Genomic DNA, 41,440 nt, shown 5'->3' with positions numbered 1-41,440 from the left:
CAAATCGGCGCTTCAAATCCTGGGGGGCATGCCCCCCAGGATTTGATCACTCAAATGGCGGCATGAACGACAACCGGGATGAGCTTAATTTAGCCGCCAACCTGTCCAAGAAGGCGAGGCCACCTCAAGGCCACCTCAGATCGCATTGGCCAGACGCTTGATCTCTCAGGTCCCTTTGGTCAATTTCGCCTCAATGACAGCTCAGCGCCGATGCTGTGCCTGGCAGGCGGCAGCGGCCTTGCCCCGATCATGGCGATCTTGCAGCAAGCCCAGTCCATGGGTGCGAACCGTCCGGTAACCCTGCTCTACGGGGCCCGGACCCGCCAACACCTCTATTGTCTGGACGAGATCGAAGCGCTTAGCGCGGCCTGGGATGCGCCCTTCGAATTTGTTCCGGTACTTTCGGAAGAGGATGCGGGCAGCGACTGGACCGGGGGCCGAGGGTTGGTCACCGAGCCGATCGCACGGCTTCCCGGCCTGACCCGCACCGAGGCTTATTTGTGCGGACCTCCAGCCATGATCGACGCCGCCGAAGCCCAGCTTATACAACACGGCGTGTTGCCGGAAATGATCGCCGCGGATCGCTTTCTCGACAAGAGCACGATGCGCTGAACCCCGGACTTCGGATGCGGTTCGAAGATTGAACGGATCCGTTCCTGGCCTCGGTCCGATACGCCGGAACCGGACCGAGGCCGGCCCGGGCGCGCAGTGCTCAGTTGTCGACCAGAACCATCTTTCGCACCATGTCCTGAACATCCACTTTTGCCTTGTTGTCCAGCAGCACAGCAACCCGGTTGAGGGTCGCGATCACGGAGGTGTACTGGCCATGCGCGTAATAGGCATCGATCGGGTAGACGACTGTCTTGTCGACCGGCGCCCGCTGGTAGCTGAGCTGGCCGATGCCATAGATCGCAAGCCCGCCTGCTTCGGCATGCCCCATCATGCGTTCGGCCCGATCCCGAGTGATATCGCCGCCGAATTCGACCAGTTCCGGCGGAGCAATCGTTGGTCCCACATGGGTTGGCTTCCACCGCGCGGCGCCGATCACACCCGCCACGTTCAGCAGTTCCTTGAACTCGAATTTCTCGGCCATGGTTCTCGATCCTCCACATTCGGATACAGGGTGTCGTTCCTGCGGTGTTTGCCGTCTGGCCGAACCAGCGGATCAGGCGTCGGGACGCTTGCCGATGCCGACGCCGCCGTCGCTGAGCAGAACCGTTCCGGTCATGTATGCGGAATCGCGACGCGAAGCCAAAAGCGCGTAGAGACCTGCATGATCGTCCGGCTCGGCGATCCGCGCCAGTGGCGTCATGCCCGCGATCATTCCGTCCAGGCCAGGCATCTCCTCCATCTTGGTTTCGGAAAACCCGCCAGTCTTGGTGCCGCTGAGCGGAGTTCGGGTGCCGCCCGGCGCGACGCCATTGACCCTGATATCGGGTGTCAGTTCCCAGGCCAGCTGCCGGATCAGGCCAAGCACCGCGTGCTTCGATGCGACATACAGTGTCCCGCCGCCGCCAGTGTAGTAGCTCGACGTCGAGGCGGTAAAGACGATGCTGCCTTTGGTTTTCCTCAGTTCGGGAATCGCGGCGCGCGCACCGAAGAAATACCCCTTCAGGTTGACGTCAAAGATTTCGTCGAATGTCTTTTCCAGAAGCTCGGGATCCTGCTGCTCAAGGGGCACCATGAAATCCCAGATCCCGACATTGCCGACAAAGACATCCAGCTTGCCGAATGCCCCGACTGTCTCGGCGACGGCCCGGGCATTGTCTGCAAAGGAACGGACGTCGCCCGCGACCACGGCGACCTTGTCACCGTGGCGCGAACGCACCAGCTGGGCCTGCTCGTCGTCTCGGACGAGCACACCAACCCTGGCCCCTTCTTCAATATAGCGGGCGACCACCGCCGCACCAATTCCGGTTGCGCCGCCAGTCAGCAGCGCAACCTGTCCTTCAAGCCTTGCAGACAATGCCACTCTCCTCTTCAAGCCGGTTGTGCGGGGTTGCTCGGCCTTACTGGTCGAACATCCCCACGCGACCTTCCTGCAGATTGATGACCACCGACTTCGTCTGCGTATAGTGGTGCAGCACCTCATGGCTGAATTCACGGCCGAAACCGCTCTGCTTGTATCCGCCCAGCGGCATGTTGGGCTTGAGGTTGTAGTAACGGTTGACCCACACGGTTCCGGTTTCGAGCTTGCGGGCAATCCGGTGCGCGCGGGAGATGTCCCTGGTCCAGACGCCACCGGCCAGGCCATAGGTCGTATCATTCGCCAGCGCCATCATATCGTCTTCGTCGTTCCAGGTCAGCACGCTGGTGACCGGGCCGAAGATTTCCTCGCGGGCGATACGCATCGAGTTGCTGACGTTGGTGAAGACCGTTGGCTTGATGAAATGCCCGTCGGCGAGGCTTTCGTTGCGACTGCCTCCGGTGAGGACCGTGGCACCTTCCTCGGTAGCCAGCTGAAGATAGCTCTGGACCTTGTCCATCTGCATCTGCGAAGCCTGCGCACCAAGCTGGGTGGCAAAGTCCAGAGGATCGCCCTGGCGGATGCCTTCGAGGGCCACCTTGAACTTGGCGAGGAACTCGTCCTGGATCGATTGGTGCAGGAACAGCCGCGAACCGGCCAGGCAGACCTCACCCTTGTTCAGCACCGTCGACATCGTGGCGCTCTCCACTGCCGCATCGATATCGGCATCCGCGCAAACGATGTGCGCCGACTTGCCGCCCAATTCCAGAGTCTGGGGAATGATGTTCGAGGAAGCATACTGGATGATCCGGCGAGCCGTCGCCACCGAACCGGTGAACGCGACCTTGCGGACATCCTCGTGGGTCACCAGCGCTTCACCGACGTCGGCGCCGTAACCGGTCACGACGTTGATTACGCCCGGGGGCAGAAGGTCGGCCATTTCGACGAAGAATTCGATAACCGAAAGGCAGACGGTTTCCGCGGGCTTGAGCACCACCGTGTTGCCTGAAGCCAGGGCTGGCGCGATCTTGCAGGCCATCATCAGGATCGGGACGTTCCATGGAATGATCTGCGCGCAAACGCCCAGCGGCTCGCGGTGGACGATGCCGATCGCATCGGGATAGTCCAGCGTCTGGCCGTGTAGGCCATAGGCTGCGCCGGCGAACACTTCGAATTGGCTTATAGCCTGCGGCATGTCAAAGTACATCGATTCGCGGATCGGCTTGCCGTTGTTCAGAGTTTCGAGCGTTGCGTAATGTTGGTGGCGCGCCTTGAGCCGACGGGCGACCTCGATCAGGATTTCCTGGCGCTCGGCGGGCGAGCTTTCCGACCACTTCGGGAAGGCGGCCTTGGCCGCCGCGACCGCGCGCTGAATGTCCTTGGCGTTGCCCGCCTGGATCTTGGTGAGCACCGCCCCGGTCGCCGGATTGATCAGGTCGATCGTCTTGCCGCTGTCACCCGAAACCCATTCACCGCCAATGAAGTGGCCGTATTCCGGCTTGATGCCGTATTCGTTTTCCGCGCTTTTCAGTTGAGTAGCCATCTTAAAACTCCTTCCAATCTTATTCCACTGCAATGACCAGATCTTCGGCCGGGAACAGACGGCAAGCCAAGGCATAACCTGCCTGGCGATCGCTATCCGACACCTTCGCCGCACTCATCTTGCCGGTCCGGTAATCGCCTTCGACTACCCTCACCCGGCAAATTCCGCATCCGCCGCCCCGGCAACCAACCCCGATATCGCCGGCACCACAACGTTCCATTGCGAGGAGGACCCGCTCGTCCCCGCCGCAGGTGAACTCGCCGCCGCCGACCACGCGGATTTGATAGAGGCCGGTCACGGTCCTAGCCTTGTCCAGCCGCCTTCGCGGCCGCTTTGGCAGCGAAGGTCTCTCCACCCACCGCGAAATGGCCCGGCGGCATCTCGCGCAGGATGATGCGAACCGATTCGCGCGGCGCACCGATCGCTTCGATGGCGGCAGCGGTCAAAGCCTGGATCAACCGCTCCTTGTCGTCGGAAGTCCTCCCTTCGAGCAAGTTGACCTCGATGATCGGCATTCAGGCCTCCACCTGGAACATGACCGAACCCAGCCCCTGGACGGTCGTGCGCACCGTTTGACCAGGTGCCAGATTGGGCGCGGCGGTGATCCCGCCCGCCATCACGATGTCTCCGGCCGAAATCTCCTCACCAGCTTCGGAAACAAGCCTGGCTGCCGCGACCAGCGAGCGCAGGGGGTGGCCGAGAATCGCGGCGGTCGAGCCGATTTGCTTCACTTCCCCGTCGATTTCGAGGTAAACGCCGAGGTTCGAGAAATCCAGCGCGGGATCGTTCCAGGAACCGATCACCAGCCCGGACGACGAGGTATTGTCGGCGATGACATCGGACAACGCGAACTTGAAGTTCTCATAGCGGCTGTCGATGATTTCCATGGCTGGGGCAATCGCCTCGACCGCCGCCAGCGCGGCCGCCGCCGTCACTTTGCCGGCCAGCGTCGCCTTCATCAGGAAGGCGACTTCAGGCTCGACCCGCGGATGGACAAAACGCGCCCGCGACATGGCCGTGCCCTCCTCGATCAGCATGGCATCGGTCAATCGCCCCCAGGCGACCTCGTCGACCCCGACCTGCAGCATCTTGGCGCGGCTCGTCAGCCCCATCTTGACCCCGATGCGGCGTTCGCCCCGCGCCAGCCGCCGATCGACCGACAGCTGCTGGACCCGGTAGGCATCCGCGACGCTCAGGTCGGGATCGGTATGGGTGAGCTGCGGTGTGGCACGCGCGTGCAAAGCGGCGCTGTCGAGGATTTCGGCGTATCGCTCAAGTTTGTCCATTGCCTTGGGCCTATGCTGCACGTGCGGAAACAAGATCGAGCGCGACATCGACGATCATGTCTTCCTGCCCCCCGACCATCCGGCGCTTGCCCAGTTCGATCAGGATTTCGCGCGTATCCAGCCCATACTGTTCGGCGGCCTTTTCCGCGTGACGCAGGAAGCTCGAATAGACCCCGGCATAGCCCAGGCTCAGCGTTTCGCGATCCACCCGCACCGGGCGATCCTGCAACGGACGGATGATGTCCTCCGCCGCGTCCATCAGCGACATGACATCGCAGCCATGGTTCCAGCCCTTGCGATCAGCGGCGGCGACGAACACCTCGAGCGGCGCATTGCCGGCCCCTGCCCCCATTCCGGCAAGGCTCGCATCGATCCGCACTGCGCCTTCCTGAGCCGCGACGATAGAATTGGCCACACCGAGCGAAAGGTTATGGTGGGCGTGGATGCCGCGCTGGGTTTCCGGCTTGAGGACGCGGTCATAGGCCCGCAGGCGATCGCGCACCCCGTCCATGTCGAGCGCGCCGCCGCTGTCGGTCACATAGACGCAATGCGCCCCATAGCTTTCCATCAGCAGGGCCTGCTGCGCCAGCGCCTCGGCATCGATCATGTGGCTCATCATCAGGAAGCCCGAGACATCCATGCCGAGGTCGCGGGCAATGCCGATGTGCTGCTTGGCGACGTCGGCCTCGGTGCAATGGGTCGCCACCCGCACCGAGCGCACGCCGAGCGCATAGGCGCGGCGGAGTTCCTCGACCGTGCCGATACCCGGCACCAGCAATGTGGTCAGCACGGCGTTCTTGATCACGTCGGCGGCGGCCTCGATCCACTCCCAGTCGGTATGCGCACCGAACCCGTAGTTGAACGACGTGCCGTTGAGGCCATCGCCGTGCGACACCTCGATCGCATCGACGCCGGCATCGTCCAGCGCCTTGGCAATGGTGCGGACACTTTCGGTGCCGTACATGTGAAGAATGGCATGCATGCCGTCACGCAGGGTGACGTCCTGGATGTAGAGCTTTCCGGTTTCGGGATTGAAGGTCATGCTGCCACCTTTTCAAGGCGTTGTTGGGCCAAACGCTCACCCGCTGCCTTGGCGGCGGCGGTCATGATGTCGAGGTTGCCGGAATATTTCGGAAGATAGTCGCCAGCGCCCTCGACCTCGAGGAACACGCTGGTCTTCAGGCCGACGAATTCGCCGTATCCGGGGATCTTCAGCGGCCGGTTCGAGCCGAACCGTTCGAACTGCACTTCCTGCTTGAGGCGATAGCCGGGCACATAGGCTTGCACGGTTTCGACCATTTCCTTGACCGAGGCGCGGATGGCGTCCTCGTCCACCTGATCGGTCAGCGTGAAGATCGTGTCACGCATGATCATCGGCGGTTCGGCGGGATTGAGGATGATGATCGCCCGGCCGCGGCCGGCACCGCCCACTATCTCGATCGCCTTCGCGGTGGTCCGGGTGAATTCGTCGATGTTCGCGCGGGTGCCGGGCCCGGCAGAACGCGAGGACACCGACGCGACGATTTCAGCGTAATGAACCGGGGTCACCCGAGAAACCGCGGCGACAATGGGAATGGTCGCCTGGCCGCCGCAGGTGACCATGTTGACATTGCGGATTTCGCTGTCGAGCACTCCGCCGACCGGCGGGACAAAAAACGGCCCGATCGCGGCAGGGGTCAGATCGACAACCAGCTTGCCGTCGGCTTGCAGGGCAGCGTCGTGTTCCTTGTGGGCGTAGGCCGAAGTCGCATCGAACGCGATGCCAATCTCGGGGTAGGCCGGCAGCTTGCGCAGCCCTTCGATTCCCTCATGGGTCGTCGCCACGCCGCGCTCGCGGGCCATCGCGAGGCCTTCCGAGGCCGGGTCGATCCCGACCACCGCCGCCAGTTCAAGGGTATCGGAACCCTTGAGCAGCTTGATCATCAAATCGGTACCAATGTTTCCGGAGCCGATGATGGCGCACTTCATCTTGGTCATTCTTCGATCTTTCCGTTCATCTGCGTCAGCCGGCCTCGCCAGCGAAAGCCGCCCGCACCGTTCCGACGCCATTGATTCTCGCTTCCACGACATCGCCGCGCGCGATCCCGGCCATGGGCCCGAGCGCGCCGGACAGGATCACGTCGCCTTCAAGCAGCGGGCGTCCGACCCGGGCCATCACCCGCGCCAGCCACAGCGATGCGGTGATCGGGCTGCCGAGGCAGGCAATCCCCGCCCCCACCGAGATCGGCTCGCCCTTTACCTCCATCACCATGCCGCATTCGCGCAGGTCGAGCGCTTCGAGCTTGCGCGGCACCGCACCCAGCACGAACAGCCCGCTCGAGGCGTTGTCGGCGACGGTGTCCCAGATGCGGATGTCCCAGTTGGCAACGCGGCTATCGACGATCTCGATCGCGGGTACGACATATTCGACCGCGCGGATCATCTCGGCGGTGGTGAGATCGGGATAGAGCAGGTCCCGGCCGACCACGATCGCGATTTCGGCCTCGACCTTGGGCTGGATGACCTGATCGAGCGAGATCGGAATCCCCTCGGGCACGTCCATGTCGGAAAACAGCATGCCGTAATCGGGCTGGTCGACGCCAAGCTGGCGCTGGACCGCCAGCGAGGTCAGCCCGATCTTGCGGCCGACCAGGCGCCGTCCGCTGTCAAGGGCGTGCCGGGTGTTGATTTCCTGCACGGCGTAGGCGGCATCCACGCCGCCGGCCGAAATGAGATCGCGAATCGGCGCCACCGGCTTGCCGCTGGCAGCCGCGCCCCGCAATTGCTCGGCCGCCTGCTCGATGGCCGTGGGATCGATAGTGGTTTCAGTCGTCATGGTCTCAAAGCTTCACGCAGATGTTTTCGGTTTCGGTGTAGAATTCGAGGCTGTGCACGCCGCCTTCGCGGCCGATCCCGGAATGTCCCGAACCCCCGAATGCGGTGCGCAGATCCCGCAGGAACCAGCAATTGACCCAGCAGACGCCAACCTGCATCGAGGCGGCGACGCGGTGCGCCCGCGAGAGGTTTTCGGTCCAGATCGTCGCGCACAGCCCATAGTCGGTGTCGTTGGCCAGGCCGATCACCTCGTCTTCGGCATCGAAGGGAATGACTCCGCAGCACGGGCCGAAGATTTCTTCGCGCATCACCGAACTGTCGTGCGCCAGGCCTGTCCACAACGTCGGCTCGACATAAAAGCCGCCCGCTTCATCCCCAGAAATCGCGGGAACCCCGCCCCCGGTGACGACAGTGGCGCCTTCGGCCACCGCGCGCGCATAGTATCCCAGCACCTTTTCCTGATGCTCGGCACTGATCAGCGGCCCCAGATAGGCTGGGTCGCCGGTTGCACCTGGCTTGAACGCCTTGGCAGCCACAGTCATCCGCTTGACGAATTCGTCGAAAACCGGCCGTTCAACATAGACCCGCTCGGTCCCGAGGCAGACCTGGCCGGTGTTCAGAAATACCGAACGCGACAGTCCTTCAACCACCTTGTCGAGATCGGCGTCGGCAAACACCACGGCCGGATTCTTTCCGCCCAGCTCGAACGAAATGTCGCGAACCCCGACCGCGGCCTTCTGCATGATCGCCTGGCCGGTGCCGGTTTCGCCGGTGAATGTGATCGCATCGATATCGGGGTTCGAGGTTAGGAATTCCCCGGCCGAACCCGCCCCGAAACCATGCACCACGTTGTAGACACCCTCGGGCATCCCGACCGCGTTCATGACTTCGCCCAGCAGCGCCGCGGTCCGCGGCGTCTCTTCAGATGGCTTGACCACAACCGTGTTGCCGCACGCCAGGGCCGGTCCGACCTTCCAGGTCATCAGCAGCAGGGGAAAGTTCCACGGGCAGATCACCGCGATCACACCCTTGGGCTTGCGTACCACGTAGTTGAGCGCCTTCCCGCCATCGGGCGTTGCCGTTGCAAAGGATTCGGTGGGGGTCGTCGAAATGACGTCGGCAAACATCCGGAAGTTCGCGGCGCCGCGCGGAATGTCGATGTGCGAGGCGACATGGCGCGGCTTGCCGGTATCCGCCACTTCGGCAGCGAGGAAATCGTCCGCGCGGCGCTCGATCTCGGCGGCAACGGCCGTGATGAGCCTGACCCGTTCCGCCGTGGTCATCTTGCCCCAGGGGCCGTTGAGCGCCGCCTTGGCCGCGGCAACCGCATCGGCCACGTCGGCCTCGCTCGCCTCGTGGACAGTACCGATCCGAAGGCCGGTCGCAGGAGCGAAATTGTCGAAGGTCTTGCCGGTGCTTCCACGGCGATAAGCGCCCCCGATGAAATTCAGGATGGTGTCGGTAACAGCCGGGATATTCTCATTTGCCATGGGCTCTTCAATTCTCCGTAGCGTCTTGTTTCAGTGCCGCGATGGCCAGACGCTCAATATTGCGTCGCCCCGATCGAGATGAGGGCTGCGTTTGCGCACTGCGTATCCAGTTCTTCGGTTCCGCCCGACACTCCGATCGCGCCGACGATTTCGCCGGCGATCGCGATCGGCAACCCGCCGCCGAACATGGCGATTCCGGGCTTCGCGGCGATACCTCCGCTTAGCGCGGGATTGCCCGCGACCATCTTGTAGACGTCCGGCGACGGAACCTTGAAGCTGGCCGCGGTATAGGCCTTGTCCTGCGCGATTTGGGACGAGGGGAACGGGGCCCCGGTGGCGCGCAAAAGGGCGACCAGCTCCCCGGTGGCGCCAACCACTGCGGCGACGAGGGGACAGCCCGCCTCGCCGCCTTTGGCCACGGCGACCTGCACCGCCTTGGCGGCAAGATCGTGTCCCACCGACCGGATTGTCGCCACTCCGTTCATGCTCAGGTGTTCACCGTCATGAAGCGGTCGTTGAGCGCCTTCTCGTAATAGAAGATCGCCTTGCCGGCATTCTCGGCCTGCCACATCCGGCGCGGATTGTCGGGATAGTAGGTATAGCCGCCGCTGAACGTCTCGTTGCGGTTGCCCGACGGGTCGAAGAAATAGATCGTCTGCCCGCGCGTGATCCCATGGCGGGTCGGGCCGATATCGAGCGAAATGTCGTAGCGGCTGATGATGTCCGCTGCATGGCCAACATCGTGCCAGGATTCGAGGTTGAACGATGTGTGATGGATCCGTCCGTCCTCGGGATAGCCCAGAAACGCCACGTCATGCGCCTTGTTGCTGCATGACAGGAAGATGCCCAGCCGAGTGCCGGACCCTTCGTCCACCAATTCCTCGGCCACCGAAAAATCGAGAGCCTCGACAAAAATCTTCGCGCTCGCCGAAATATCGACACCATTGAGGGCGCAGTGATCGAACCTGGTCGCGCGCATACCGCGCGGTTCGGCGATCCAGACGTCCGGATTGCGCACGGCCGGACCGGTCTCGGACAGCTCCATCTCGGCATAGAGATCGAACACGTGGGAGGTTGGCGTATTGAAGCGGATCTTGCGGCCAACACCAGGATCCTCTCCGGCCGCAATCACGTCGACATGAACCCCGATGTCGAGCAGGCGTTCGGCAAAGTGGTCGAGATCGGCATCCCTGGCGACCTTGAAGGCCATCCGGTCGAGCCCGGCAGAATCGGCTTCGCGCAGAATGATGCTGTGGCGATCGAACTCGTCGAAGGCCTGGAAGAAAGCCCTGCCTCCCTCGACGCTCACCAGGTTGAGGCCGATACGGTCACGATAGTGCTGGATTGCCTCATCCAGATCGAGGACGCGCAACTGGACATAGCCAGGGCGAAGTACACCGGTCAGCGCCATTTCAGTTCTCCTTGTCCCTTCAGGCCTTGAGGCCGTTCTCGAAAAATTCGGCCACCATGCGGTTGAAGCTCGTCATCCGTTCGATCTGAACCCAGTGGCCGCATTCCGCGAACACGTGCAGGTCGGCGCGCGGCAACAGGCTGGCCAGGCGAACGGTCGATTCCAGCGGAATCACCTGGTCGAACAGGCCATGCAGGATGAGCGTTTCGTGCTTTAGCGCCGCCACGTCTTCCTCGCGGCTTGCCAGCATCGCGATGTTGCGCTGCCGGTCAGCCCCGCCGAACGTCGCGTGATACGGCTCATGCGCTTCGGGACGCGCACTCGCTTCATAGCGCGACTGGACCAGGGCTTCGGTCAGCCGGCTGTGATCCCAGGCGAGGTACTTGAGCGAGGTGCGCATTTCCTCTAGCGAAGGCTGATAGCCCCAGACCAGGTCGAGCGCAGGCGTGATCGGGAAATCGAGCCCGGCCGGACCCATCAGCACCGCCCTTTCGACTCGATCGGGATGCGCGATCATGAACGCCAGGGTTATGCCGCCGCCGAAGGAATTGCCGACCATCGAGACCTTGTCGATCCCGAGGCCATCCAGCAGGGATGCGACCTGATCGACCCACACCCGCTTATCTTCGATCCGCCCCTTCGAATCCGAATAGCCAAACCCGAACATGTCGGGCGCGATGACGCGGAAGCGCTTCGCTAGCTCGGGCATGTTGAGCCGCCAATTGGCCCATGCAGTCACCCCGGGTCCCGATCCGTGAATCAGCAGGACCGGTGCGCCATCGCCCACATCGTGGTAGTTCGTGACGCTGCCATCAACCGTGATGGACTTGCCAATCTCCGGGCGTGCGATGTCGTTGGCTACGGCAGTCATGGCTCTCCCAATCGATTTTCAACTGTTTTTTTGACGCTAGCATTGCCTGTGTTCGCGCCAGGTCATGCACACAGCTTTCGCGTCCATCCAATTTCTCGTTACTATTGCACCAAACAGAACGCATTTGCAAATGGAGAATGATTCAGCTCCATCGCATAATGCCGGAAGTCGGACTGTCCGGCTCACGCCAAGCCTTCGGCCTTGAGCGCGGCACCCACGGCGGCACGCTGCGCGATCTTGCCGGCATAGGCGCCGAGCACGGGGTAGGCGGCCATGTCGATACCGACGTAGGCTGGCCAACCCAGCATCACGAACAGATAGATGTCGGCAACACTGAAAGCATTGCCGGCATAGTGGTCCCGCCCGGCCAATTCCTTGTCGAGCGCGGCGAGGTGGTTCTTGACCGATTCCGCGGCCGCCGCCTTCGCTTCGTCGGAAGTGCCGGGGGCGAACAGCGGAACGAATGCCTTGTGGAATTCGGAACCGAGGAAGCTGAGACGGCTCAGCAGTCGGTAACGATCGAGGCTGCCTTCGGCCGGCGCCAGGCCAGACGCGGGGTTCTGGTCGGCAATGTACAGCAGGATGGCGGGGTTCTCGGTCAGGGTCTCGCCGCTGTCCAGGGTGAGGGCCGGGACCTTGCCGGACGGATTGACGGTGAGGAAATCCTCGCCCGCCTCGGTCTTGCGCAGGGCCAGATCGACCTTGACGGCTTCGAAATCGGCTCCGGTTTCGCGCAGGGCAATGTGCGGGGCGAGGGAACATGCGCCGGGGCTGATGAACAGTTTCATGGTATTTCTCCTCTAGATTTCTTTTCGACGCCAGACGATGGTCGGCCGTCAGATTGGGGTCGCCAGCAGCGTCGCGATCCTGTGTGTGTCATAGACGCACATTCGGCTCACCAGCTTGGCTACGCCGTCATTGATTAGCAGGCGGTCGGCATATTTCCCGGCGTTGTAGATGCGAGTCTCACCGTCGTTGCGCGTCTGCAGCAAGGCATAACTTGCTTCGGCCGACACGGTATCCCCGTCGATCCCGGTCAAGACCGCTCGCGAAATCAGGTGACGGCTGAAATGCTCCGGAAAGACGTTGGCTCGGCGCAGCGCTACCACCCGATCGACCAGCATGCCCTTGCTGTCGCAATACATCACCGCGGCCGGCAGCCCGTTATCGACATTTTCGCGGGCGATCACCTGATAGAGACAATCGTCCACGAAGAACTCGGGCCACTCCTCAAGCCGGCCGTCATCCAGACACAGTCCGTAAGCGGCGTTCAGGGAATCCACGAGGCCTTGCAAAACAGGATCGACCATGCTCATGCCGATGCCTCCGCACTGACGGCAAGTGCATCGCCCATCAGGTTCAGATAGCCTTTCCAGAATCCGCGCACTGCGTTTTCGTCCATGCCCATCGGCGCGTAATAGCCGCGCACGTCGTCGCCCCCCATTTCGATGAAACTGTGCTTGCCTTCGGCCCCGACCGTGCCCTGCTGGCAAAGCTCGACCGCTTCACCGTCCTCCATCGAAATCAGTCCGGAAGGACCGACGAGGTTCAGGTTGCGCAGCCGGTGACGGGTCGTTTCCTCATCATCGTCGGCATAGCCGAAATAAGTCCATACCAGCTCGGTCTTGTCGACACCGTGAGTCACAATCTGGCGTGTCGCCAGCGTGTTCTGGATCTGCTGCAGCACGACCGACGGAAACAGCGACTGGATGTGCAAGCCCACATCGTCCTCGATCTCGGGCCGGAATTGCAACAGGCGTTCGTCCTGCAGTTTGGCGGACCCTTGCATTTCGCGATTGGCCTCATCGCCGAACGATCCGTAATCGATGTCACCCTTGGGCTTGGAGACGGTAAAGACATTGTGAAAGCCCTGCTCGGCCAGCTCACCCGCGCTGTCCTGACTTTGTCGGTAGATTCCGAAAGTCGGGTAGAACAGGTGCAGCAAGCCGCCGTGGTAGCTGTCGCGGCTGTTTTCGGAATAGAGCTTCCAATTGCCCGCCATATATTGCCGGGAGTAACCCAGGACCTTGATCGGGCGCTGGAAAACGCGGTCGATATACTTGCGCATCACCGGGCCGAGAAAATCGTCAAGCGACTCGATGTCGGCTGAAAAAGTGCCGAACACCATGCCCTTGTAGCTTTCTACCCGGAGCTTCTCGAGCGAGTGACTGGCCAGATCGAAATCCTTTTCGTACCCTCCAACGCCCTTCATCCCGCGCCGGAAGGGTACGCCGACCAGCGTGCCTTCCGAATCGTAAGCCCACTGATGGTAGACGCAGACGAACGCGCCGTCGGCCTGGTTGCCGCGCAACGAACGGCACACCGTCGCGCCCTTGTGCGCGCACCGGTTTACCCAGGCATGAAGCTTGCCTTCCTGTCCGCGCACGAGCACCACCGGCGTTTCGCCGAGATGGGTTGCGCGAAAGTCGCCCGCGTTGGGAATCTCGGCCTCAAGCCCAAGGTAGCACCAGGTGCGCCCCTTGAAGATATTGCGCTGCTCGGCGGCGAAAATCTGCGTATCGTGGTAGACTCTATAGTCCACCGCTGTCGGGAGCGAGGGCGCTCCCACTGGGGCCATGGCATTCATTGTGCTTCTCCTGTAAATCCCTGTCCAGATGCGAGCTGACCGCAAATGCGCATCGCGCTGAGCATCATCGCGGCGTCCGCCTTGCCCGTGCCGACAATATCGTAGGCGGTGCCGTGGGCGACCGACATGTGCAGATAGGGCGGACCCATTATGATCACGCAATTGCCCGAAAAGCCCCAGGTCTTTACGGCAATGTGCCCCTGATCGTGGAACATCGCGAGCACCATGTCGAAGCGCCCCTCGATGCACTGGCGGAAGACCGAATCGGGCGCAATCGGGCCTTCCACGGCAACGCCGGCTGCCCGGGCCCGTTCGACCCCGGGGGCAATCGCGAGCCGATCCTCGTCACCCATGGCGTGCGGGTTGAGCCCCGCCACGGCGATCCGCGGACGAGCGATTCCCCACGACCGCATGGCATCATTAACTTGCCTGATTGCCTTGGCGACGAGATCGGCGGTTATCACGTCGATCACCTGGCGCAGCGACATGTGATCGGTGAGATGCGCCACCCGCAAAGGACCGGTCAGCAACACCAGATAGCTTTCGCCCGGCGTGGGGCTGATCACCTTGTCGAGTTTTCCGGCCATCTTGAGCGAACCGCTGCTGATCGGTCCCATGACCGTCGCGGCGAAGGAGCCATCCCGGGCCAGCGCGTCGAGCTCGTCCAGCCATTGCGCGGTGGCATGGCCGGCCACTTCGGTATCCACACCCAGTGGCAAAACGCCGTCCGGCAAGGCTCCAGTGTCGATCACGTCGATCACCCCGACATCGTCACTGGGCTGTTCGAACGAACGCATCCGGCGCACCCGGGCCCTGACCCCGGTCATGTCGAGCGCACGCTCCACCGCCGCTGCCGAGCCAAGTAGCACCGGTATCGATACCTCGTGTACCGAACCGTCCGCCAAGGCCTTGACCGTCACTTCGGGTCCGATCCCCGCAGGATCGCCGATCATGGTCCCGACGACGGGACGCGCTGCTGGTGCTGCCATGGGTCGGTCAGATGCTGTAGACATCGAGCATGGTCTGCGCGAGGTCGTTGATGATCACGGTCTTCTTGCGCTTGATCACAAAACTCCCGCCGGCAGGCTCGAGATCATAGAAGGCCGATCCGCTGTAGACGGTTACCGCCCCATCGAGCACGGATGTTACCGTCCACGATGTGCGCGCCCGTACCAGGCCATCGCCTTCTTCCGTCGAAAGCAACGTGAACACGTGCGAAGTGCGCGGCCCGGGCGTGCTTGCCGAGGACCGCCCGGTGCGAATACGGAAAACCCGATCCTCCAGGCCGCCGCGATTGTGATAATAGATCAGCGAGATTTCGCGCTGCGGATCAACGGTAAGGCGCTCGCGGTCATCCCAGGCCGGAGCCCAGTATTCCGCGTCTTCGGCATAGAGCGACAGCCAGGCGTCCCAGTCCTTGTCGTCGAGCGCTACCGCCTCGCGTCCGAGAAAGCGGTAAACGGCAAGCCAATGCGCATCGGTTGCCGTCATTGCGCCAGCTCCAAGTCGCCCTTGGCAAGAAATTCTGCGGTCTCCTGGTCGATAGCGGAGTTCATCCGGCTGATCCACTCGTCGTGGATAGCTACATAGAGTCCCTCGTCGGCCACTGACGGACTGCTCATCACCGCATCCACCGAAAGGCCGGCGCCGAAACGCCCGGCGTTTTGTTCCCAGCGCGTCGAGCCGCGCGACATGTCGTTCATCCGACCTTCGCCTGCGCCATACCCGGCCTGGCAGTTGTTGAATTCGGTCAGATCGTCCGGCGTCGCCATGCCGCTGGCATTGAAGAAGTCCTCGTATTGCCGGATCCTCAGGGCCCGTGCCGAGGCGCTTTCACCCACCGGAGCGATGCAATAGGTCGTGACTTCGGTCTCGTCGACGGAGATCGGCTGGATGATCCTGATCTGGGTGCTGGTCTGATCCATCAGGAAGACGTTGGGGAACAGCTGAAGATTCCGGATGCGTTTGTTCATCCACAGCGCCTTCTCCTCGCCATGGGTTTCCTCGATCCAGTCGAGGGCCTCGAAATTCGGCCGATCCCGGAAATTGGCGTAGTCGGCCCAGAGCACTGAATGCCCGTTATGGAAGGAAAAAGATCCGCCGTCCTGCCGGTTGAAATTTGAAAAGTCGATCGCCTTGGTGTCGTTCTTGGAGGCCCCCTCGACTCGACGCATCACCGTCATGAAGTAATTGGCGTGGACCGTTCCGACGTGATACCCGTCCAGACCGTTTTCCACCTGCATCTTCCAGTTGCCGCGATAGCGGTACCGCGTAGCGCCCGGCAGCACCTCCATTTCGCCTTGCTGAGACTGGTCGACCAACAGATCGATGAACGCCTTCGAGCCGGCCAGATATTCCTCGAGTGGCAAGACATCGGGAGACAGGCTGCCGAAGATGAAGCCGCGGTAAATTTCCAGACGGGCGATCCTGGGAAGTCCGAAATCGGCGCGGTCGAAGCCAGGCGCATAACCCCCCGCCCCTTCTTCGGTGACGTCGAGAAGGTCCCCTGCAGACGAGTAGGTCCAGCCGTGGAAGGGGCACATGAAATTCTTCCTGTTGCCGGCCTTTTCGCGGCAGACCTTGGCGCCGCGGTGGGCGCAGGCGTTGACCAGCCCGCGGACAGTCCCAGACCGGTCCCGGGTGATGATCACGGGGATTCGCCCCATCTTGGCGGTAAGGAAATCGTGGGGTTTGGCGACCTGGCTTTCGTGAGCGAGGAATATCCAGTTGCGCTCGAAAATATACTTCATCTCGATATCGAACAGCTCGGCATCAGTGAAAGCGGCGCGGTCGATCTGGTAGATACCCCTCGCCTGATCTTTCACGAGCCACGATTTCAGGCGCTGTTTGATCGCTTGCAAATCGGCAATCCGTCCGACACGCTTTTCTGCGGCTTCCATAACGCTCCACTCCCACTTTGCGGCAGCCGGTCGGACGGCTTCCGCTGAATGACTGGACACCTTGGCGGTGTTCCCGAATCCGGTCCCGCGCCGCCCGCCCATCACGGGCGAATCGCTGGATCGACGTTCTGTTGCGCTATTCCTACACCAACAAATTACCCGGTGCAACGTATTGCACTATGGAGAACTATCGGCTATCGCCTCGACTCGGCCGGCAAGACCGGCGGCAAGACAATCGGCGATGACGGTCCCGCGAGATGCGAGCCGCGTCCTCTGGGAGAGAAAGCAAATGGCAGCAGTCACGGAACTCGGTTACCTCGGGTTGACCGTAACAAATCTCGATGCATGGCGCAGTTATGCTGCCGAAGTGGCCGGCATGGAGATTGTCGACGAGGGCGAAGGCGACCGCCTCTACCTGCGCATGGACCAGTGGCATCATCGCATCGTGTTGCACGCCTCCGACTCCGACGATCTTGCCTATCTGGGCTGGCGCGTTGCCGATCCGGTGGAATTCGACGCCATGGTGGCAAAGCTGACCGCCGCCGGAATCTCCTTGACGGTGGCAAGCGAGGCCGAAGCTCGCGAGCGGCGCGTGCTCGGTCTTGCCAAGCTCGCCGATCCGGGTGGGAACCCCACCGAAATTTTTTACGGGCCGCAAGTCGACACCCACAAGCCTTTCCATCCTGGGCGCCCCATGTACGGAAAGTTCGTGACCGGATCGGAAGGAATCGGGCATTGCATCCTGCGTCAGGACGATGTTCCCGCGGCGGCGGCGTTCTACGGACTGCTGGGGCTGCGCGGGTCGGTCGAGTATCACCTGCAGCTGCCCAACGGGATGGTGGCGCAGCCGTACTTCATGCACTGCAACGAGCGGCAGCATTCGGTCGCTTTCGGGCTTGGCCCGATGGAAAAGCGCATCAACCACCTGATGTTCGAATATACCGACCTCGACGATCTCGGCCTCGCGCACGACATTGTGCGGGCGCGCAAGATCGACGTCGCGCTCCAGCTCGGCAAGCACGCGAATGACCAGGCGCTGACCTTCTACTGCGCCAATCCGTCGGGCTGGCTGTGGGAGTTCGGCTGGGGAGCCCGCAAGGCCCCGACCCAGCAGGAATATTACACCCGCGACATCTTCGGTCACGGCAACGAGGCCGCAGGCTACGGCATGGATATTCCCCTCGGTTGAGCCTTCCATTGACCGCCAGTTCGGAAGCAAGATTGGAATTGCGAGACGCTATGTCGAACAAACTGCGCCTTTGCCAAGTAGCGGACGTTAAGGATGGTGAACCGGTCGCGGTTTACCAGGAGCAAATGCCTGCGCTTGCCGTCTACAACGTCGATGGCGATGTATTCGTCACCGACAATATGTGCACCCATGGCAATGCCATGCTGACCGATGGCTACCAGGACGGCGGAATCATCGAATGCCCGTTCCATGGTGGTTCCTTCGACATCGCAACCGGAGCAGCCAAGGCCTTTCCCTGCCAGGTTCCGATCAAGACCTACTCAGTCACGATCGACGACGGCTGGGTGTGCATCGATCAGCCGGAAGGGAGCGCCTGAATGCTCCTCGAGTCCCCTACGCGCTACGAGCTGCAGCAACTCGTGACCGAGCTCAATGCGCTCTACGCTGAACTGATCGACGACGACCGGCTGGAAGAGTGGCCGGATCTGTTTGTTTCGGACTGCGTCTACACCGTGATCGCGCGCGAGAATTTCGACCGGCAAATGGATACGTCGGCGATTTATTGCGACAGCCGCGGAATGCTGGTCGATCGCATCGTGTCGCTGCGCAAGGCCAACATCTTCCCGGTGCATGCCTACCGTCATATTCTCGGTCCGACCCGGATGGTTTCCACAACGGGAGCACTTGCAAAGACGCAAACCAATTATGCGGTCCTTATGACCCGCACTGACGGACGCACCACAATCTACAATTCGGGCAAGTATATAGACGAGATCGACTTGTCGGGCGAGCGCCCCTTGTTTCGTTCGAAGATCGCCGTTTTCGATACCAACCTCATCGACACGATGATGGTTCGCCCGATTTAGTTCGCGACCAGGATTTTGATCATGACCGACACAGCTCTGCCAGACGAAAATACCTCGAGAACCGCAAACGGAACTGGTCGCCGGGTTCCCTACCGGGTTTTCACCGATCCGGAGTATCACGCGCGCGAGCAGGAAAAGATCTTCCAGGGCGAGGCCTGGTCCTTCGTCGCGCTCGAGGCAGAAGTGCCCGAGGCTGGCGATTTCAAATCAACCTTCATCGGAGAAACCCCGGTCATCGTCACCAGGGCCGCTGATGGCGCCGTTCATGTCGTGGTCAATCGCTGCGCTCATCGCGGGGCACTGGTATGCCGCGAACTGCGCGGCAATCGCCCCAATCTCGAATGTGTTTACCACCAATGGGCCTATGACCTCGCCGGCAATCTGATCGGGGTGCCGTTCCGCCGCGGTCTCAAGGGCCAGGGCGGAATGCCCGGCGATTTCGACATGAAACAGCATGGCCTCAAGCAGTTGCGCGTCGGGATCGTCGGCGGGCTTGTCTTCGCCAGCTTTTCTCAAAGCGTGGTGCCACTGAACGATTTCCTCGGCCCGCTGGTTGTCGAGCATATCAAACGGATCATGCACAAGCCGATCAAGGTTCTGGGCGATCAGCGGCAATATGTTCACGGCAACTGGAAGCTCTATGCCGAGAATACCCGCGATCCCTATCACGCCAGCCTTCTGCACCTGTTCCACAATACGTTCGGGCTCTACCGATCGACCCAGACCGGCAAGTCACTGATGGATAGCGAGAAGCGGCATTCGCTCCTCTATTCCATCGCCGCCAGCAACGACGATGCCGCCGACAAACAGGCCTATGGCGATTCCAGGACTTTCGATACCGAGTTCAAGCTTCAGGACATGTCGCTGCTCAAGGGCCGCCAGGAATTCGATGACGGCATTACCCTGGTTATCCTCGCGGTGTTCCCGAACCTGGTTCTCCAGCAGATTCAGAACACGCTCGCAGTGCGGCAAACCGTGCCAAAGGGACAGGAAGCGTTCGAACTGGTCTGGACCCACTTCGGTTACGCCGACGACGATGCAGAAATGCAGGCAATCCGGCGCAAGCAGACCAACCTGATCGGTCCGGCCGGGCTGGTTTCGATGGAAGACGGCGAAGCGGTCGAAATCGTCCAGAACGCCATTGCCGGCGAGCAGCAGGCAACCTCCTTCATCGCGATGGGCGGTTGCCGCGCCGAAGATGCCGACCATCTTGTCACCGAAGGCGCCATTATCGGCTTCTGGGACAATTACGAGAAGCTCGTCGGCTTCGGGACCGCACGATGACCCGCAAGATCGACTTCTATTTCGACTTCATCAGTCCCTTCAGTTACCTCGCGCAGCTGAAGCTCCCGGAAATAGCCCGCAAGGCCGGTTGCGAACTCGAATATTGGCCGATCGATATCCCCGAGGCGAAGATCGCGGCGGGGAACTACGGCCCGTCCAATCGCGAGGTGGTTCCGAAAATCAAGGTGATGATGGCGGACCTCAACCGGTGGGCCCACAAATATGACGCTCCCTTGCGTTTTCCGGCCAGCTTTTCCTGCAAGGACTGGAACTGCGCCACGCTCTACGCGCGCGAGCAGGGCAAAGCGGAAGCATACGTCGCTGCCGCTTACAATCGGATCTGGGGGCAGGGAATCGACCCAAGCGACCGCGAAGAACTGCGCGCCTGTGCAACAGAAGCTGGACTCGATCCAGAGGCGTTGACAGCCTTCGTGGACTCTTCACTCGGCCAGAATGAATATCGCAAGGCTCGCAGCCTAGCCTATCGGCGGGGGGTCTTCGGCGCGCCGTTAATGTTTGTCGACGATCAAATATTCTGGGGCAATGATCGTCTCGACTTTCTGCAGGAGTATCTTTCTCAACCAAAGTCATTCTTAGAATAAAAAAATGCAGTGAGGGGAGAGGAAATGAAAGAACTTCAGATTAACCTGTTTGTAACTGCGGCTGCCGTCCTTGCGCAATCGATTGTTCCTAATGTCGCGCTCGCTCAGGATACAACAGCCGAGCAGCCCAAAGATGAGCAGGCGTCGTCCGGTATCGAAGATATCGTTGTTACTGCGACCCGCCGCGAAGCAAGATTGCAGCAGGTGCCCGTGGCCGTCACGGCGCTGGGCGGAGATGCCTTGCAATCGGCCGACGTCTCGACAGTCCGGACGCTGACCCAGTTGGTTCCCGGATTTGTCGGCAGCCGCAACATGGGTGTCTTCCAGCCGGTGGTTCGCGGCGTCGGCTCAACCGGCATCTCGATCGGCGACGAACCGAACATCGCCACCTATATCGACGGGGTCTATCAGCCCGAATCTGCCGCAAACTGGATCGATCTCGTCGAGGTCGAGCGGGTTGAGGTGCTGCGCGGTCCGCAAGGCACCACTTTTGGTCGCAATGCGACGGGCGGGCTGATCAATGTGATCACGCCGGACCCCAGCTTCGATTTCCGGGGCAAGGCTTCCTTACGGGTCGGCCGGATGCGGCGCGAAGCGGGCGACTATGACGCGCGGCTCTATGTGACCGGCCCTATCAGCGAAAAGGCCGCGATCGATCTTTCCGGCCTTTTCCGCAAGAACGATGGCTATATCGATGATCTGGTGCGTGGTGGAACGCTGGGCGACCAGCGGGTCATCGATTTGCGCAGCAAGTTTCTGTTCAAGCCGGCGGACAATTTCAAGGTTGTCCTGACCGGCGAATTCTTCGACCAAAAAAGCACTAGCAATTCGCCGCAACCGGTCGATGGCAACACTGTCGCGCGGCGCTTCCCCGGAGCCATCTTGCCTACCGGAGCCTGGCAAGCGTCGCTCACCGATGTTCCTCGCCTCGACTTGCGGCGCTGGACTTTCGCCTTGCACACCAAGCTCGAACTCGATGATTTCAACATCGAGACCACCAGCGGCTTCATGAACCTCCGCTGGAATCAGATCACCGATTCAGACGCTTCTAACCTGCGGCTAGGGAATTTTCCGGCGATCTTCCGTTCCGAGTCGGGCAGTCAGGAAATCAAGCTCAGTTCCGCCAACCCCGGCCCGCTCCAGTGGCTGGTGGGTGGATATTTCTACCAATTTGGTGGAAGTGCTTTTCTTCAGCCCTGGACAGCCCCTAGTCCCACGGCAGGTTTGTCCGGACCGACGCTCGAACCTGATCTGGGCGGCCGGTCCTTCGCCGGCTTCGCGGATATCACGTACGAGGCGGTACCGGGCCTGTTCGTCAACCTCGGCGGGCGTTACACGACCGAAAAACGGGAATTTTCACAGACACTAAACGGCAGTCTGGTGGTTAACAACGTTCACAAGTCCTTCAATAAGTTCAACTACAAGATCGGCCTACGTTACGAAATCGACGACAAAACAAATGTCTACGCTAGCTGGAGCACCGCTTTCAAAAGCGGCGTCTTCAATATGGCTAGCACACGTAACATCCCTGTCGAACCCGAAGAAATCAAGGCTGCTGAATTTGGGTTAAAATCAGATCCTTTCGACTGGTTCCGAGCCAATCTCGCGATATATTATTATGACTACACCAACCTGCAACTGCAGTCTAAGGATTCGGCCGGGTCTGGCTATATTCTGCAGAACGCAGCAAATGCCGAAATCTATGGCGGCGAACTCGAGACGACGATCGTCCCAACCGCTGGCCTGAAACTGCGGGCGGCGCTCGCCTATACTCACGCACAGTACAAGGATTTCCCGCTGGCTCAGGGTTTCTTCCCTCAGGCGGACGGGGGCAATACCGTCGTGACCCTGGATGCCTCCGGGTTCGTCATGACCCGGGCGCCGAAATGGTCGGGAAATGTCGGGTTCGAATGGGGACACGACCTTGGGGCCGGACGCATGGCACTAAACGGAAATGTCTCGTTCAGTTCGCGTCTCTATTACGACTTTGCGAACAACTTCTCGCAGAAACCATACACTCTTTCTAACGCATCGTTGTCCTGGACACCCGAAAACGAGAATTGGAAAGTAGCAGTGTGGGCCACCAATCTCACAAACGAAAAGGTTTTCCAGACGATGCGGCCGGGCCCGCTGTCGAACGATGGATTTTACGAACAGCCACGGAAAATCGGAGTGACCTTTGAGGTAAAATTCTAGCACTAAGGCGAAAAGCCTGTGCTCGATGAGGGAGAGGAACTATGCCTAGAATTACATCTTTCTACAACACCAAACGCATGCTGATAACTACGACCGGCCTGACTATTGCCAGTTTCGCACTTGCTCCGAATTCTGCTCATGCGCAAGATGTCGAGCCGGGCGCACAGCAAGAAGCCTCGAGAGGCGGTCTCGACGACATTGTGGTCACGGCCCGCAAGCGGGAAGAGAACGCGCAGGAAACGCCGATCGCGGTTACCGCGATGAGCGGTGCCATGATCGAAGACCGGCAAATCGCTAACGTCGCCCAGGTGGCGTCTTACGCACCTAACGTGAATATCCAGCCGGTTGGCAACATCTCGGGTTCGAGTGCAACGCTAACCGCGTTCATCCGCGGCGTCGGCCAGACCGACTACAACATCACCGTCGATCCTGGTGTTGGCATCTATGTCGATGGCGTCTATGTCGCCCGATCGATTGGTGGTCTGCTTGAAATGGCGGACATCGCAAATGTCCAGATCCTGCGCGGCCCGCAAGGCACCCTGTTCGGCAAGAACACGATTGGCGGCGCGATCCTCGTCAACACCAATGAGCCCGGAAACGACTTCGAACTTAAGCTCGAAGCCGCAACCGGACGCTTCAATCGAGCGGATTTCAAGGGCATCGTCAATGTTCCGATTAGCGACACCCTGGCAATGCGCGCGGTCGCTTCCTACGAGACCCGCGACGGCTATCAGCGCCGCCTGCTCGATGGTGGGCGTCAAGGCAACAAGGACAGCTTTTCGGGCCGCGTCGCTTTCAAGTGGGAACCGACCGACAATTTCAAGGCGCTTCTCGCCGCCGACGTCAATATTCGGCGCGAGGAGATGGCCGCCAATTATCTGATTGAGAACCGTGATTCGCCGGATCTGCTGCAGTTCCAGACCATCAATGGGCGCGTGGTCGCCATCCCCAGCGCCGCTTTTGCGTACAATAAGCTTCGCGAAGGGGCAGGACAATGTGGCGCTCCTGGCCAACTGGCACCGACCGACAATCCAATCTGCTATTCCTCGCGGTGGGTGACAGGCAACATCGACGAGACCTGGGCGGGAGGGCCAAATCGTTCGAATTTCGATCTTTGGGGCACGAACCTTTCGCTTGAGTATGATTTCGGTAATGTTACTTTGAAGTCGATAAGTGCTTATCGTGACCAAAAATCGACCGTAGACATGGACTTCGACGTGTCTCCGATCGACATGCTTGGTTTTTCGACCAATGTCCGCATTTGGCAGGCCTCTCAAGAGCTCCAGCTAACGGGTAAGATTCTGGACGATAAGCTGCAGTTTACGATGGGAGCCTATTATCTGAAGGAGAAAGGCAAAGATATACAGCCTTTGCGCTTTGGATTTGCTGAGTTTAATAGCGGCGGGCTGGTCGATAACGACAGTTATGCCGGATACTTGCAGTTCTCATACAAGGTGACGGATCGCCTCACGATTACACCGGGTATACGTTACACCGACGAGACCAAGCGCTACGATCCCTCGTTGTCGATCATCACCCGTGACTTCACTGCGGGCATTCCTGGTTTGCCTTATCCCGATGGCGTGTTCATCCAGTTTAGCCGTTGCTTGGTTGGTCAGACCCTCCCGCAACTGATCGTCGGTGGTCCGTTTGACGGTTTCCCGGATCCGACTTGTGTGGCGTCCGCTTCCAACCCGGGTGGAAACCATACCGTTCCGGCGTTCGAAGTTTCAGTTCATTCCAAGGAATGGACCCCGGCATTGTCGGTAAACTACCAGTTCACCGACGATATCATGGGTTATGCGTCCTATTCAAAGGGCTTCAAGAACGGCGGATTCACGCAGAGGACCTTCTCGGAACAATTCACCCCGTCCTTTACGCCGGAATTCGTCACGTCCTACGAAGTCGGCCTCAAAACCGAACTGTTCGACCGGCGTCTGCGCATGAATGTCGCGGTATTCCAGTCTGACTACAGCGACATGCAGATCGTCGTGAATGAAGGCCTTGCGCCGAAGGTCCGCAACGGTGGCGAGGGCCGGATCAGGGGCTTCGAAATCGAAGGCCAGGCAGCCCCTGCCGACTGGTTGCGGATCGATTACGGTGTGGGCTATCTGGACGCATTTTACCGTTCGGTTGACCCCGCTGCCTTTCCGGTAACCTTGAACTCGAAGTTTGCTTTCGTTCCCGAATGGACGGCGACGCTCGCCGCCAATGCGACCGTTCACGAGAGCGAGACGGGCAAGTTCGTGCTGCGTGGCGACTGGTATCACCAGAGCGGCACCTTCAAGGATGCTGTCAACGACCCGAGGCTGTATCAGCCCGCCTATAGCGTGTTCGGGGCAAGTGCCTCATTCACCGACGCCAGCGACCATTTCACCGTAACCGCTGGTGTCACCAACCTGACCGACAAGCGCTACATTCAAGGTGGGTTTGTCGAGCTGAACTCATCGGGCGTTGCCCAGGCAACCTATTCGCGGCCGCGCGAATGGTTCCTCAAGGTCGCCTACAAGTACTGACGGCTCTCCCTAGGGTGACTGCGCGGTTATCCTAGACATTGGGGTGGATCCGTTCCAGCGGGTCCACGCCCTTTTATTTTACGGCTAGAATTAATACGCACGGACATAAAGGTCTGAATCTATGGCCATTTCCCAGCCATCCTTGTCCCGGCCCGAATTCGCTGCAGGCCTGCCGATCGTCGATGGCGAGGCCATAGCCAATACCGAGCGGGCGATTGCCGTGATCAATCCTGCGACGGGGATGGCGCTGACGGAAATCCCCCTCCTGGGTGCGGTCGAGGCGAACCGCGCCGTCGAAAGCAACGCCAGAGCCTTCGGGGAATGGCGGGCCCATTCGGCCGCCGAACGCGCCGCCATTCTGCACGCTTGGTTCGCGCTTGTTCGCGAAAACCGCAACGATCTGGCAATGCTGCTCACGGCCGAACAGGGCAAGCCGCTGGCCGAAGCGCTGGGCGAGATCGACTATGCGGCCAGTTTCATCCAATGGTTCGCGGAAGAAACCCGGCGCATCAATGGCGAGATCATCCCCGCCCAACGCGATCGCCGGGTCCTGGTTCTCAAGCAGCCGGTGGGCCTGGTCGGCGCGATTACGCCATGGAATTTTCCCGCAGCGATGATCACGCGCAAGGTCGCGCCCGCCCTGGCCGCAGGATGCGCCGTTACACTCAAGCCCGCCGAACTGACCCCGCTCACGGCCTTCGCGCTGGCCCGGCTGGCACTCGAGGCCGGTGTTCCGGCGGGCACTTTCAACGTCATCGCAGGCGATGCGCCGGCGATCGGATCGGTCCTGACCAGCCATCCCGGCGTTGCCAAATTCACCTTCACCGGCTCCACCGCGGTTGGCAAGCTGCTGACCGCGCAGTGCGCGACGACGCTCAAGCGGGTGTCGATGGAGCTGGGCGGCAACGCTCCGCTGATCGTGTTCGACGATGCCGATATCGAGGTTGCCGTGGCGGGCACGATCGCTTCAAAGTTCCGAAACACCGGCCAGACCTGCGTCTGCGCCAACCGCATCCTGGTGCAGAACGGCATCCATGACCGGTTCGCCGAAGCGCTGGCTGCCAGAGTCGCGGCTTTCCGCGTCGGCAACGGCCTGGAAGGCGAGACCGATCAGGGCCCGCTGATCACCGCCGCGGCATTGCAGAAGGTGCGCGAACATGTCGGCGATGCCGTCGGGCGCGGTGCCCGGATCGTCACGGGAGGCGAAGGCCATGAAGCCGGCGAGCTGTTCCACCAGCCCACGGTCCTGACCGGCGCCAACCCGGACATGCGGCTGGCGCTGGAAGAGACCTTCGGACCGGTCGCTCCCCTCTTCCGTTTCGAAACCGAGGCCGAAGCCCTGACCCTGGCCAACAGCACCCGCTCGGGCCTGGCCGCCTACGCATTCACCCGCGACATGGACCGGTTCTGGCGCCTTGCCGAAGGTCTCGAGGTCGGCATGGTCGGCGTCAACAACGGCATCATTTCTTCGGAAACCATGCCTTTCGGCGGGGTCAAGGAATCGGGACTGGGGCGCGAGGGATCGCGTCACGGGATCGACGAATTCCTGGAACTCAAGGCCATAAGTCTCGGCTTGCCGCCGCAGCCTGCGATTGAAGCGGAGAAGCCCCGAAGGACATAGCTTCAAGGTGCTCTTACATGTTGCTTATAGTACAATTTGTTGCATAATGGTTGAGGGAGAAGGATTCGGCCATGAACGTTGCGACGGGAGTACGCAGGGAACCCGCGGGCGGCGCAGTCCGCCCATGAAGCGCGTGGTCGTTGCCATAACCGGAGCGACGGGCTCGGTTTACGGGCAGCGCCTGCTCGAAATGCTCCGCGAACAAGGTGGCTGGGAAACTCACCTCGTCATGTCGCAAGCCGCCTTGCTCAACATCCGCGAAGAAATTCCGGACGGCCGTCGCCTGATCGAAGGTGCGGCCGATGTGGTGCACAGCGTCCGCAATGTCGGCGCCAGCATCGCCAGCGGTTCGTTCCTGTGCGACGGCATGGTGATAGCGCCCTGCTCGATGCGCACTCTGGCAGCGGTGGCCCACGGTCTGTCCGACAATCTGATCACGCGCGCCGCCGATGTGATGCTGAAGGAGCGGCGCAAGCTGGTGCTGATGACCCGCGAGACGCCGCTCAACCTGGCTCACCTGCGCAACATGGTCGCCTGCACCGAAATGGGCGCGGTCATTTTTCCACCGGTCCCGGCATTCTACGCCCGTCCGGCAGGCCTTCAGGACATCGTCGATCACAGCTGCACACGGGTGCTGGATCACTTCGACATACATCGCAACGCAGCGGGCCGCTGGCAGGGACTTTCCACCGAGAGTGCGGTCGCCGAACCGGCGCCGCTGAAGATCGAAAGGCAAGCATGATGGCTTGGGATATCAAGCGACGCGAGCTCCTGGGAGCCGGAGCGCTGGGCGCAGCCGTGGCCGGGCTTGGCGTATTGCCCGGAGCGGCGGCGGCCCGCGCACGCAGGGTGACGGTGATCGAGGAAAGCGCGTCGCCGGAAAGCCGGATGTTCGCGGCGACGCTTGCCGAAAGCGGCGTGGTTGGCCGGACCATCCGGCTTGACCGGTCGCTCAATGTCCTTCTGCACGAACTGGACGATGCCGATGGCCTGATCGTTGGCCTGACTTCGGATCCCGCAGCCATGATCGCCGGACAGGTCCTGGTTGAGCGCGGCGCCCGCCCGGCGTTGCTGTGGCGGCACCATTACACGGGCGGACGCTGGCAGCATCGGACCGAGGGCGCGGCGCAACTGCTCCAAGGCGCCGCGGCGGCATGGCCGGTGGCCGTCGCGCACCTGGTTCGCGACGCGCTCGGCGCCCCAACCGAAGCTCGCTTGAACACCTGTCAGTCGGGTTCGTGCGATATCGCGGCCAGCAGCCCCGGACTGCTGGCCTCCTGGGTTTATGAAATCGGGGGAGACCTGTCTTGAGCCGCATTGTTCCCCAGGGTGTCGACGCATCCACCTTCAACAAGGCGCTCGACGAGCTTGCCGCGGTTGTCGGCAAGCAATGGGTATTCCTCGACGAGCTTCCGCTTTCGGCTTACCGGGACGCCTATTCTCCGCTGGCCGATGGCGAAATGCTGCCGTCCGCCGCTGTTGCGCCCGACGGTGTCGAGCAAATCCAGAAGATCCTGGCAGTCGTCAACGCCTACAAGATCCCTGTCTGGACCATCGGGACCGGCCGCAATTTTGCCTATGGTGGCCCGGCTCCGCGCAAATCCGGTTATGTCATGCTCGACTTGCGGCGGATGAACCGCGTGATCGAGGTCAACGAGAAATACGGCTACGCGCTGGTCGAGCCCGGCGTATCCTACATGCAGTTGTACCGCCATCTGCGCCAGATCCGCAGCAAGCTGTGGATCGATCCTGCCGCACCAGCCTGGGGCGGCGTGATGGGCAATGCGCTGGAGCATGGCGCCGGCTATACCCCCTATGGCGACCATTTTGTCATGCAGTGCGGCATGGAAGTGGTGCTGGCCGATGGTGAAGTCGTTCGAACAGGACAGGGCGCGCTTGCCGGATCGAAGCATTGGCAGGTCACCAAGCACGTGGCCGGCCCGCATTTCGACGGCATGTTCACCCAATCCAATTTCGGCGTGGTGACCAAGATGGGCATCTGGCTGATGCCGGAACCGCCGGGCTACAAGCCCTTCATGATCACCTACCAGAAGGAGGAGGATCTCGAGGCGATCTTCGAGGTCACCCGGGCGCTCAAGGTCAACCAGATCATCCCGAATGCGGCGGTTGCGGTCGATCTGCTGTGGGAGGCCTCGGCCAAGACCACGCGGCGCCACTATTACGATGGCAAGGGCCCGCTGCCGCCGTCGATCCGTGCCAAGATCGCCGCGGACCACGATCTCGGGATGTGGAACTATTACGGTGCGCTGTACGGCCCGCCGCCGGTGATCGAGAACAACTGGAAGGTGGTGGAGGATGCCTTGATGAGCATTCCCGGCGCCAAGGTCCATTTCGATCGCAAGAACGATCCGGCCTGGGACTATCGCGTACGGCTGATGCGCGGCGAGCCGAACATGACCGAATTCAGCATCATGAACTGGATCGGCGGCGGCGGGCACATCAACTTTTCGCCGATCTCGGCGCCCAGTGGTTCCGAAGCACTTGCCCAATACAAGCTGATCAAGCAGCGCTGCAACGATCACGGCTTCGACTACATCGGCGAATTCCTGGTCGGCTGGCGCGACATGCATCACATCCTGATGATCATGTACGACCGCGCCGACGAGACGATGCGCAAGAGCGCCTACGACCTGTTCGGCCTGCTGGTCGACGAGGCTGCGGAGGCGGGGTTCGGCGAATACCGCACGCACCTCGCCTTCATGGATCAGATCGCCAGGACCTACAAACACAACGACGGCGCACTCTGGGATCTCCACCACCGCCTCAAGGATGTTCTCGATCCCAACGGCATTCTCTCTCCTGGCAAGCAGGGCATCTGGCCCAAGGCGATGCGCACAACCGCGTGACCGCGCCGGAATCTGATTGAAGGATACTAGCAAGATGAAGAACCTCGATCACTGGATTGGCGGCGTGGCGGTAGCGCCTGGAAGCGGCACCTATTTCGACGACCTCAATCCGGTCGACGACAGCGTTTACGCCAGGGTTGCGGCGGGCACGGCCGCCGACGTCGATCGTGCTGTGGAGACCGCCGACAGGGCATTTCGCCAGCACCGCGATCTGCCCGCCGCGGCGCGCGAAGGCTGGATGGTCAAGGCCGCTGAAATCATGGAGCGCGACGCCGCGCTGTTCAGCGAGGTATTGATCGACGAAATCGGTTCGCCCGCCGCCAAGGCCGGGTTCGAGACGCGGTTCGCGGTGAGCTTCCTGCGCGCTGCGGCCGGAGTGCCGCGGCGGGTCCGCGGCGAGACAATTCCCTCCGACACGCCGGGCCGCTTCAGCATGAGCCTGCGCCAGCCGGTGGGGGTAGTCGCCGGGATTACCCCGTTCAACGTGCCGCTGATCAAGGGCATCAAGCAATCTGCGATGGCGCTGGCGACCGGCAACGCCTTCGTTCTGCTGCCGTCCGAAGCCGCCCCCAAGGTTGCCGATCTGCTCGCCGCCCTGTGGCGCGACGCGGGCGTGCCCGATGGGCTGTTCAACATCGTCTACGGCGACGGCGCGGAAATCGGAGATGCCCTGACCGGCCATCCCAAGGTTGCCTCGATAACCTTCACCGGGTCGTCGCGAGTCGGCAAGCACATCGCCGGGATCGCCGCCCGGAACCTCAAGAAGTACACACTCGAACTCGGCGGCAAGAGCCCGTTGATCGTGTGCGCCGATGCCGATCTCGAAAAGGCCGTCGGTGCCGCGCTGTTCAGCATCTTCATGTATCAGGGCCAGGTTTGCATGGGGGCATCGCGGATCTACGTTGAACGTCCGATCTTCGACGCCTTTGCCAAGGCCTTCGCCGCCGCGACGGCCAAGGCCAAGGGCGGCAACCTGCGCGAGCCCACCACCATGCTCGGACCGATCATTTCGGAACGCCAACGCGATCGAGTCCGCCGGCATATCGACGACGCCCGCACCAAGGGCGCTGCAATTCTCGCAGGTGCGGAATGGAACGGCAACAGTTGCTCGGCCACGGTGCTGAGCGGCGTGACGCCAGAGATGACGGTCTTTGCCGAAGAAACCTTCGGCCCGGTCACTTCGCTCTATCCATTCGACTCGCTCGAGGAAGCGATCGACCTGGCGAACGACACCGAATACGGCCTGAGCGCGTCGATCTTCACCCGCGATATCGACAAGGCCCTGCGCTTTGCCCAGCAAGCCGAGGCGGGGATGGTCCATATCAACGCTCCGACCCTCCACGACGAACCGCACGTTCCCTTCGGCGGCACCAAGGCTTCAGGGTTCGGGCGTGAAGGCACCGAGGCCGATCTGGAAATCATGACCGAGTGGAAATGGGTGACCGTCCAGACGGCCACCGCCGGCCAAGGCGGCCATTGAGCTGGTCTGACTGAAGGGAACTGATGATGCAGGATCTGGCCAAGCAATCGCGGTCCATCACCTCGCTGCGGGACTTCCTCGAACTGCTGGGCGATGCCGGACAGGCGATCACCTGGAGCGAGCGGGTGATGCCCGAGCCCGACGTGCGCAACATCGCGGTCGCCGCATCGCGCGACGCCAACGGCGCGCCAGCGATCGTGTTCGACAACATTGCCGGATACCCCGGAAAGCGCACCGCGGTCGGCGTGCACGGTTCGTGGGACAATATCGCGCTGTTGCTCGGCCGCCCCAAGGGAACGACAATCCGCGAACTGTTCTTCGAGATCGCCGGGCGCTGGGGCGATGCGGCGGCGCAGATCAGCACCGTTCCCGAAGCCCGGGCGCCGGTTCATGAATGCCGGATCGAAAGCGGGATCAACCTCTACGACGTGCTGCCGGTCTACCGCATCAACGAATACGATGGCGGCTTCTACCTCGGCAAGGCATCGGTGGCGTCGCGCGATCCGGAAGACCTAGACAATTTCGGCAAGCAGAACGTCGGCATCTACCGGCTGCAACTGCAAGGTCCCGACAGCTTCACCCTGATGACCATCCCGTCGCACGACATGGGCCGGCAGATCATGGCGGCCGAACGTACCGGCCTGCCGCTTAAGATCGCGGTCATGCTGGGCAACCATCCGGGCTTGGCGGTGTTCGCGGCGACACCGATCGGTTACGAAGAATCGGAATATTCCTATGCCTCGGCGATGATGGGCGCGCCGATCCGGCTGACCAAGTCGGGCAATGGCATCGACATCCTCGCCGACAGCGAGATAGTGATCGAAGCCGAAATGCAACTGGGCGAACGTGTCCTGGAAGGTCCGTTCGGCGAATTTCCCGGTTCCTACAGCGGGGTCCGCAAGGCGCCGATCTTCAAGGTGACGGCCATCTCGCACCGCAAGAACCCGATTTTCGAGAACATCTATATCGGCCGCGGCTGGACCGAACACGATACCCTGATCGGCCTGCATACCTCGGCCCCGATCTATGCGCAGCTGCGCCAGAATTTTCCGGAAGTCACCGCGGTCAACGCGCTGTACCAGCACGGGCTGACCGGGATCATTTCGGTCAAGAACCGGATGGCGGGCTTTGCCAAGACCGTCGCGCTGCGCGCGCTGAGCACTCCGCACGGCGTGATGTATCTCAAGAACCTGATCATGGTCGATGCCGATGTCGATCCTTTCGATCTCAACCAGGTGATGTGGGCGCTTTCCACCCGCACCCGCGCCGACGACATCATCGTCCTGCCCAACATGCCTGCGGTCCCGATCGATCCTTCGGCCGTCGTTCCCGGCAAGGGTCATCGCCTGATTATCGACGCGACCAGCTACCTGCCCCCCGACCCGGTCGGCGAAGCGCATCTGGTCACCCCTCCGACCGGGCCGGACATTGACGAGCTGAGCAAGAAGATCCGGGCCATGCAACTGGGAGCTTTGCAATGAGCAAGACGGTCTGTCCGCGCTGCGCGACCGGCGGCGCCCTCGCTGACTATCAAGGCAAGGAAGGCGGCAAGGTGGTGTGGACCATCCACCGTTGCCCGACTTGCTGCTTTTCGTGGCGCGACAGCGAACCGGACAGCGCCATCGGCATCGGGATTCGTTCGGCGCACTTCGCCGTCGATGCAGCCAATCTCGATCGTTACGTGAAGATTCTCCAGCAATAGACAGGCGGAACAGGACCCATGACAGACCAAGCTCGCCAGATGGCCGCGCTGACCGCGGTGGAAGCTGCGATCGGCGCCGCGGCAGTCGATCGCACCCCTCAGGGGCTGGCCCGCTTTGCAATCAGCGGCGCGGCACCGCTTGGCATCGTCTTGCCGGCGGATGAAACCCAGCTCGCCAAGGCGCTGGAGGCGGCGCGAACCGCCGGCGGTGTGCTGCAACCCGTGTGCAACGGCGCCCACGGCCTCGAAAAGGCAGGGCTGGACAAGGTCATCATCCTCGACCTCCAGCGCATGAACGCAATTCTCGAGGTGAACGAGGAGCTGGCCTATTGCCTGGTCGAACCGGGGGTGACCTTCCGCCAGCTCGATGCCCATATCAAGGAAAAGGGCATCAAGCTGTGGATCGACCATGGCGGCAACCCCGACGCCAGTGTGGCCGCAAGCTTCGTCCATCGTCAGCCCGGCTACACCCCCTACTCCGATCACTTCCTGATGCAGTGCGGGCTTGAGGTCATGCTCGCGGACGGAAAGCTTGTGCGGACGGGCATGGGCGCCATGCCCAAGAGCACCTGCTGGCAACTGTTCAAGTTCGGCTACGGCCCCTGGGTCGATGGCCTGTTCACGCAGTCGGATTTCGCGGTGCCGACCAAGGTCGGCATGTGGATGATGCCGCAACCGCCAGCCCACCAGACCTTCATGGTGACCGTGCCCAAGGAAGACCAGCTGGCCGATCTGCTCGACGTGCTCGGGCCGCTCAAGCTCAACATGGTCGTGGCCAATGGCGTCGCGGTCGGCAGCGCGCTGCACGAAGCCGCCCTGCTCGGCAAGAAGCGCGGCGACTATGATGGCAAGGGGCCTATGGCGGCCAGCGCGGTAACCGCTGCGGGCGAGGCGCTGGGCCTGGGCCACTGGAATCTCTACGGCGCGCTCTATGGCTTGCCAGGCAATGTCCCGATCCTGTGGGATATGGTCAAGGGGGCGTTTTCGTCGATCTCCGGTGCTCGGGTGATCGCCGACGGCAAGGGCATCGATCCCCGCCTGTGGGCGTGGCGTATTGGCGCCATGACCGGCGTGGTGGCCGATGCGCCAGCATTCGTTCCGGCATGGAGCGGCGATCAGGCGGTTGCCGCCAACCCGGTGAGCCCCGTAGATGGTGAGGAGGCCATGCGGCTCTACGAACTGTCGCGCGACATCTGCGCCAAGCACGAATTCGACTATCTTGGCGAAACCGTGGCGATGTGGCGTTCGGCCAATCATCGCCAGATCCTACCTTTTGCCACCACGCAGATCGAAAGTGCCGCCCGGGCCCGCGAATGTGCCGCTGTGCTGATCGCGGCACAGGCCGAAGCCGGTTTCGGGCAGGCGATCGCCGAACCCGGAATGCGCGCAGCGGTCGACAAGACGTTCGAAACCAGGGGACTCTCACTCCTGCATGAACGGATCAAGAAGGCGCTCGACCCCGCGGGCCTGTTCGCATCCGCCTGAGCCGCCCCGCGATTATCGGAGTTGGAGACAAAATGAACAAGCTGGCTATCCTCTCACTCGTTGCCATGCTCGGTGCCTGCAAAACGTCACCGAATTCAGTTAAACCCGATGGTGCTGAGAATTATGCGTTGAACTGCGCAGGATGCCATAATCCTGGTCCCGGCCATCCCGCCACGATGTTGCTCGACCAACTGGGCCGGCCGGTCCCGGCATTGATCGGCCGCAAGGACCTTGAACTCGACTACCTGAAGGCAGTGGTGCGTCAGGGCCTGATCGAGATGCCGCCATTCCGTCCGACCGAATTGAGCGACGAAGAGATCGCCGAAATCTACGCCTATCTCAAGGATGCGGAGCCGCCCGCGCAGACCCCGGCAATACCGGCCAAGGGAGCGCCTTGACGATCAGCTGCGCTAGCGGCGCGGTGGCAGAATCGGGCGCTTCGATGGACTGCCGGTATCGCTCCAGGCTCGCCCTTGCCGCTGCTTGGGGCGTTGGCGTTTCGCCGCCCCGTTGCAAGCCTGCCGCCAAAGTTTCCACCATCTCCGCCTGGACAAGACGTTCGGCCTCTAGTTCGACCTGCTTGAGAGCCCCGTAAATCTTGTGTCGCGGAGTTTCGGCAACGGGATCAGAGGGCTTGGCCCAGCGCCTCGCCCGGCGCAGCGGATGCACCAGGTTGTCGTTGAGCTGCGCGACGGCTTCGCGCAGCTCACAAATCCGTTCGGCATCAAGCGCCTTCCGCTGCATCTCCGCCACCCACAAGCCCAGCAGCAGCAGGTTGACATCGAAACCGTATTCGTCCTGTAGGGCAATGCACAGTTCCGCCACCTGCGGCTTAGCATAGACCTCGAGCGAAAACGCCCAGAAGGCTTCGGCATCGGTTGCTGATTCATTCATGCGCGGCACCTTCAAACGGAAAGGGTGGCCAGACAAGACGCCCGACCACCCCTTCACTTCCTTGGTTGCCCAGCCCTGCTCTGCAAAGCAAGCGCCCGGCGCTTATGCTGCCGGCTGCGCTCAGAACGAACGCGCGCCGAAGTGAATCTCCAGCATCGGCCGCATCACGTCCCAGCGTTCGAGCTGCGACCAGTGGCCGGAGCGATCGAGCACGTAGAGCTCGGCATGCTTGAGGTGTTCGATCAGGTAGAGGCTGGTATCGAGCGGAACGATGCGATCCTGCCGGCCGTGGAAGATCAGCACCTTGTGCGGCAGCTTGCACAGGATCGACGGCGGCATGTTGAGCGTATCAACACCCTGCTTCATCGAATCGATCATCTTGACCGCGGTCTTCATAATCTCGGGATCGGTGGCGATCTTGTAGCGGTTCTTGACGATTTCTTCCATGCCTTCGAACTTGTCGGGGTCATAGGCGAAACTGTGCATCAGCTGGCGATAGCGCGAGGGCCGCGGATCGGAATAGAACGACAGCAGCCGCACCAGTTCGGGCGTCTTCGGGCCCGGCGCACCGATCGAGCCCATCAGCACCACCCGGTCGATCCGGTCAGGCTCCTCGCTCATCATCTGCAGGGTCAGCGCACCGCCCATCGAATTGCCGACAACATGGGCTTTATCGATGCCCAGCGTGTCCAGCAGCCCGAAGCACTGGTCCACCCGTGTACCGATCCAGGCCATGACATTGTCGGGCCAGGGTTCGGGGATGACCGACTGTCCGAAGCCGATCAGGTCCGGTGCGATCACGAAGAAGTTTTCCGCCAGGTCGGGCATCAGGTGCAGCCAGTTCGATCCGGCATGGGCTCCCGGTCCTGCCCCGTGCAGCAGCAGCACCGCCGGCTTGCTCGGATCGCCGGCCAGAAGGGTATGCGAAGTCAGGCCTCGCCCCATAATCTTTTCTTCCCGCACGCTTGTGTCGATGGTCATCCTCTATCTCCGCAGGTTTGCTCTTGTGCCTATTCGCCGCCGCCTTTGCGATCAAGGCAGGGGTCGTTGGGAGGGCGCAGGATGTGGTAGACGACCATTCGTTATTGTGCAATGCATTTGGCATATAGGTTAAGGTGTGGGGAGAGGATATGACAAGCCCGAATCGCGGCGCTCGACCCGGTCAATCGCAACCAACGCTTGATCCTGCTCTAGTCGCGGAGCTCGCGCGGGAACTCGATGCCGCCGAGCAGAACCGCAAGCCAATCCGCCAGTTCACCGCCCGCTATCCGGACATGACGATTGCCGATGGCTATCGGATCAGTAAGCAATGGGTCGATCTCAAGCTCGCGGGCGGGCGGACGGTCCATGGCCACAAGATCGGCCTCACCTCGCGCGCCATGCAGCAGGTCGCAGGCATCACCGAGCCGGATTATGGCACCTTGCTCGACGACATGGTGTTCGAACAGGGCGGCGACATCCCTTGCGACCGTTTCATCACCCCCAAGGTCGAGGTCGAACTGGCCTTTGTCCTGGCCCGCCGGATCGAAGGCCCGAATGTCACCGTGTTCGACGTCCTGCGGGCAACCGAATATGTCATCCCTTCGGTTGAAATCATCGACAGCCGCACGACAGTGGTGGATGCCGAGACCGGCGCCCGCCGCAAGGTGCAGGACACGATCAGCGACAATGCGGCCAACGCCGGCATCATCGTTGGCGGCCTGCCGATGCGGCCCGAAAAGGTCGACATGCGCTGGATCGGCGCGATGCTGAGCCGCAACGCGGTGGTCGAGGAAACCGGGATCGCGGCGGGCGTGCTCAACAACCCCGCCAATGGCATCGCCTGGCTGGCCAACCGGCTGGCGCCCTGGGGCGAGGCGCTCGAACCCGGCGAAGTCGTGCTGGGCGGCTCGTTCACCCGTCCGGTCGAAGCGCGGCGGGGCGACGTTTTCAACGCCGATTTCGGGCCGATGGGCGCGATCGGTTTCCGGTTCGTTTGAGAGGCAGCCGCACCGATGAAGACTCCTGCGAACCGCTTCAAGCAAGGCCTGGGCGAAGGCCCGGTGCAGCTCGGCTTCTGGCTCGCGCTGGCAAGCCCGAACATCGCCGAAATCTGCGGCGGGCTTGGCTACGACTGGCTGCTGGTGGATGCCGAGCACGGCGCCCAGACCTTGCCGGGCATCGCCGATCAGCTCCGCGCGGTGGACGCCAATCCGCCCTGTTCGGCGATCGTGCGCGTTCCGAACGACGATCCGATCGGCATTCGCCAAATCCTCGATCTCGGCGCCCAGACGATCATGGTGCCGATGGTCGAAACCGCCGAACAGGCTGCGGCGCTGGTCAAGGCCGCACGCTATCCGCCGCAAGGCGAGCGCGGTATCGGCGGCGCCCGGGCCGCGCGCTGGGGGCGCTACCCGGCCTATGTCGCCGAAGCCAACCGGCAGCTGTGCATCATCCTCCAGATCGAGACCGCTCAGGCACTCGAGAACATCGAGGCGATCGCCGCCATAGACGGCATTGATGCGCTGTTCGTCGGCCCGGTCGATCTGGCCGCCTCGCTGGGTCTGCTGGGCGAAAGCAATTTCGCCGCCCTGTCCGAAGTGACCGCGGGCGCGCTGGCCCGAATCAGGGCAACCGGCAAACCTTGCGGCATCCTGTCGCGCGACCAGCGCCTGGTCCAGCAATTCCTCGATGGCGGAGCGCGCTTCATCGCGGTCGGGATCGATGCCTTCGCGCTGGCTAAGGCGGCCGGCGACATGGCCAAGGAATGGGCGGCCCGGATCGCCGGGCAAGCAGAGGACTGAAACGATGCCGACGATCGGATGGCAGACGCCTCCCCCCTGTATCTCGTTGAGGCCCGTCAAGCTGTAAGCTGCGGACGGGCCAGCCTGCCGGGAGCTACCATTCGCCCCCCTGCGCCTTGAGCACCTGGGGGGGACCTGTGCCCCGGTGGGTGGCCGCGATGACGTCCCGTAGGGAGTAAGCGTCGTGAACGCCAATACAGGGAAAGACGAAGATCGCGGCTGGCTCCGACTGGAAGGGAGTAACAGTTATGGATCAGGAAAGACGATGGTTTGTGGGCGTCGACTGGGCCTCGCAGGCGCACCAGGTCCGATTGACGGATGCCGATGGCTCCAAGCTCGGCGAACGCAGCTTTGAACATGGCGGTGCGGGTTTGACGGAACTCGCGACCTGGATACTGGCGGCGACCGATGGGTTCCCGATCATATTCATGTCGCGATCGAGGTGCCGCACGGTCCGGTCGTCGAAAGCCTGATGGAACGCGGATTCCATGTCTATGCCATCAATCCCAAACAGCTGGATCGCTTTCGCGATCGCTTTTCTCCAGCGGGCGCAAAGGACGACAGCCGGGACGCGATGGTGCTGGCGGATGCCTTGCGAACGGACGCGCATTGCTTTCGGCCGCTGCTCACGCTCGATCCCCTGCTCGTCGAATTGAGAGAATGGTCGCGTATCCTGGACGAGTTGCACCATGACCATACGCGCTTGGGTCATCGCGTGCGTGAGTTGCTTTGGCGCTATTATCCTCAATTGCTCGAAGTGTCGCAGGACATCGCGGCGCCCTGGTTCCTCGCTTTATGGCGGCTGGTGCCGACGCCAGCCAAGGTTGCCCGTGTCCATGAAGCGACCATCGCCAGACTCCTTAAGCGATACCGCAGCCGGCGTTTGCATGGCCGACAGGTGCTCGAAATGTTGCGCACCATCCCGGTCCCCGTAGCGGCCGGTACTGTTGCAGCCGCAACGGGCCAACTTGAAACCGTCGCTGCCCGACTGGATCTGGTCAATTACCAGATCGCATCCGCAGAGCTTCAACTCGACAGGCTGACAGTAGCCCTTTCAGTCCCGGTGGAACCCTCTGGACCACAGCTCGGGGAGCAGCGTGACGTGGCGATCCTGCGAACCTTGCCGGGCGTCGGAAGAATCGTTCTCGCCACGCTGCTCGCAGAGGCTTCCGATGCTCTGCGGCGACGAGATTATCATGCTTTGCGATGCCTGTCTGGCGTCGCGCCTATTACCAAGCGATCCGGGAAGAAGCGTGAGGTCCTGATGCGGCAGGCGGTCCAGGGACGACTGCGCAACGCTGTCGATCACTGGGCTCGTGTCGCCGTTCAACACGACCCCAGGAGCCGAGAAAAATATGCTGCGCTTCGTGCCCGTGGACACGGTCATGCACGCGCATTGCGATCTGTCGCCGATTGGTTGATCGCTGTCGCTTGCAAGATGCTGGTCTCTCAAACCGCCTTCGATCCGTCCCTCGCCCGAAGAGCTGATTGACCGCCTCATCTCTCCAGAAGCGAGCCGTTGCGCGGTGGTCCGCGCAGCGTAGCCTACGGCTGCGCGAAGCGGACCGCCGCGCAACTCAACACTTGTCAAATGGTGGGGAGTCCCCCCCGCCGGTGGCATGGCCAAGCCGCTGAGCGGGGTTCGCGTGCTGGAGCTGGCCCGGATCCTGGCCGGTCCATGGTGCGGACAGCTGCTGGCCGATCTTGGCGCCGAAGTGATCAAGATCGAACGCCCGGTCAGCGGCGATGATACCCGCCACCGGGGCCCGCCATTTGTCGTCTCGGACAGCGGCGAAAACCTCGGCCCAGCCTATTACCACTCCACCGCAATCAACCGGCAGCACGAAACCGGACTGAACGCCCATATCGACATGACCCTGCTCGATACTCAGGTAAGCGTCATGGCGAACCAGGCGCTGAACTGGATGACCTCGGGCACCGTGCCGCGCCGGGTCGGCAACGGCCACGCAAATCTGGTACCCTATCAGGCCTTACCGACCAGCGACGGGGATCTGGTCATCGCAGTGGGCAACGATGGCCAGTTCGCCAGCCTCTGCCGGGTGCTCGGCGTCGGGCTTGATAGCGATGCCCGCTTTCCCACCAACCCAGGCCGGGTTCGCAACCGCGAGGTCTTGCTGGCCGCGCTCGAAGCGCTTGACCTGCCCCCCGAAAGGTCCCTCATTCTGATGTAGAGTTTGCCCACGAGAAGGAGCAGACGCATGAGGAAGAGCCGTTTCACCGAGGCGCAGATCATCGGGATGATCAAGGAACAGGAGGCAGGGCTTCCAACGGTCGAGGTTTGCCGGAAGCACGGGCTGAGCACGGCGACCTTTTACAAGCTGAAGGCGAAGTATGGCGGCATGGAGGTTTCCGATGCCCATCGGTTGCGGCAGTTGGAGGACGAAAACGGCAAGCTGAAGCGGCTCCTAGCCGACAGCATGCTGGACAACGCGATCCTGAAAGACCTGCTGGGAAAAGGCTGACGACGCCGGGCCAGCGGCGCGACGTGGCGCTCGGCGTGATACGGGACTACCAGGTCTCACAGCGCCGGGCCTGCGTGCTGATTGGCGTCGATCCCAAGACGGTCAGGCGCGAACGCCCGCCGGACCACGGAGCGATCCGCGAAGCCATGCGGGAGATCGCAGGGCAGCGCCGTCGGTTCGGCTATCGCCGGATCGGCGTCATGCTGGGGCGCAAGGGCATGAGCATGAACCACAAGAAGCTCTACCGGCTATATCGGGAAGAAGGCTTGTCTGTACGCCGACGACGCGGCCGCAAGCGCGCCCGAGGCAGCCGGACGCCGGTGCCGGGAGCACTTCGTCCTGGTGACCGCTGGTCGATGGACTTTGTCGCCGATACGTTTGGCGCGTCGCGCAAGTTCAGGATTCTGGCGATCAACGATGATTGCTGCCGGGAGAACCTGTGCTTGGCCGCGGATACCAGCATCTCGGGGGCTCGGGTGCGGATTCCGAGGTCATCGCGCGCACCATTCCGATTTGATGGCGCGCGGGCTTCCGATTTAATCGCGCGCAGCGTTCCGAGAATTGTCCGCGCAGCATTCCGAGCTGATCGCGCGCAGTTTGAGAT

42 protein-coding genes and 2 pseudogenes are annotated in these 41,440 nt (G+C 61.8%); 23 read left to right on the top strand and 21 right to left on the bottom strand.

Annotated features, from left to right (window positions below; all coding sequences use genetic code 11):
* Positions 1–210: 210 nt before the first annotated feature.
* Positions 211–612: a hypothetical protein gene (locus ACFQ24_RS08435; protein WP_380910342.1), complete on the top strand. Its 402-nt coding sequence runs from the start codon at positions 211–213 to the stop codon at positions 610–612.
* A gap of 100 nt (positions 613–712) precedes the next feature.
* Here ACFQ24_RS08435 and ACFQ24_RS08430 read toward each other — a convergent pair whose 3' ends face one another.
* The 19 genes from ACFQ24_RS08430 to ACFQ24_RS08340 form a co-directional block, all read right to left on the bottom strand.
* Positions 713–1,093, bottom strand: coding sequence for a hypothetical protein (locus tag ACFQ24_RS08430; protein ID WP_025548202.1), 381 nt, complete (start codon positions 1,091–1,093; stop codon positions 713–715).
* 72 nt (positions 1,094–1,165) lie between these two features.
* Positions 1,166–1,972, bottom strand: a complete 807-nt coding sequence (gene hcaB / locus ACFQ24_RS08425) for a 3-(cis-5,6-dihydroxycyclohexa-1,3-dien-1-yl)propanoate dehydrogenase (protein WP_229742712.1) — start codon at positions 1,970–1,972, stop codon at positions 1,166–1,168.
* A gap of 37 nt (positions 1,973–2,009) precedes the next feature.
* Complete coding sequence (locus ACFQ24_RS08420; protein ID WP_025548198.1) at positions 2,010–3,509, bottom strand: aldehyde dehydrogenase family protein; 1,500 nt, start codon at positions 3,507–3,509, stop codon at positions 2,010–2,012.
* 19 nt (positions 3,510–3,528) lie between these two features.
* On the bottom strand, positions 3,529–3,807 hold the full coding sequence (locus tag ACFQ24_RS08415) for a 2Fe-2S iron-sulfur cluster-binding protein (protein WP_025548196.1): 279 nt from the start codon (positions 3,805–3,807) through the stop codon (positions 3,529–3,531).
* A gap of 4 nt (positions 3,808–3,811) precedes the next feature.
* Positions 3,812–4,024, bottom strand: coding sequence for a 2-hydroxymuconate tautomerase (locus ACFQ24_RS08410; RefSeq protein ID WP_086494136.1), 213 nt, complete (start codon positions 4,022–4,024; stop codon positions 3,812–3,814).
* Positions 4,025–4,795, bottom strand: coding sequence for a 2-keto-4-pentenoate hydratase (locus tag ACFQ24_RS08405; protein WP_086494137.1), 771 nt, complete (start codon positions 4,793–4,795; stop codon positions 4,025–4,027).
* Between the two features lie 10 nt (positions 4,796–4,805).
* A complete protein-coding gene (gene dmpG, locus ACFQ24_RS08400; protein ID WP_025548191.1) occupies positions 4,806–5,837 on the bottom strand; it encodes a 4-hydroxy-2-oxovalerate aldolase in 1,032 nt (343 codons plus the stop codon).
* Positions 5,834–6,772 carry an acetaldehyde dehydrogenase (acetylating) gene (locus ACFQ24_RS08395; RefSeq protein WP_040261278.1) on the bottom strand — a complete coding sequence of 313 codons (939 nt, stop codon included), beginning with the start codon at positions 6,770–6,772 and terminating at the stop codon, positions 5,834–5,836. The genes dmpG and ACFQ24_RS08395 overlap by 4 nt, the downstream gene beginning before the upstream one ends.
* A 25-nt stretch (positions 6,773–6,797) precedes the next feature.
* A complete protein-coding gene (locus ACFQ24_RS08390; protein ID WP_211150163.1) occupies positions 6,798–7,610 on the bottom strand; it encodes a 2-keto-4-pentenoate hydratase in 813 nt (270 codons plus the stop codon).
* Positions 7,611–7,614: 4 nt separating this feature from the next.
* Entirely contained in the window at positions 7,615–9,099 is a 1,485-nt protein-coding gene (locus tag ACFQ24_RS08385) for a 2-hydroxymuconic semialdehyde dehydrogenase (RefSeq protein ID WP_211150164.1), read from the bottom strand.
* Positions 9,100–9,152: 53 nt separating this feature from the next.
* Entirely contained in the window at positions 9,153–9,584 is a 432-nt protein-coding gene (locus tag ACFQ24_RS08380; protein WP_007015980.1) for a GlcG/HbpS family heme-binding protein, read from the bottom strand.
* Between the two features lie 2 nt (positions 9,585–9,586).
* Positions 9,587–10,510 carry a catechol 2,3-dioxygenase gene (locus ACFQ24_RS08375; RefSeq protein ID WP_025548184.1) on the bottom strand — a complete coding sequence of 308 codons (924 nt, stop codon included), beginning with the start codon at positions 10,508–10,510 and terminating at the stop codon, positions 9,587–9,589.
* 19 nt (positions 10,511–10,529) lie between these two features.
* Positions 10,530–11,381, bottom strand: a complete 852-nt coding sequence (locus ACFQ24_RS08370; protein WP_380910339.1) for an alpha/beta fold hydrolase — start codon at positions 11,379–11,381, stop codon at positions 10,530–10,532.
* Positions 11,382–11,563: 182 nt separating this feature from the next.
* Positions 11,564–12,169 carry a glutathione transferase GstA gene (gene gstA / locus ACFQ24_RS08365; RefSeq protein ID WP_380910337.1) on the bottom strand — a complete coding sequence of 202 codons (606 nt, stop codon included), beginning with the start codon at positions 12,167–12,169 and terminating at the stop codon, positions 11,564–11,566.
* Between the two features lie 48 nt (positions 12,170–12,217).
* Entirely contained in the window at positions 12,218–12,697 is a 480-nt protein-coding gene (locus ACFQ24_RS08360) for an aromatic-ring-hydroxylating dioxygenase subunit beta (protein ID WP_037508701.1), read from the bottom strand.
* On the bottom strand, positions 12,694–13,968 hold the full coding sequence (locus tag ACFQ24_RS08355; protein WP_086494139.1) for an aromatic ring-hydroxylating dioxygenase subunit alpha: 1,275 nt from the start codon (positions 13,966–13,968) through the stop codon (positions 12,694–12,696). Before ACFQ24_RS08355 ends, ACFQ24_RS08360 begins: the two co-directional genes overlap by 4 nt.
* The gene (locus ACFQ24_RS08350; RefSeq protein WP_380910334.1) at positions 13,965–14,921 is read right to left on the bottom strand and encodes a PdxA family dehydrogenase; all 957 of its coding nucleotides are present in this window, start codon (positions 14,919–14,921) and stop codon (positions 13,965–13,967) included. The genes ACFQ24_RS08355 and ACFQ24_RS08350 overlap by 4 nt, the downstream gene beginning before the upstream one ends.
* Before the next feature lie 43 nt (positions 14,922–14,964).
* Positions 14,965–15,459, bottom strand: a complete 495-nt coding sequence (locus tag ACFQ24_RS08345) for an aromatic-ring-hydroxylating dioxygenase subunit beta (protein ID WP_130030104.1) — start codon at positions 15,457–15,459, stop codon at positions 14,965–14,967.
* Entirely contained in the window at positions 15,456–16,868 is a 1,413-nt protein-coding gene (locus ACFQ24_RS08340) for an SRPBCC family protein (RefSeq protein WP_130030105.1), read from the bottom strand. The genes ACFQ24_RS08345 and ACFQ24_RS08340 overlap by 4 nt, the downstream gene beginning before the upstream one ends.
* A gap of 289 nt (positions 16,869–17,157) precedes the next feature.
* Between ACFQ24_RS08340 and bphC the strand changes: the two genes are divergently transcribed.
* The 16 genes from bphC to ACFQ24_RS08260 all read left to right on the top strand — a co-directional run bounded on the left by bphC (position 17,158) and on the right by ACFQ24_RS08260 (position 35,074).
* Entirely contained in the window at positions 17,158–18,057 is a 900-nt protein-coding gene (gene bphC, locus ACFQ24_RS08335) for a biphenyl-2,3-diol 1,2-dioxygenase (protein WP_211150168.1), read from the top strand.
* 50 nt (positions 18,058–18,107) lie between these two features.
* A complete protein-coding gene (locus ACFQ24_RS08330; protein ID WP_037485736.1) occupies positions 18,108–18,434 on the top strand; it encodes a non-heme iron oxygenase ferredoxin subunit in 327 nt (108 codons plus the stop codon).
* Positions 18,435–18,923, top strand: coding sequence for an aromatic-ring-hydroxylating dioxygenase subunit beta (locus ACFQ24_RS08325; RefSeq protein WP_380910332.1), 489 nt, complete (start codon positions 18,435–18,437; stop codon positions 18,921–18,923). It begins immediately after the preceding gene.
* Positions 18,924–18,944: 21 nt separating this feature from the next.
* The gene (locus ACFQ24_RS08320) at positions 18,945–20,207 is read left to right on the top strand and encodes an aromatic ring-hydroxylating dioxygenase subunit alpha (protein ID WP_380910345.1); all 1,263 of its coding nucleotides are present in this window, start codon (positions 18,945–18,947) and stop codon (positions 20,205–20,207) included.
* Positions 20,204–20,809 (top strand): 2-hydroxychromene-2-carboxylate isomerase, encoded by a 606-nt coding sequence (locus tag ACFQ24_RS08315; RefSeq protein ID WP_380910330.1) that lies wholly within the window; start codon positions 20,204–20,206, stop codon positions 20,807–20,809. The genes ACFQ24_RS08320 and ACFQ24_RS08315 overlap by 4 nt, the downstream gene beginning before the upstream one ends.
* Before the next feature lie 24 nt (positions 20,810–20,833).
* Positions 20,834–23,005, top strand: coding sequence for a TonB-dependent receptor (locus ACFQ24_RS08310; protein WP_380910328.1), 2,172 nt, complete (start codon positions 20,834–20,836; stop codon positions 23,003–23,005).
* Positions 23,006–23,082: 77 nt separating this feature from the next.
* Positions 23,083–25,521, top strand: coding sequence for a TonB-dependent receptor (locus ACFQ24_RS08305; protein WP_380910326.1), 2,439 nt, complete (start codon positions 23,083–23,085; stop codon positions 25,519–25,521).
* A gap of 121 nt (positions 25,522–25,642) precedes the next feature.
* A complete protein-coding gene (locus ACFQ24_RS08300) occupies positions 25,643–27,142 on the top strand; it encodes an NAD-dependent succinate-semialdehyde dehydrogenase (RefSeq protein WP_380910324.1) in 1,500 nt (499 codons plus the stop codon).
* Positions 27,143–27,266: 124 nt separating this feature from the next.
* Positions 27,267–27,884, top strand: coding sequence for a UbiX family flavin prenyltransferase (locus tag ACFQ24_RS08295; protein ID WP_025548158.1), 618 nt, complete (start codon positions 27,267–27,269; stop codon positions 27,882–27,884).
* A complete protein-coding gene (locus tag ACFQ24_RS08290; RefSeq protein ID WP_025548156.1) occupies positions 27,884–28,453 on the top strand; it encodes a hypothetical protein in 570 nt (189 codons plus the stop codon). The genes ACFQ24_RS08295 and ACFQ24_RS08290 overlap by 1 nt, the downstream gene beginning before the upstream one ends.
* Positions 28,450–30,009, top strand: a complete 1,560-nt coding sequence (locus ACFQ24_RS08285; RefSeq protein WP_037513045.1) for an FAD-binding oxidoreductase — start codon at positions 28,450–28,452, stop codon at positions 30,007–30,009. Before ACFQ24_RS08290 ends, ACFQ24_RS08285 begins: the two co-directional genes overlap by 4 nt.
* Positions 30,010–30,043: 34 nt before the next feature.
* Positions 30,044–31,489: an aldehyde dehydrogenase family protein gene (locus ACFQ24_RS08280; RefSeq protein WP_211150180.1), complete on the top strand. Its 1,446-nt coding sequence runs from the start codon at positions 30,044–30,046 to the stop codon at positions 31,487–31,489.
* 23 nt (positions 31,490–31,512) lie between these two features.
* Positions 31,513–32,970 carry a non-oxidative hydroxyarylic acid decarboxylases subunit C gene (locus ACFQ24_RS08275; protein ID WP_230588707.1) on the top strand — a complete coding sequence of 486 codons (1,458 nt, stop codon included), beginning with the start codon at positions 31,513–31,515 and terminating at the stop codon, positions 32,968–32,970.
* Positions 32,967–33,191 carry a non-oxidative hydroxyarylic acid decarboxylases subunit D gene (locus ACFQ24_RS08270; RefSeq protein WP_037513049.1) on the top strand — a complete coding sequence of 75 codons (225 nt, stop codon included), beginning with the start codon at positions 32,967–32,969 and terminating at the stop codon, positions 33,189–33,191. Before ACFQ24_RS08275 ends, ACFQ24_RS08270 begins: the two co-directional genes overlap by 4 nt.
* Positions 33,192–33,209: 18 nt before the next feature.
* Positions 33,210–34,676, top strand: coding sequence for an FAD-binding oxidoreductase (locus ACFQ24_RS08265; RefSeq protein ID WP_037513051.1), 1,467 nt, complete (start codon positions 33,210–33,212; stop codon positions 34,674–34,676).
* A gap of 32 nt (positions 34,677–34,708) precedes the next feature.
* Positions 34,709–35,074 (top strand): c-type cytochrome, encoded by a 366-nt coding sequence (locus tag ACFQ24_RS08260; RefSeq protein ID WP_013832790.1) that lies wholly within the window; start codon positions 34,709–34,711, stop codon positions 35,072–35,074.
* Here ACFQ24_RS08260 and ACFQ24_RS08255 read toward each other — a convergent pair.
* Together ACFQ24_RS08255 and ACFQ24_RS08250 are read right to left on the bottom strand one after the other, a co-directional pair.
* Positions 35,016–35,579 (bottom strand): TIGR02444 family protein, encoded by a 564-nt coding sequence (locus tag ACFQ24_RS08255; RefSeq protein ID WP_232512722.1) that lies wholly within the window; start codon positions 35,577–35,579, stop codon positions 35,016–35,018. The genes ACFQ24_RS08260 and ACFQ24_RS08255 overlap by 59 nt on opposite strands.
* A gap of 111 nt (positions 35,580–35,690) precedes the next feature.
* Entirely contained in the window at positions 35,691–36,551 is an 861-nt protein-coding gene (locus ACFQ24_RS08250) for an alpha/beta fold hydrolase (protein WP_380910320.1), read from the bottom strand.
* A 149-nt stretch (positions 36,552–36,700) separates the two neighbouring features.
* Here ACFQ24_RS08250 and hpaH point away from each other — a divergent pair, with 149 nt between their 5' ends.
* The 6 genes and pseudogenes from hpaH to ACFQ24_RS08220 form a co-directional block, all read left to right on the top strand.
* Positions 36,701–37,549, top strand: coding sequence for a 2-oxo-hept-4-ene-1,7-dioate hydratase (gene hpaH / locus ACFQ24_RS08245; protein ID WP_211150182.1), 849 nt, complete (start codon positions 36,701–36,703; stop codon positions 37,547–37,549).
* 63 nt (positions 37,550–37,612) lie between these two features.
* Complete coding sequence (locus ACFQ24_RS08240; protein WP_380910318.1) at positions 37,613–38,353, top strand: HpcH/HpaI aldolase family protein; 741 nt, start codon at positions 37,613–37,615, stop codon at positions 38,351–38,353.
* A gap of 248 nt (positions 38,354–38,601) precedes the next feature.
* The gene (locus tag ACFQ24_RS08235; RefSeq protein ID WP_052076710.1) at positions 38,602–38,826 is read left to right on the top strand and encodes an IS110 family transposase; all 225 of its coding nucleotides are present in this window, start codon (positions 38,602–38,604) and stop codon (positions 38,824–38,826) included.
* Positions 38,796–39,845, top strand: a complete 1,050-nt coding sequence (locus ACFQ24_RS08230; protein ID WP_380766275.1) for an IS110 family transposase — start codon at positions 38,796–38,798, stop codon at positions 39,843–39,845. Before ACFQ24_RS08235 ends, ACFQ24_RS08230 begins: the two co-directional genes overlap by 31 nt.
* 127 nt (positions 39,846–39,972) lie before the next feature.
* A pseudogene (locus ACFQ24_RS08225) lies at positions 39,973–40,506 on the top strand (CoA transferase); the annotation flags it as partial.
* Between the two features lie 66 nt (positions 40,507–40,572).
* Positions 40,573–41,315: pseudogene (locus ACFQ24_RS08220) on the top strand (transposase); the annotation flags it as partial.
* Positions 41,316–41,440 lie beyond the last annotated feature (125 nt).

Origin of the sequence: Sphingobium olei (assembly GCF_042678845.1) — a bacterium.
Lineage (GTDB): Bacteria > Pseudomonadota > Alphaproteobacteria > Sphingomonadales > Sphingomonadaceae > Sphingobium > Sphingobium olei.
Note: the sequence above shows the minus strand (reverse complement) of the source record. Positions and strands in the feature narration are given on the sequence as shown.

Coding starts and splice junctions, on each gene's coding strand:
- ACFQ24_RS08265 (WP_037513051.1), top strand. CDS start 33,210: ATGACAGACCAAGCTCGCCAGATGGCCGCGCTGACCGCGGTGGAAGCT.
- ACFQ24_RS08355 (WP_086494139.1), bottom strand. CDS start 13,968: ATGAATGCCATGGCCCCAGTGGGAGCGCCCTCGCTCCCGACAGCGGTG.
- ACFQ24_RS08295 (WP_025548158.1), top strand. CDS start 27,267: ATGAAGCGCGTGGTCGTTGCCATAACCGGAGCGACGGGCTCGGTTTAC.
- ACFQ24_RS08270 (WP_037513049.1), top strand. CDS start 32,967: ATGAGCAAGACGGTCTGTCCGCGCTGCGCGACCGGCGGCGCCCTCGCT.
- ACFQ24_RS08395 (WP_040261278.1), bottom strand. CDS start 6,772: ATGACCAAGATGAAGTGCGCCATCATCGGCTCCGGAAACATTGGTACC.
- gstA (WP_380910337.1), bottom strand. CDS start 12,169: ATGAAACTGTTCATCAGCCCCGGCGCATGTTCCCTCGCCCCGCACATT.
- ACFQ24_RS08320 (WP_380910345.1), top strand. CDS start 18,945: ATGACCGACACAGCTCTGCCAGACGAAAATACCTCGAGAACCGCAAAC.
- ACFQ24_RS08420 (WP_025548198.1), bottom strand. CDS start 3,509: ATGGCTACTCAACTGAAAAGCGCGGAAAACGAATACGGCATCAAGCCG.
- ACFQ24_RS08300 (WP_380910324.1), top strand. CDS start 25,643: ATGGCCATTTCCCAGCCATCCTTGTCCCGGCCCGAATTCGCTGCAGGC.
- ACFQ24_RS08340 (WP_130030105.1), bottom strand. CDS start 16,868: ATGGAAGCCGCAGAAAAGCGTGTCGGACGGATTGCCGATTTGCAAGCG.
- ACFQ24_RS08385 (WP_211150164.1), bottom strand. CDS start 9,099: ATGGCAAATGAGAATATCCCGGCTGTTACCGACACCATCCTGAATTTC.
- ACFQ24_RS08345 (WP_130030104.1), bottom strand. CDS start 15,459: ATGACGGCAACCGATGCGCATTGGCTTGCCGTTTACCGCTTTCTCGGA.
- ACFQ24_RS08250 (WP_380910320.1), bottom strand. CDS start 36,551: ATGACCATCGACACAAGCGTGCGGGAAGAAAAGATTATGGGGCGAGGC.
- bphC (WP_211150168.1), top strand. CDS start 17,158: ATGGCAGCAGTCACGGAACTCGGTTACCTCGGGTTGACCGTAACAAAT.
- ACFQ24_RS08330 (WP_037485736.1), top strand. CDS start 18,108: ATGTCGAACAAACTGCGCCTTTGCCAAGTAGCGGACGTTAAGGATGGT.
- ACFQ24_RS08430 (WP_025548202.1), bottom strand. CDS start 1,093: ATGGCCGAGAAATTCGAGTTCAAGGAACTGCTGAACGTGGCGGGTGTG.
- hpaH (WP_211150182.1), top strand. CDS start 36,701: ATGACAAGCCCGAATCGCGGCGCTCGACCCGGTCAATCGCAACCAACG.
- ACFQ24_RS08370 (WP_380910339.1), bottom strand. CDS start 11,381: ATGACTGCCGTAGCCAACGACATCGCACGCCCGGAGATTGGCAAGTCC.
- ACFQ24_RS08275 (WP_230588707.1), top strand. CDS start 31,513: ATGATGCAGGATCTGGCCAAGCAATCGCGGTCCATCACCTCGCTGCGG.
- ACFQ24_RS08325 (WP_380910332.1), top strand. CDS start 18,435: ATGCTCCTCGAGTCCCCTACGCGCTACGAGCTGCAGCAACTCGTGACC.
- dmpG (WP_025548191.1), bottom strand. CDS start 5,837: ATGACCTTCAATCCCGAAACCGGAAAGCTCTACATCCAGGACGTCACC.
- ACFQ24_RS08405 (WP_086494137.1), bottom strand. CDS start 4,795: ATGGACAAACTTGAGCGATACGCCGAAATCCTCGACAGCGCCGCTTTG.
- ACFQ24_RS08375 (WP_025548184.1), bottom strand. CDS start 10,510: ATGGCGCTGACCGGTGTACTTCGCCCTGGCTATGTCCAGTTGCGCGTC.
- ACFQ24_RS08260 (WP_013832790.1), top strand. CDS start 34,709: ATGAACAAGCTGGCTATCCTCTCACTCGTTGCCATGCTCGGTGCCTGC.
- ACFQ24_RS08380 (WP_007015980.1), bottom strand. CDS start 9,584: ATGAACGGAGTGGCGACAATCCGGTCGGTGGGACACGATCTTGCCGCC.
- ACFQ24_RS08360 (WP_037508701.1), bottom strand. CDS start 12,697: ATGAGCATGGTCGATCCTGTTTTGCAAGGCCTCGTGGATTCCCTGAAC.
- ACFQ24_RS08310 (WP_380910328.1), top strand. CDS start 20,834: ATGAAAGAACTTCAGATTAACCTGTTTGTAACTGCGGCTGCCGTCCTT.
- ACFQ24_RS08290 (WP_025548156.1), top strand. CDS start 27,884: ATGGCTTGGGATATCAAGCGACGCGAGCTCCTGGGAGCCGGAGCGCTG.
- ACFQ24_RS08280 (WP_211150180.1), top strand. CDS start 30,044: ATGAAGAACCTCGATCACTGGATTGGCGGCGTGGCGGTAGCGCCTGGA.
- ACFQ24_RS08235 (WP_052076710.1), top strand. CDS start 38,602: ATGGATCAGGAAAGACGATGGTTTGTGGGCGTCGACTGGGCCTCGCAG.
- ACFQ24_RS08315 (WP_380910330.1), top strand. CDS start 20,204: ATGACCCGCAAGATCGACTTCTATTTCGACTTCATCAGTCCCTTCAGT.
- ACFQ24_RS08435 (WP_380910342.1), top strand. CDS start 211: ATGCTGTGCCTGGCAGGCGGCAGCGGCCTTGCCCCGATCATGGCGATC.
- ACFQ24_RS08390 (WP_211150163.1), bottom strand. CDS start 7,610: ATGACGACTGAAACCACTATCGATCCCACGGCCATCGAGCAGGCGGCC.
- ACFQ24_RS08305 (WP_380910326.1), top strand. CDS start 23,083: ATGCTGATAACTACGACCGGCCTGACTATTGCCAGTTTCGCACTTGCT.
- ACFQ24_RS08410 (WP_086494136.1), bottom strand. CDS start 4,024: ATGCCGATCATCGAGGTCAACTTGCTCGAAGGGAGGACTTCCGACGAC.
- ACFQ24_RS08350 (WP_380910334.1), bottom strand. CDS start 14,921: ATGATCGGCGATCCTGCGGGGATCGGACCCGAAGTGACGGTCAAGGCC.